Genomic DNA, 48,379 nt, shown 5'->3' with positions numbered 1-48,379 from the left:
ACATCAACATCTTTACACATGGCAAACCTGTACCGCCGCATTTTAGTAGCAGCTTCCCCGCAAAACGGGTAACGACCGAACTGACATGGGAAGACCTGGTCATCAACAATGAGCTGAAATCGCAGATCGATGAGCTCATGAACTGGGTTAACTTCAATGCGAAGCTGATGAACAGGTGGGATATGGAAAAGCGCCTGCGCAAAGGATACAGGGCCTTGTTCTATGGACCACCGGGTACCGGTAAGACCTTTACAGCAGGGCTGTTGGGGAAGTATACCGGCAAGGAAGTGTATAAGATAGACCTCTCTATGATTGTGTCTAAATACATTGGCGAAACGGAGAAGAACCTGGAATTGTTATTCAGCCGTGCGGAAGACAAAGGCTGGATTTTATTTTTTGATGAAGCAGATGCACTCTTTGGGAAACGCACGAATGTGCGGGATGCACACGACAAATATGCCAACCAGGAAGTATCTTACCTGCTACAGCGTATTGAAGACTATAATGGCCTGATTATTCTCGCCACGAATATGAAGAACAATATAGACGATGCATTCATACGCCGTTTCAATGCGATCTTAAAATTCTCTTTTCCCGATGCCAATGAGCGGGCCATGATCTGGCGCAGAACGTTTCCCGCTAAATCTACATTTGTAGGTGGAGATATTCCGGAGATGATTAAACGATACGAACTGGCTGGGGGGAGTATCTTAAATGTTGTACACTATGCCTGCCTGAAGGCAATCGAGAAGCATACAGATGATAAGGAGGAACTGGAAATTTATATCAATGATGTACTGGATGGCATCAAGCGGGAGTTCGTAAAAGAAGGCAAACCCTTCTAATAATGAAAAATTATATATATATTTGCCCCGCTGTTTGTGAAAGAGGACAATTTACCACATTAACTACCAGTACTTTATTGAAATTTGTTTAACCAAAAATACCCTTACATGAGAACATTTATCTGTTCATCCCTTGTCATTGCTATGTTCGCTGTTAGCACATCCTGTAATAGTACCAGCGGCAAAAAACCCGGCGCTACCGAATACAGTGACAACTCTGCTGAAGCAGCCAGCCACATTATTGCATATACGAACCTGATTGTTGATATGTCGAACAAACATAACACCTACCTGGAAGCCGTTGTAAACAATACTAACAAGCTGGAAGATGCCCTGAAACACCCGGATAATAAGTTTGGCTTCATCACGATCAACAAGCCATTCACCACACCAGATTTTCCAAGGTATGATCAGAAAGTCAAAATTGACGAACCTGTAAACGAACTCAGCTCTCAGGACAAAAAGTTCTTCAAAGACAGCATTGCAAAGTACCAGGGACTTTTTGCCACCATGAAGGCGACTAACAACCGCATGCACGAGTACATCACTGCCGAGGATTATAAAGACGACAAAGGAGCAAAAGGATATGCTATCATCGATACCCTGCGCAACCAGATCGCTGAATTATATAGCCTGAAAAGCGCTATTGTCAAGAAAGTTGAAGTAGTTGCTGACGAAAGCGAACAAATCATCCTGAAAGATAGTCCGCTGAAAGACTACATCATCGCGATGAAAAAAGATATGGCAAGTATCCGTTCCTTTATCGATCTGCTGGGTAGTGAAGAAAAATATGCTGGTATAGAAGCGAAAGCCAGGGCCATGTACGATTCACTTGAAAAGGCGCAGACAGAACATGCCCAGATCAATATCGATAATGCTAAGAAAGCAAATGAAGACCATAGCTTCAACACGTTCTACGATGATTTTCATAAGTTGTTGCTGAACGCCAGAAAACTGATGCGGGATGCTGCTGAAAAAGGTAGCTTCGAAACCAGCGCCCTGGAATCACTGGATAGTGATTATGATTCGCTGGTCAGAGATTATAATAACTTCAACAGTTAATAATTGAAAGGGCTTGCTTTACACAGCAAGCCCTTTTTATTTAGTCTTCTCTACTTCCATCATCTGCCATTCTCACAATTCTGGGCGAGAATTTCGCCACCACATCTACCAGTGCTTCCTGTGCCGCCATCACTGTATGGATATCCTTATAGGCCATTGGCGCTTCGTCCAGGCCGGCACCGATCAATGTCACATTATTCGCTGCCAGCACCGCCGCCATATCCACTTTGGAGATCTCCTTCTCTGCTCTTGTACGACTCAGTTGTCGACCCGCACCGTGAGATGCTGAGTTAATCGCCATTTCTTCACCCTTACCACGCACCAGGAATCCAGGCGCTGCCATAGAACCCGGTATGATACCCATCACACCTTTCCCTGCCGGGGTAGCACCCTTTCTATGCACGATCACTTCTTCCCCGTTCAATTGTTCCTTCCACGCAAAGTTATGGTGGTTCTCCACAGTGGCCAGCAGCTGGCCGCCTACTACCGCCGCTACTTTTCGGTGTATTACGTCGTGACATGCTGCCGCATAATCGCCGGCAAGGTTCATTGCCATCCAGTATTCCTGGCCTTCTGCGGTATTCATATCCAACCATGCCAGGTTAGCCGCCTCTTTAGGTAATTTACACAGGTCCTTGGCCAACCGGGTATAATGGCCTGCTACAGTCGCACCAAAGCCACGGGAACCTGAGTGTGATAACAGCGCCAGGTATTTACCTGCATTTATATTCAACGTTTCGTCTCTCTGCGTAAATTCAATCACACCAAACTCCACAAAGTGGTTACCACCACCTGAAGTACCCAGCTGTGACCAGGCTTTATCTTTCAGTTGCTTCACTAATGGCGTCATATTAAACGCATCGTTATCCAGCACTGCGTGATCTGCCCGGTGCTGACCGTGGAAACCCTGCCCTGCACCAAATCTTGTTTCGTCCAGCAGGATCTTTTTCAACTTCGTTTCATCTATGGCTGTATCCGGCATATCATAGATGGACAGTGCCATTCTACATCCGATATCCACACCTACACCATAAGGAATTACAGCACCTTTGGCAGCTAATACACCACCGATTGGCAGGCCATACCCCTGGTGTGCATCAGGCATCAAGGCACCACCTACTGTAACCGGCAGCCGCATCGCGAAATCCATTTGTTTGATGGCTCCCGGATCGATGGCAGCTTCACCATAGATCTTATAGTCAGCAGCTTTATCCTTCAGCGGGATAGTGGTATCCACAGGCGCAGCGGCTTCCTCAATCATTTTAGTAGCCAGGTCTTCCAGCACCGGATGATCCAGGTACATCTCCGGTTCTGACCGCAGGTCACTCATCAATGCAATAAGGCTTGCATGGTCCATGTCGCTCAAATGCGCTTCGATCACGGCCAGCGCCTCACCTAATATCTTACCTTGTTTAAAACCTGCTGCGATCAGATCAGCTCCATTAATCTTGTTCATACATTGATCAATTTAGTATAATTGAATTGATGATACAAATATTCAAATCCATGTGCGCAAGGTTAGTGCGCAGTTGAAAAAAAACTTTTTGGCACTATACATGTTATACTTTTCATAGAAAACCTTTATATATATACAGCTGAGATAGCTGTGATTTTTAACCTGTAATCTCAAAAAGTTCAACAATGAAAAAGCTACTTATTTTGTGCGCCTCACTCCTGTTAATGACAGCCACTGCAGCCTTTGCACAATACCCCACTACTGATACTGCCATGCATCATCACAGTGGGATGCATAAGATGAAAGACTGCGTAGTCATGAAAGGAGGAAAAATGTGGATGATGAAAGACGGGCAGAAGTCAGAAATGACGCAGACCATGACCATGAGTAACGGTACGATGGTAATGGCAGACGGTACTGTTAAAAACAAAGATGGTAAAACATGGATGATGAAAGACGGAGAGATGATGGATATGAATGGTAAAGTGATGATGAAAGACAAAATGATGAAGGATAAAATGAAAAAGCCCCAATCAGATAGCATGAAATAGTGGGCTGATAGTTAAAGGAAAAGGGCAGCCACTACGCTGCCCTTTTTTTTCTTTTATTGTTTAGTCGATGAACAACTGTGTAACTGCGCCTGCATCTTTCCCAATTCGTACCTGGTATTGCACACAGGAGGAATCGCAGGCAACACCCGGGCCTGCACCTTTTTACCAAAGATAATAAATAATTTTATTTATTATATATAATATTTTGAACAGCGCGCCCAAACTTCTCTATCTCCTAATCAATTTTTTTACTTATATTGCTTATAACCGCATCAAGACACGATAGCCTGGACACTCCTCACCTTATCCTGTTTACCCATTACCTCTTTGTACCTCATTTAAACCCATCAACTATGAGTAATCTATATGTACAATATGGCTGTGGGATGTCATCTCCCCAGGGTTGGAAAAATTTTGACGCCTCCCCCACTCTCCGCCTGCAGCAACTCCCCCTCATTGGCAATTTGCTAAAGCAACGCATGCATATTACCTTCCCCGACAATGTGTTACAAGGCGACATCATCAAAGGACTACCCGGCATTGCCGAAAACGCTGCCGATGGTGTATACTGCTCCCACGTGCTGGAACACCTTACCTACGAAGATTTCCTCATCGCCGTGCGCAACACTTACCGGATACTGAAACCCGGCGGCATCTTCCGCTGTGTAGTACCCGACCTGGAAAAAGCGGCCCGCGAATATGTAGAAGACCTGACAAATCATGACCAGGAAGCCAACGCTAAATTCCTGCAAAAAACACGGTTGGGAAAAACTCATCGTCGCAGAGGTATTAAAGGCCTGTTGCAAAACACCTATGGCAACAGCGATCACTTGTTCATGTGGGATACCCTGTCATTGTCCAATGAACTGTACAGGGCAGGCTTTAGTTATGTACGTCCTGCTACATTCAATGATAGCGAAGATGAAATGTTTAAACTCGTGGAAAGTGAAGGACGGTTTAAAAACGCTGTCGCACTCGAAGCACGCAAATAAAAATAGTAAGCGCACAGGAGGCCACCTGTGTGCTTACCATTATTTCAGGATAGCTACGATATTCTGAAATGCAAATATTTCAAATGCTGCTACATTATAATGTCCCAATGGCATCAATCCATCCGGCAGCATGCGATAGAATGAATAATCAGGCAGCAGATCAATAAAATCTTTAAAGAATGTACGTGATATAACATTCATTTCGTTGAACTCTATCTGAATCACTTTTACTTTTCTTCTCTGTATAGTATCCATCGCACCTCTCAGTACACTCAGTTCATGCCCCTCCGTATCTATCTTTAACAGCGCAACTTCGCTGATATTATTCCCTGCCACAAATTCATCAATCGTGGTAATATCAATCGGCAATTCTTCTGCCTCGCTGTCTCTGAAACCAGTGATCACTTCCTTGTACATGCTGGCATGCTCTGATCCACCATTACCGGCATAGTCATAGATGACCGCCTGCGATACCTTGTCTCCTGCCCCGCGTTTTACAGGTATAAACCGATGCATGGCTGCTGCATCCTGCAATTTATTAAAAGCCTTTGGATGTGGTTCAAAAGCATATATCGGTAAGCTCACATTTTGCCGGCGCAACATCACAGAGTAATGCCCCACATTCGCGCCTACATCCAGTATGGCCCCGTTATCAAAATAATGATGCTTCTTCATATACTTCACAAATGCCTCTTCACCACTTACACGATCATTTTCATGATTCATAATGCCGATCCCCCGCATACTTAATTTGTACATCAGCATATTGAAACGATACAATGCTTTTCGTGCAAATACAAAAACATACAGATCTTTAAATATTGTTGATACCGGATTCATTAAGGTTTTATTTTACTTTCTTTTAAATCAAAGTACTTCTGTTTCTCCTGTTGCTACATTTACCACCGGCATTCCTTTTATACACTCATATCGCGCTGCACCCCGCAGATAGTTCAGTTGCCCCTGCTTATTTCTGCTTTCCCTGAACCGGGATTCCACATAGCCTTCTTCTACGCTCAGTGCCTTCAACTTACCCAGGCGATCCTTTCTTACAAAATAAGCGTTGTTGCCAGTTGCATTACATCCTACCAGGCTATATCCTTTCTCTTCCGCCAGCATACAAAGTGCTTTTAGCGAAGCACCAAAATATAAATAACTATAGTGCGCTACAGATCGTACAAAATCTGGTTTATAGGGTACCGTCAGCGGGCGGTCCTTTCCAAATACACTATTATATTCTGCTACAACAATCACTGGCTGTACTACATTAATTGCTTTCCATACCCAATAGTCATTTCCATCTATATCCACACTCAGCAATCCAATCTCTCCATCTATGCCGCCGGAGGAAATGAGATCATTGATATTGTCTTTGGTAATAAATGCTTCCATTGCCTGCAGGTCATGCTGGTAATAAATATCATCTGACATGATATAGTCGATCGCCTTCCGGGAGCCATCTATGACCAGGCCAGACCAGTTGTCGTGTCTTAATAAAAAACGGGTGTTCGATTCCACATAATTTTCAACGCCAAACTCAATAAATATTTTTTGGGAAATTTGAACTTTATGAATCAGATATTGTATGATCCCATCGTCTCCAGCCTGACTAAACACTTTAAACTCAGCATCCGCCAGGTTATCCAAAATTGGTAACGTTTTATTTTGTCTTGCTAACAATGCGCCTAACAACAGAATATCGGTTTGTTGGGATTTTCTAATGTTATACAAATAATGATGCATAACATTAAACAACTTTTTAATGCTTTTCATCTATTTACGGGTCAAATGTTTTTTTGAGGTACAGCCAGAATTTTTTCTTCCATAAATACATAAATAATACAAATATTGTTCATTTTTTAATTATTTATAACGTGTATAACTGCCGTAATTAGTATTGCATTCGTCCCGTTTTTCTAACAGCTATGCACCTGAAAGTGCTTTCCTATGGCATATTATAGCGTGCATCCACCGCTCAGGTCACTACTCCGGGATTTTTTTTATCAATTTTGTGCAAATGATATTTTTGATTTAACTTGCCCTCGTCTGAGAATGCTATAATCAATAAAAAACTGGAAATAACTCCGCGCTATAATGACAAAAAAGTCATTAAAGGTTTTTTATTGCTTTATATCATCACCCTTCATGACCTCAAATAAGCCCTCAACATTATACTTTTTTAGTCTGGATGCAATCAGGGGATTTGCGGCACTCATTGTCGTATTATGCCACTGGCAGTTCTTCTTCTACAAGGACTACACTGTTCAGACAGCCCCCCTTGAAGATTTCCATTTACCATTATACAACGTATTCTCCATCTTATATCATCATGCCTTTTATGCAGTAGACCTGTTCTTCCTGTTATCTGGCTTTATATTCTTTTGGTTCTATGCCGAAAAGATAGCCAATGGTACGACCAACTTCAATTATTTCATTACCTACAGGTTCACGCGCCTATACCCGGTTCACATTTTTTCACTCCTGGCAATTATTCCGCTGCAAATGATGATGGTCAAACTGTCAGGACGTACCTTTATTATACAGAATAACGACTACTGGCACTTCCTGCTCAACCTGCTTGTGATTCACAGCTGGGGTTTTGAGAAAACTCCAGCCCTCAATGGATTCAACGGACCATCGTGGTCTGTGTCTGTAGAACTATTGCTCTACCTGTTGTTCTTCCTGATCGCATGGCGGAAACTACATAACAGGAAAGGACTATTGATCCTGCTGGTCATTGCCGGTGCTATTATCCAGGCCATTTACCCCATGATTGGGCAGGGTATCTATTCTTTCTTCCTGGGGGCACTGGTGTATCATATATACTCCTGGCTGTGTACTAAAAACGATTTCGGAAAACTAACCCGCTATATTGCTATTGCAGCTGCACTGCTATGGATCTATATTCTGGCGGAATATTATTGCTCGTTTACCCGTCGCCTGTTCTTCTCTGTCGCACACAAGGTGCTGCCATCCCGGACGGATGATAGCAATGAAAAGATCTTTTACCTTGCTACCAATACACTTTTCCGGACCATTGTATCTCCTGTTACCGTGCTGGTTCTGGCCATGGCTGAAACTGTCAAAAGCGGCATCAGAGCCAAATGGACGCAGGTACTCGGAAATGCCAGCTATTGCCTGTACCTGATTCATTTCCCGCTCATGGTTGCAACCGCCGTACTGGTCAATGTACTGGGTTTGCCCCAAACCATTTTCCAGTCGCCCCTCACCTTATTATTATTCTATGTAGTACTGATCACGCTAAGTATACTGGGTCACTATTATTTTGAGCTCCCTGTACAACAGACTTTACGACAGAAATTAATTAAAAAAAGGAAGCGCCCTGCGCCTGTTGCCATTATTCCTGAAGGATAAACTATTCAACCTACAAATACGCACGATTCATAACAAAATAACACATGAAATTCAGAATCCATTTACTGTTAATTAGCAGTTTGTTCTTATTGGCCAGCTGCATCGAGACCAAAAAAATCACTTATTTAAACGACATCCAGCAACAAACGGGTGAAGAAACCGGGCATCCGCTACAGCCTCTTAAAGTTCAGCCGGGAGATGTATTGCAGATTACCGTTACCACTATTGACAAAGACATTTCCCAAATTCTGAATCCCGCTGCTGTTTCATCTGTTTCCACTACTGCCAATGGTATTGATCCCGGTTATATCGTTGACAGTGAGGGTTACATCAACCTTCCGATGGCAGGCCGGATTTATGTAAAAGACAAAACAACGTCTGAGATCAACACGGTCATTACTACAGAGCTGGACAAAAGTATCCGCAACGCCTTTGTATCTACCCGTATTACCAACTTCAAAATATCGGTGCTAGGTGATGTAGCCCGCCCGGGATCCTTCAAGATCGGTGCCGAACGGGTATCCATACTGGATGCACTCAGCATGGCCGGCGATATGAATGTAACCGCCCTGCATGATAATGTTACCGTGATTCGGGAAGTAGACGGCGTAAAAAAGTACGTGGCACTCAACCTGAACGACAGCAAAATTCTTTCGTCTCCTTACTATTACCTGAATAATAATGATGTGGTTTATGTAAGACCGGGTAAAAACAAAGTGTTCAATAGTTCAAAATTTGTCACACTGATTCCGACTATGATAAGCGCACTATCCCTTATCACAACACTTATTATCGTTACCGTTAAATGATTCTTTACGTTATGAGCCCAAAAAACGAAACAAATAATAAATCTACAGCTATTGATCTGAATGACCTGTTAAAGAAACTGGCATTCCACTGGCCGCTTTATATCATTCTTATCCTGCTTTCTGTACTGGGAGCATCCATCTACCTGAAATATGCCAGACCCCGATATATGTCCAGTGCTAAATTGTACCTGAAAGATGAAAAGAAAGGTAATGGTGAAGAAATGGACATGCTCAAATCACTTTCCCTCTTTAACAGCGGGAAAAATATTGAGAATGAAATGGAAGTGATCAAGTCACCGATACTGATTGCCAAAGTAATCAGGGACAATCACTTCAACATTCGCTACTACCGGAAAGCGGCAGTGCAGAATGAAGAACTATATGACAACTCCCCCTTCAGCATCAGGGTTCTCAGTGATACTGCCAATATTGGCAACTATGTTTTTGATATCACCCCCTATAAAAATGGGATGAAGGTAAAAGCCGGGTACGGAGATGACGAGACGAAAGAATTTACTGTGCAGTCGGGCGTACCTTTTACCGTAGGACGCGATCAGTTCAGCATTACCTACACTGAACCGGAGGCTGGTATTCCCGGTATGAACGACTATCGTATCAGGGTGGATTCTATTGCTGAACTGGCCTATGATAAGATGGACGAAATAGGCACTGCACTGGTAAATAAAGACGCGACCGTGATATTAGTGACTTATGAAGACGCAGTGGCTGCACGTGCGGCCCACTTTATCAATGCGCTGCTGGAAACCTACAACGATTACACCCTGGATGATAAAAACAGGGTGGCCCTGAAAACCATCAATTTCCTTTCTGTACGTATTGACTCCCTGCGCGATGAACTGGGGTACCTGGAAAAACAGGAAGAACAGTTCAAAGTACAGCGCGGTATCACAGATATTGAAGGTACTTCCAAACTGGCACTGGAACAGGTGAAGGATGCAGATATCAAACTGAATGATGCAAACATGCAGCTCTCCGTATTCGACCAGGTGGAAGACTACCTGAATGCCCCGGGTACAAGCTATCCTTTCGCGCCTATGCTGGGCACCGTAGATCAGACACTGACCGCTATGATCAACAGGTATGAAGAGCTGCTGAAAGAAAAAAACAAACTGTCTCTGTCCCTGCAACCCAGCAGTATGATCGTACAAAACCTGGATGGACAAATAGAAGAGGCGCGTAAGACCATTAAAAATTACATTTCCGGTTACAGGCGCAATGCAGGTGTAGCACAAAGCCAGATGCAGCAAAAGGTAAACCAGATCCAGGCTAAAATCGCTAACATTCCGGCTTACGAAAGAGAATATATCAATATCAAAAGACAACAGAGCGTAAAGGAAAACCTCTACCTCTACCTGTTGAAAAAGAAAGAAGAAGCATCGGTTTCCTATGCAAGTAATGTGACTGACAACAAGATCATTGCTCCTGCATTCATTCCTGTTAAACCGGAATCGCCCAAAAAGACAATGGCCTTTGTAGGATTCCTTGCTGCCGGCCTGGCACTGAGTACCCTTTACATTTACCTGAAATATTTCCTGAACAATAAGATCCTCAACAAAACTGAAATCGAACAAATATTTGAACTTCCGCTTATGGCAGAAATATACCAGGATGAAGAAGAAACCGCCAAAAACCTGTCCCTGCAAAACAGGTCTGTACTACTGGAACAAATCTTCAATCTACGTACCAACCTTCGTTACCTGCTTAGCGAACATACCAATAGTACCACGATCCTGATTACTTCCAGCATTTCCGGGGAGGGTAAAACTTTCTTAAGCGCACACCTGGGCAACTCCCTCACGGTGAATAAAAAGAAAGTCATACTACTGGAACTTGACCTGCGTAAACCAAAACTTTCCAGGTACCTGGGGCTGGACAACTATACAGGTATCACTAACTATATCGTAGAAAATAAAACGATAGACGAAATCATCCGTAAAGTGCCAGGCTCCGATCTGCACCTTATTTCTTCAGGGCCTGTTCCGCCCAACCCGGTGGAACTGATAGAGGGAAACAGGATGCGTACGCTGCTTACTACCCTGAAAGAGCGTTATGACTACATCATCATTGATACGGCGCCTATCGGTATCGTGTCTGATGCAAAGAGCCTGTCTCCTTATGTTGATGCCAGCCTCTTTGTAGTAAGGTATAATTTCACCTTAAAATCAAAACTGAAAGCAGTAGCAGAAGACCTCAGGGAAGGACATTTCAGAAAAACAGGTATCATCTTCAACGGTATTGAGCAGAATAGTTTCTATCCTAACTATTACTACGATCACTACTCCTATTCCCAGGAAAAACTGAAATCAAAAAGATGGTTTGCATTTTTCAAAAAGATAAAACATCGTCTTGCATAAGGTCATTCAAAATAGTGGTTGGCTGCTAATTGACAAACTGGCGCGGCTGTTCCTTGGTCTCCTGACCATGTCTATGATCGCGCGTCATATTGGGCCTGGGGAATTTGGTATCTGGAACTACTCCCTTGCCCTTACTGCCATTGTAGGTGGTATAGCCATACTGGGCCTGGATAAAATAGTGGTGAAAGAACTGGTATCGGATCCTGAACGCAGGGATGAGATTGTATCTACGGCGCTGTGTATGCGTATTGTAGCAGGCATTCTATCCTGTACAATCTGTGTGCTGATCACGTGGTTCACCAAACAGAACAATCCTTTATATATACGGTGTACTACTATTACGGCTTTGAATATCCTGTTGCAATCATTCGATGTCTTTGACTACTTCTACCAGTCACACAACCAGGTACAACGTGTTATCATTCCGAAAGTGACTGTATTTGTTTTATTCTGCCTGATCAAGATCATGTGCGTCAGGATGAACCTTTCTTTTATGGTAATTCTATGGGTGTCTCTTGCGGAACTGGTTATTACGTACCTGCTTATATCTGGTTACTACATCTGGCACGAAGGGATCGCCTCATTATTTAAAGTACGCATGCAGGAAGCCCGCTACCTGTTTTCACAAAGCTGGTCCCTCCTGTTCGCCGGCGTGCTCGTACTGCTATATATGAAATCCGATCAGCTGTTGCTGGATGTACTTTCTACCCCCCAGCAACTGGGAGAGTATGCTGCCGCCGCCCGTATATCGGAACTATGGTATGCTATTCCAACGGTGATAGCTGTCGCCATTTTACCAAACCTGATACAGCAAAGGCGAACAAATCATGACCAGTATTTAGCAAATGTGGAAAAATGGATCCGGCTCTCTATGTGGGGCAGTACTGTGATTGCCATCGTCGTGACCATTGCCTCCGGCTGGCTCACAGGCATCTTATACGGCAGCCAGTATCCGCATGTGGGTGTTATTCTCTCCATACATATATGGGCGAATATTCCCGTATTTATAAGCGTAGCCATCATGCAATACCAGATTGTAGAAGGCAACTACAATGCAAACCTGTATGCCACCATTGCCGGTATAGTAGCGAACCTGCTGATCAACCTGCTGCTGATCCCATCGCTGGGAGGTATAGCAGCGGCCATTGCCACTGTTATTTCTTATACAACCGTCGCTACCTGCCTGATCGTAGTTGATAAAACCGGGCAGACAAAAATGTTCATCATAAAAATGCTATACCCCGGAAAGGCCGCAGCAGATATCTGGCAGCTGCAGCTAATATTGAGAAGCAGTATTGAAAACAAATTATCTCTATTACGTCAAAAGTCGTTAAGCAAATGAGTCGCGTAAAAAAAATATTTGCCCGGTTGGGATCAAAGTTAGCCCCTCAGATCAGGTATCTGGCTCCGGCATATAGCTCGGAAGGAGAAGACCTGATATTAAAAAGAATTTTTGAAAACAAGCAAAATGGTATTTATATAGATGTGGGTGCACACCATCCTTTTCGTGTATCCAACACTTATATATTTTATAAAAAACGCTGGAAAGGCATCAACATCGATCCCAATCCCGGATCAAAAGCCATGTTTGATAAATACCGGCCGCTGGACACCAACCTGGAAATGGGTGTATCGGCCTCCAGGCAGCACCTCACGTATCACATCTTTAACGACCCGGCACTGAATACGTTTTCGACTGACAAGGTGCAGGAATACACACAAGACTCCAAATACAAAGTGATCGGGAAAAAACAGATTGAAACCTGGCCATTGGTTGATATACTGGATAAATACCTGCCGGCTGGTACTGTGATCGACTTTCTCACCATCGATGCAGAAGGGCTGGATATGGATGTGCTACGTTCCAACAACTGGCAAAAATATCGCCCGGCCTACATCCTGGTAGAAAGTAGTCCTTTCCTGCTGGGAGATATGTACAATACGGAGCTGGGCAAATTCATGCAAACTGCAGGTTACGACATCTTTGCCAAAACATATTACACCTACATTTTCAGGAACATCAAAAGTCAACAGAGTTATGAATAAGTTATATGTACAGTATGGATGTGGTCCTTATTCGGCACCCGAGGGCTGGACCAATTTTGATGCGAGTCCTACCCTTCGGATCCAGCAGTTGCCCATCCTTGGCAAATTGCTGAAAGGCAGGCTGCATGTCACTTTTCCAAAGGATGTACAGCAGGGAGATATCCTGAAATCATTGCCAGGCATCGGTGAAAATTCCTGCGACGGCGTATACTGTTCCCATGTACTGGAACATCTCTCTTACGATGATTGTCTGCTGGCAGTACGTAATACTTATCGCATGCTAAAACCGGGCGGTTATTTCCGCTGTGTATTGCCCGACCTGGAATCGGCCGCCAGGGAGTATGTAGAAGACCTGGCCAACCAGGATATCAATGCAAATACCAAGTTCCTGGAAAAAACAATGCTGGGTAAAAAGCAACGGCAAAGAGGATTCAAAAGCCTGCTGACAAATACACTGGGCAACAGCGAGCATCTGTACATGTGGGATCATCTGTCCCTGTCTAATATCCTGCGGCAGGCTGGTTTTAGTACCGTCAGGCATTGTGCATTCAATGATTGTCCGGACCCGATGTTTAAACTGGTAGAAGAGCGAACAAGGTTTGAAAATGCAGTATCACTTGAAGCGATAAAATAATGAAGCTGGAAACACCTGTGCTATTACTGATATTCAACCGTCCACTCCAGACAATGCGGGTATTTGAGCAGCTTAAAGCCCAACGACCTACCCGGTTGTTCATCGCAGCAGACGGCCCCCGCCCTGATAAACCAGGCGAAGATTCCCTGTGTGAAACCACCCGGAATGAAGTAGTGAATGCAATAGACTGGCCCTGTGCAATAAAAACCCTGTTCAGGAACGAAAACCTGGGTTGCGGCAAAGCTGTGAGCAGCGCTATCAACTGGTTTTTTGAACAGGTGGAAGAGGGTATCATCCTGGAAGATGATTGCATTCCTGATCCAACCTTTTTCACCTTCTGTACCTCGCTGCTGGAACGATACCGGCATGACAACCGCGTAATGCACATCGGTGGCAGCAATTACCAGATGGGACAGGTAAGGGGCGATGCTTCCTATTATTTTTCCAGGTTCGCACATATCTGGGGATGGGCCAGCTGGCGCAGGGCCTGGCAGTATTATGACTTTACCCTGCAGCGGTACAAGCACGTTTCACGGAAAGGCATGAACCGCCAATTTCTCTCAGACATTGATAATATCTATAACAGACGAATTGATACCTGGGATATTCAGTGGTTTATGAGCGTGTGGTTCAATCATGGTTATGCTATCACTCCCAATACTAACCTGATTACAAACATTGGTTATGGAAAGGGGGCCACACATACCCGCTCCACACCAGCATGGTTAAAAAAAATGGTGTATGGTAGCATACCTGACATCGTTCATCCAACAAAAATAAGCATTGACGATACAGCAGATAATTATTCAGTAACGCACCTGTTCAGTCCTCCTTACCTGTCTTATATGGCCAGGAAGATTGTCAGGAGCACGCCATTCCTCTATAACCTGTATAAGCGCATTTCATAAATATGGACAGTATTTATAACGCCCTCATCAGCAGTAATCCGTTCGTGGAGATCTTCAAGGAAGTTATGCCCCTTGTCATAGCCAGTATTTTACTATACCTGCACTACAGCAGGAGGATTACTGCAATGGAAACTATATTATTCGCATTTGCCACCGAGGCCTACACCATGCTGATAGTAGGTCCTACTTTCACCGCGACCTTCTTTGTCAGTGTAGCTTTCATGCTGGATCAGGCACACCGGCTCTTTACAGGGCGGATGCCCATCAGGCGGGAATACCTGTTATTACTGATACTACCGGCATTGTCCAGCCTGATCATTTTTGTTCTTGTACAGGTATATAAAGATCCGTTCTACTATCCGCCTGGCAAGAAATCGGCCTTTTACTTCAGGCCCATCTACTTTTACATCAAGTCTTTTCTGCCGCTGTTCGCAGTAGGCGCCAGGATTGTGCAGGAAAAGGAACAGTTGTCTTTTGCACTGTTTTCCGCTACTATGAAAAAGATTGCGAAGTTTTCAATTGCAATTGCCTTCCTGCAGATCCTGGTGCAGTTCGTATTCAAAAGTGAAACGCTGGATGAAATTGTCGGTTTACAACGCCGCTACCTGGTGGAGCAATCTGCTTCCTTTTTCAGTCTGCGTGTACAGGCTTTATTTGCAGAGCCCAAAGTGTACAGCGCTTTTCTATCGCTCGCCATACCCCTGTTTGTCAATGACAGGGAATACAGGTGGGCTGTGTTATCACTGATCATGGGTGTGCTCACGATATCGCAAACCTTCTATATCAACCTGCTCTGTGCAGGTATCTGCTGTATATTCCTCTCTGGTATGTCATCCGTACGGCTACGTATTCTCGTATCCATGAGCATTATTATCGGCCTTTTTCTGGGGATAGCTGCATCTAGTAAATATTTTATAAAGCTATACGCCAAGAACCAGACAAATACCTTTTACCAGTTAGTGTTCAAGCGCTCTGTATACAGGTATGATAATGAAATATGGCAGAAAGACAATGTTGTAATGGGTATGCCATTGCAGAGAGATATGGAGCTGCCGGTGGTAGACTTCTTCAAGGATGAACCTTACCTGTTGCTATCCGGTTATGGTGCGGGCAACAGCACGTTTATTCCTGCACAATACTTTTTTGGGCAGGTGAACTACGAAAACAGGTTGAACGGCATCGGCGGGCATAACCTGAATATGCGCTGGTTCTATATACTGGCAGAGTTTGGCGCATTTGCCCTCATCTGCTTTTTTGTAGTGCTGACGATCACAAGGCCGCAGTTGCCACTCTTTCAAAAAGGGTATTTCGCTTTTGTATGGGTATGTTTCTTTTTTAGCCAGATAGATCTGTTCCTGATAATAGTAGCCATATTATGCGCTTACGATGACAGAGAGCTTAAAACCACAACGTGATGCAGATTTATTTAGACAATATCGTGTTTACTATTCAAAGGGCCGGTGGCGTGTCCATGTACTGGTATGAGTTGCTGAAAGGACTCTGCAATACAGATCTGCCGCTGAACTTTCTGAACGCAGATCTGCATTCGGAAAATCTCTTTGAACAACTGCTTGACTACAGCCCTTATCCCTGCATTCGTGAAAGCTGGATTCCTTCAAAGTATCTGCGCTACCTGCCATTGCGCTACACGTTGCCTTCCAGCGCGGTATTCCATGGCGGCTATTTACGTGTATCGCCTCAAAAAGATATAGTGAACATACTCACTATACATGACTTTGCACATGAGCGAAGGATGGCTACGCGATTTCCCCGCGGGCTGGCCAACATCCGGCAAAAAGCTTATGGCATACGCCATGCCGACGGTATTATCTGTATCTCAGAAAGTACCCGGCAAGAACTATTGTATTTCTACCCCAAAACAAATCCTGAAAAAGTCAGGGTTATTCACCACGGTATCGCGGATTGTTTTTATCCGCTGGACAAACAGCAACATCCGGGCTATGCATTGCCGCCATCGCCTTACATACTGTACATCGGCGCACGCAGTCACTATAAAAACTTCGATCAGGCGGTGGCGACACTACAGTTATTACCGGCCCGTTACCAGCTGGTGATAGCAGGCGGTGAATCCTGGCAGCCCAAAGATATGGAAGTACTGGAACAGGCCATACCGGGCAGGTATCATATACTGCGGAATGTAAGTTCCGGGCAGCTGAATATTCTCTATAATTATGCCTGGTGCCTGCTGTACCCTTCCTCCTACGAAGGCTTTGGATTTCCGCCAGGCGAAGCCATGAAGGCAGGGTGCCCGGTAGTAGCTACCTGCACCACTTCTATTCCGGAGGTGACAGGTACCGCAGCACTACTTGTGAACAACCCCTCTCCTGCAGCATTTGCAGAAAAAATTCAATTACTCGAAGATCAACATTTCAGAGATACCACCATTCAGGCCGGATATACCCGATCACAATTATTTACATGGGATAAAAGCATTCAGGAAACAATCTCTTTTTACAAACATTGCTGGAACACTAAATTTTCATTATGAATTTCATTTTCAAGATTGCCGACGCAGCCAAGGTTTTTTTACAATCCGGAAGAGGCCTTAGCGCTTTATGGAAAACAGGAGGGTCCATTGCCTCCACCACCATTCTGCATAACTGTAAGCACTATATTCCGGAAATAAAAACGATCATCGATGTAGGTGCCAACCGGGGGCAGTTTGCACTCTCTGCACGTTTCTTTTATCCGCGTGCCGGTATTCACTCCTTCGAGCCGTTGCCGGATGTATTTAACACTTTGCAGCAGAACATCCGCAAAGCCAATGGTATTAGCACATACAACTTTGCACTGGGTAGTACTAACGGATTCCTGGAGTTTTTTCAGAACGATTATTCACACGCCAGTTCTGCACTGCATGTATCGGGCATACAGCAACAATTTTTTCCGCAAACGGCTTCTGAACACCAGATCAAAGTACCTGTAAAAAGAATAGATGATCTGTTCAGCAACCTTCCTTTTGAAGCACCCGTACTCCTGAAACTGGATGTACAGGGATTTGAAAAAGAAGTGCTGAAAGGAGCTGCTGCATGCCTGGACAAAATAGATTACCTCCTGTTCGAAACATCCTTTGTACCCATGTATGAAGGTGAGCCCCTCTTTGATGAAATGCACAATTATGTAAAAGAACTGGGATTTGAATTTATCGCTCCTGTAGGTTTCTGCCAGACAGACGCCTTACAGATATTGCAAATGGACTTATTGTATAAACGAAAAACAGCAGCCTGATCTGATTACTTTTTTTAAGGAGTAAGAACAAAAAGAACCGCTGTTTTGTAATACATACAGCCCACCCCCCGGATTCATTACTCTGATCCTCATAGCCTACCCCAACCCCGAAAGAGTTAAAAACTAACAGTAACGCCAATAGGAAATTGATACACGGCAACCAATGCCTTCAGTAAAGTTATCGCTATGAAGAATCGAAATTATGCTATCCAGTATTTACGGCAATTTATTGATTTCACCATACTGGGAGGAGCATTTGTCCTTACCAGATACTATATAAGTACCAAAGGGGTAATGTTATTCACCAACCTGGATTGGATACTGCTAAGTATCAGTATCAGCACCTGGATTGTGCTGGGCGCCTCCCTCCGGTTGTACGATGAATATGATAAGGTCAATTCATTTTCATTTGAATTTGTAGCAGTATTGAAAAATGTATTGTTACAGTCATGTGTACTCACCTTCCTTTTCTTTTATCTCTTCAAAAACTATAGCTATCCCCGCACCTTTACGCTGTTGTATTCCACATATGTATTTGCCGGCGCATTGTTCACAAGATATGCGGTAAAGAAAACCTTACTGAAACTCCGGAACCATCGGCATGGCAAAAAAAATGTGTTGATTGTAGGTACCGGCGAAACAGGTATCGACTTCTATCACACCATTACCAAGAACGGGCATTTCGGTTATAACTGTATCGGTTTTGTAGGGGAGCAGGCGCAAACACAGTTACATGGTCACTACCTGGGCAACATCTCTGAACTGACCACCATACTGGAAGCGAACGAAATAGACGATGTGATTGTAGCCCTGCCGGAACATGCCCGGGATCAGACCGAAAGCATCATTGTAGCCAGCGAACGCGCTGCAAAGAATGTAAGGATCATTCCTAACGTTCACCAGTATTGCTCCCCTACTGTGAGCATGAACCTGCTGGGTTCTTTTCCGCTGGTAAATATCCGTTCCTGTCCACTGGATGATCCGGGATTACAAAGAATGAAGCGGGCATTTGATATTGCCCTTACACTTGTTCTCTTCACAGCATTCAGCTGGTTATTCCTGCTGATCGCGGTGCTCATTAAGCTCACTTCCAAAGGCCCTGTATTTTTCAAACAGGAAAGATGGGGCCTGAAAAATAAAAAGATCACCTGCTATAAGTTTCGTTCCATGATTGTACAAAACAGTGAAGTGGATACGAATGGCAGGTTCCTGCAGGCTACCCGCAACGATAACCGCGTCACTTCTATAGGCCGTTTTCTGCGTAAAACCAACCTGGATGAGCTGCCACAGTTTTTCAATGTGCTCATGGGCAACATGTCATTTGTAGGTCCACGCCCGCATGCCACTCCCCTGCATATTGAATCGCGGGAAACGGTGCAACACTATATGCGCAGGCAAATGGTAAAACCGGGCATCACAGGATGGGCACAGGTAAATGGCTACAGAGGTGAAACCAGCCAGTCAGGCCAGATGCAAAAAAGAGTAGACTACGACATCTGGTATATCGAAAATTACAGTTTCTGGCTGGATTGCCAGATCATATTCCAGACAATGGTGAACATGATAAAAGGGGATAAGAACGCTTATTAAGTATATGTCCGAAAGATTATTACTGATTACAGGCAACTATAGTCCTGAGCCAACGGGAATTGGAAAATACAACGGGGAAATGATGCAATGGCTGGCTGATAAAGGCTACGACTGTACTGTCATCACTACCTATCCCTACTACCCACACTGGAAAATACAGCCTCCTTATGAGCGGCAGGCACGCTGGTATACGCAGGAGGTACACCCGGGTCTCACTGTATATCGCTGCCCCCAGTATATACCGGCAGCACCCTCAGGGATGAAACGGATACTGATGGACATGACTTTTTTCATAGCCGCCTTTTTCCGGCTCCTCCCCCTGTTGCTCACTACGAAATTCGATGTGGTCATGGTGGTCGTTCCCCCGTTCCATTTAGGCTTCCTGGGCCTGTTGTACAAGTGGATCCGGGGGACACGGCTGCTCTATCACATACAGGATTTGCAGATAGAAGCTGCCCGCGACCTGCGGCTGATCCGCTCACGATGGCTGATCAGCACCCTGTTTCGCATGGAGCGTTTCATCCTGCGCAGGGCAGACCTGGTAAGCAGTATATCGGATGGTATGATGAGAAAGATAGCAGCAAAATCCGGCAGGGATATTTTCTTCTTTCCTAACTGGGTAGCTGTCAGTCATTTTTTCCCCATCAGGGAGAGGCAGGACCTCAAAGCAGATTTTGGTTTCCATGCGGGGGACAAAGTGATACTATATTCAGGTGCAATTGGCGAGAAACAGGGGCTGGAATCGATCCTGGAAGTAGCCCGGGCCATGCAGACAGATACCCGGCTAAAATTCCTGATCTGCGGGGCAGGCCCTTATAAAACAACGTTGGAAGACAAAGCGCAGGCCATGTCGCTGCACAATGTGATCTTCTACCCTACCCAACCGTTTTCGCACTTCAACCGCTTTCTGAACATGGCAGATATTCACCTGGTGATACAAAAAGCCAATGCCGCCGACCTGGTGATGCCCAGTAAGCTGACGACTATACTTGCAGTAGAAGGATTAGCATTGATTACAGCGAACGAAGGCACCAGTCTATACGAACTGGCAAAGGAGCACAATATAGGAATAGTGGTGGAGGCAGAAAACCCGCAGGCGCTGTACGACGGATTGATACAGGCCATAAATGAAGATTCCGGACACATCACCAGTCGTGCTGGAGACTATGCCCGGAACTTTCTCGCTATAGATTCGATTATGACAAGCTTTGAACAGACAGCTCTTAAGGCTGCCAGATAATGCGTGCACCACCGCTTACATCGCCGCTATATTCAGTGGAATTGAACTTCACACCGCAAAAGCTGATGGTGGTAACGTTATTATCAATAGATACATAAACAGATCCTGAAGAAGTATCCGTGGTCCAGGGAGCAGTAGTGATTGCCTTGGCAGTCAGTCTGCAATAGCCTGAAGGCAGTGCAGAAGTAGACTTCTGGATAGAATAGATCCCTTCGGCAGGCGGCTGATTATTCGGGAACTCTACTGTAATAGTGGCATTACCGTTAGTAGCGGTAATTACATAGTCGCTGCTACCGGTGGTACCTATTACCTTATTAAAGGAAAGGTCAACCACACCCTGCAGGGTAGCCTGGTTACTATCCAGGCCACAGGCATTTGTAGGGCCGGTGACAACGATAGTATCAGAATTACCGGTGTAGGTACAACCACCTGTGGTAGTCACAGTTACAGAATACACATATTTCCCCCTGGTAGGACTGGTGATTTTAGGTGCTGCCTCTGTAGAGGTATAACCATTTGGACCAGTCCAGGCATAGGATTGAACCGCACTCACACCAGTACTGGACAGCGTAAGCGTTTCGTTGTTTCCAATGGGACCATTGCTTTTGATTTTAGGCTTAAGGCCTGTATCGCAGGCGGCTCCGCCCTTGGAACATCCTATTAGCGCGCTGATCCATCCTAAGATTAATACGATAAATATAGATTTATACTGCATTGCCAAATATTCATCAATACGAAATAATATTATATGCTTTACTGCCGTTAATATGTAACCAATCGCTCCATGTCATACTAAAATTTTCCATTTCTTACTACCGCACATAGCTTCCCCAGCTAGAACAACCGCTGTTGCTTTGGCATCATATTGGATAAAAGGATGTAAATCGGAAATAAATATAGTAAATACTTTAGTTATTAGTATTTTTTAATATTAATAATATATGAACGGATAGGGGTTTAAGGGCTGTAAAAAGATTAAAATTATATCAATATCAATGGTTTGGAGGGTATATATTATATATGTAAATTTTTTTAAAAAAGTCAAAATTTAGTAGAGAATTTAACGTTTTAGATGAAAAATGGCTGTTTTCCGGGAGAGTTGGGGGAAACGGTTGGAGGGCACCATTGAAGTCCTTAATGTGGATAACTTTCAAAAAAAATCGCTTTTACCTAACGGTAAAAGCGATTTTTTTGTTGTGGGTTTTTAGTTATTTGATTTCTATAATTTGTTCTGCCAGGTTCCAGCCGCTCACCGTTACCTGTGCCTTACCGCTCTTGCCAATCGCATCTCCACTGATAGTCACCACTTTCTCATCGCCGGGAACTACCGAAACGTAGTTATCGTTGTAGAACACAGGCAGAATTCTCTTCTTCGTTTGTGCATCTACCAGTGATACCCTGTTAAAGAATGCCAGCGGGCCATTCTTTGGATTGCTGATTTTTACCTGGATGTCATTACCAGCTTTTACAGCTGTGATCTGAGGCTTAGCGGGTTGCATGTTCTGCAAACCGGAATAGTTGCCTTTTGCATCAGGGAACCAATACAGGTTATCGTCCATCAGGGTTTTATCAGCTTTGATCAGGCGTACTGCCAGGAACACTCCTTCTTTCTCGCCCAGTTTATCCAGGAATGCTTTGATGCTCATGATCTTCTGTACATTGGAAGGCGCAATTTCACAGAATACCTGTGTGATCAGTGTATCATGACCTTTCATATCATATGCCTTCAGTTGCAGCATAATGTCGTGATAGTAACTGAAAGTATTGTTGACTATGAATACAGTGCCATCAGTCGGGTTGATCATACCATGTACCGGTGCAGCACCTGTTCTGTTTCCATACAGGCAGGCGTTTGGATCCAGGTAGTAATCGTAGTGCTGTCCACGTAATGCGGTCCATGGGTTCTGTGTTTTCCAGATGATCACACCTGTGTACCAATCCCACATATGAGAGCTGAAGCCTTCCATCAGGCCACGGTACTGATCATAGTTTACCAGCTGGGCCTTGTTTGTCCAGTCCCTGATATCTTTAGGTTTACCATATGGATCCAGTGAATTGAAGTAAGGAATGTATTTGTGATAATCCCATACTGAATCCACACCACCAGGTTTGTTTTCAGGACCTACCAGGTTTTCTTTTGGTATAAAGCGTTCCAGTGATTCCAGGTCGCCTACGCCTACAGAACCTACTTCAGAGTTGAACGGCCAGGTTCTGTCATTCCAGAATACATTCAGCGGCTGCCAGTTGTAAGGCCCATCGCCATTGCCACCCAGCATGTTGTAAGACATACTGTCGGTGTTGGAATAATGGAAGAAATAACGGGTACCATCCAGTTTAGGCATAATACTGTCTGCCAGTACATCGAAGATATCTTTAGGAGGTGTGATTTCATTACCACCGCACCAGAATGCCAGGGAAGCGTGGTTACGCAGCAGTTTTACCTGGTCCGCAGCAGAGTTGATCCACAGGCGGTGATCATCAGGATATTGTCTGCGTGTCCACTGGTCTTCTTTTTTCATTGGGTCTACCCAACGGCCGTTACAGTCGCCGCTCATCCAGAAGTCCTGGAACACCAGCATACCGTATTTATCGCAAGCCTGGAAGAATTCAGGTCTTTCGGTGAGACTACCGCCCCAGATACGGATCAGGTTCAGGTTCATGTCGCGGTGAAAACGAACTTCTGCATCGTAACGCTCCTTAGTAAAACGGAACATCGCATCGGAAGTGATCCAGTTTCCACCCTTAACGAAGATATTCTGACCGTTTACAGAGAGCTCACGGCTCCTGGTGTGGGTATTCCAGAAAGTACGGATTTCGCGCACGCCAACAGTGATTTCTTCTGTATCGTCTACTTTGTTATTCTCTACGAATTCTACCTTACTCTGGTACAGATTCTGCGGACCATACCCTGAAGGCCACCAGAGTTTAGGGTCTTTCAGTTCCAGGTCAGGCAGTTGTACTTCGGTATGTGCTTTTGCCGCCAGCGTTACTTTGCTGCTCACGGTTACACCACCGATGGTATAGCGCAGGGTACCTGCCACAGGTTTTGCGGTAGCGTTATCCAGTTCAGCGCTTACCTTGATGATAGCTGGCGCCTGCTTCGCATCCGGCCATCTTGGACCTGGTACGTTGGTTACCACGTGTGGATTGCTGATGTTGACAGCACCGGTTTTTTCGATGGTGACCTTGTCCCAGATACCTGTATTACGGTCGCGCATGGGCTGAATCCAGTCCCAACCCGCAGTGTACTGCGGGCCTACGTTCTTTGCAATCACGCCATCCCCACCCTGGCCACCGTTAGGGTTACCAACGATGACAGGCGGATATACGATCACCGCCAGGCGGTTTTTGCCGTCCTTTGCAAGGAACGGCGTAATGTTGTAAGAATGACGGATGTAAGTACCGTAGTGGGTAGTCGCGTTCAGGCGATGACCATTCAGGTAAATGTCGCAACCGTCGTTTACCCCTCTGAAGTGCAGCCATACCTGGCCGTCAGCAGCAGGAGCAGCTTCTGAAAAATCTTTTACAAACCAATAGGTATAATGATCGCGACCTGTGGTATAGATATCAGGAATACGCTCATTATTCATTCCATAGAAAGGATCTGGAACGAGTTTGTTGTTCAATAACGTTGTTAAAACGGTACCCGGCACCGTAGCTGGCAGCCAGCCTTTGAGCCCATAGGTAGGATTGGACAGCGCTTCGCCCTTTACAGTGACGTTGGAGACATTCGCACATTCCCAGCCACTATTAAGTTCATATTGGCTTTGCGCCATCAATTGTAAAAAGGGTGCCAGTAAGAGACCTGTCACATTCAGTAGTTTCCGGACCATAGTTATGCATGAAAAGTTAGAAGGCAATATTGCCTGTTCACTGTGCTGACAAAAATATACGTTGGAATTTCAAAATCAAAATGATGCTGATTAGTTAGGTCAAATATGAATTAAAAAAGGAGAAATACCTATCAGAAAGGAGAAAATAAAAAAGCCCCCTCGGCTGAGGGGGCCTTTAAAATGCATTTGGATGATCATCCGGCAGAAGCGACTAATACTATTTTGAGATACAGGTCGCCCGGAGGATTTACGGTTGAACCATCAGCACCCTGGATCTCGAGGTAGAGCACTCCTGGTTTGTAAGTATATACAATAGTTGAACCGTTATAAACATCCGGCAAAGCCTCCCAGGTAGTACCATCACCAGAGATGTAACATAATACACCATCAGTCTGGTTAGTATTATCATTGAGTTCAGGCATATTGACCTGAACAACGTAAGTTTTCGTGTTAGAGTCATACGTCCAGGAAGAGCTGGGAACGGAAGTCTGAATTGTTGTGTTGGGAATTTCCTGCGTGATGTATTCTTTTTTACAACCGGATACGAGGACACCCAGCCCTAATACCAGTACAGCAAGCAATAATTTAGTTTTCATAAATAAGCATGTATTGATTAATTACAGAATAAGGAACATATATCCCAATCTTCAAATACGATGCCATATTTGTGGAATTAGCTCCCCTCTATTGCTTTCAGGGTCTTTTCAGCCTGCTCTTTAACAGCTGGGTTTGCACTTTGGGTCATCGCTGCTACCCTTGCTTTCATATCTTCCGCCCTGCGTTCGGCCAGTATCTGCAGAAGTGCAATCTGCATGAGCGGTGGTTTATTTTGCAGGGAAATGCCTGCAGTGGAAGCGACCATTTTACTCCGCATTGTGAGCAAAACATCCCTGATTAAAAAAATCGTACTACTGTCTGCACGCCCCATTTCATACACCAGCGAAGCTATCATGGTAGTATTTCCTAACATGCCTGCCGCCCTGATAGCTGCCGTTTTCACGACTACATTACTATCTTCCAGCGCAGCCTGAATCACTCTCGAAGTAGCACGCTGCCGGCTCCCGCCCAGTAGCAACAGCATGCCTGCTTTCACGTCGCCTTTTTCCCGCACCACCCTGTCTATCCAATAACTGGTATTGGCGGTATTCATATTTTTTGCTGCTATCTTCAATGCTGCTGACCTGAATGCGGGATCAACGTCCGCTGCTGCATCGCCTAAGATCCTGTTAGCATCATTGAAGCGCACAGTCACCATAATTTGCAGGGCAGCAATTCTGGCAGGCAGCTGTGCATGCGATTTACATTCTTTCAGCAACCGGGAGGCAATCACTCTCGCAGGTTCCTGGGGCCAGTTTTCCGCCATGCGCTGTGCAAATAATATATACGCTGCCGTTGCATCGGAACTATCGTATACATATCCTGCCTTTGCCGCTGCTGCATGCAATAATGAATCGCTGCTTTCATTGCCCATATTGGCAATCGCCATCAGTGCAGCCCTGCGTTGACGCAGATCTCTCGTATTTGCCAATGCGGTTACAGCATCCAGACCGCTCAGGTAGCGTAGTTCCCCGATGGCATTGATCAAAGCTATTTTGCAGTTACCTTTTGCTTTTGATAGTGCATAGACCAGGGTCGGTTTTGCTACCGGTCCGCCTATTTGTATCAGCGCCCTCGCTGCCGCATCGCACAGTGGCTCCTGCACCAGGGAAGGGGCAATCGTAGCGGCAGCAACATCATTGCCACACAGCTGCAACTGGTTAATCAGAAAAGTTTTGGCAGGGATCGCGGTCACCTTTTTCAATGCCCTGCAATACGCCTTTACAGCCGTTTTACGGGCAGAATCCTGCAGGGCGGCAGTGATATACCCCGTATAGGCAGTCAGGGCATATTGCACCCTTATATTCCCTGTCTGTGACATCATGGCGAGTGCAGTCAATCCTCCTTCTCCCAGTTTTTCCAGCTGTTTCATGGAGATGGTTTTCAGGCTGTCATTGGGTGATGGCATTTCCTGCAGGATTGCGTTGATCCTGGCAGCATAGGGAGATGGTTGCCCCTGCCCTGCTACGTATAGCCAGGAGAAGAGAATAAATAATGTAATCAGATTCGAACGCCTCATGGTACTTGGTTATTTCCAGGTGGTGCGCAGGGGCTGGTTCAGCAGCTTGTTTGCACCTTCATCGAACAGGAAAGTTTGTTTTTCAGGATCATATTGGAGGGAACGGCCTAACTGAAGGGCGATCTTACCCATATTGACCAGGGTACAGGAACGGTGTCCGTTTTCTTCGTTTGTCACAAAGGTTTGCCTTTCCTTTACGGCTTTCACAAAATCAGTCACGGCCAGTGGCGGATCGGGAAAGTTAGCCAGTTGTTTTTCCAGGTCAGGAATATCCGATCTGAAATCAGCATAGAGTTTACCATTGGGTCCGGAAATGAAGGGTGCATCTGCATTCCTGCCTTCCGGATCCAGTATGATTTTGCAGCCATCCTGGTAGGTAAAGGTGATTTTCTGCCAGGTGCCTGCAGCATCGGGATGTTGTAACGGTGTTTCCACTTCTACTTCGGTCGGGCTGGTTTCATCTTTATCCAGCAGGTATTGCACCGGATCCAGGTATTGCTGCCCTATTTCTCCGAGAATGCCACCCCCATAATCCCAATATCCGCCAAAGTTTCGGATCCGGTCGATATGATAAGGCTTATAAGGTGCAGGACCCAGCCAGCGATCGTAATTCAGGGTCGCGGGCACAGGTTGGGCCGGAAGACTGGTCAGACCAATATATTGAGCAGGCCAGCTAAAACCCGTTTGTGGTGCCAGGGTGATGGTGAGTGGCCAACCCAGCAAGCCGCTAAAGGTCAGCTTCTTCAATTTTTTGACAGGCAGGTTGGTACCGTAAAAGTTACCTTCCAGCCGGTGGTTCATATTGAGCCGGAAGATGCGGCCATAGGTCTGCACGGCGTTGACAACCTGCTTTCCTTCGGCTATGGAATGGGTCATGGGAGTTTCGCACCAGATGTCTTTGCCTGCAGCAGCAGCTTCCATGGCGATGAGGCCATGCCAGTGTGGTGGCGTGGCTATATGTACAATGTCGACATCCTTTTGTAAGAGGAGGTGACGATAGTCGTCGAAAGTTTTGACTTTTTTGTCTGTAAGGAGTTTGCTTTTATCTACATCACAAATGGCGGTGACACGGGTACCGGCGTAGTCTATATGCTGGCGGCCGGCAACACCCATGCCTATCACACCTTTGGTCAGCTGGTCGCTGGGAGCTGGATAGCCACGGCCCAATACATGCCGGGGAATAATAGTAAAGGCTACCACCGTTCCGGCTATATTTTTCAGGAATTCACGTCTATGGTTTGGCATAGGATCTTCAATAATGATCACGAGGGGACAAGATATGCTTTTTTTATAAATATATTTTTTGGGGTCCCTGTCTAACTAAATTTTACTTAAATTACAATTCCCTCCTAAACCATTGAAATACAAATCCCATGTCTAACAATCATCATGAACAGGTTATAGCCAGCATCAGCGAATACCTGCTACTCAATCTGAATAAGCCGGTCAGCATATCACAACTGGCTCATTCTCACTATATCAGTGAGTCAAAACTCAAACAGGATTTCAAAAAATATAAGCAGCTTTCCCTGGTAAACTGGTTATTGGAGCAAAGAATGCAAAAGGCTTTTCAGCTTTTACAACAATCTGATGGTAAAATTTCCGATATTGCGGAGGAAGTTGGATATAGTACCGTGTCCAGTTTCAACCGGGAATTCCGGAAGCATTATGCCTGCTCGCCACAGGAAATTCGGAATGGAAATAGTGAGTAAGTAAAACCATCCGGGGATTTTTAACGTATATATACTCAGTGCCAAAAAATTTCTGCATTTTTTCTTAGAAATCAGCAGCCTTGCCGAAAGAATTGTCAGACAAGCACTTATATGAGTAGTATGTTTTAATTAAGACTATTCCCTGTAATTTTTACAAATCATTAACAGCTGTGTTCGAAGTTTATTTTCTAAAAACAGCAATGTGTTTAGTAGTTTTGCCCCGTTTTTATAAAGAAAACGGATACGACGGACTAGTATAAAGTGGGTGCATAGCGTGTCATGCGAATCATAAAGATCTGGGGGCTAACAACCTACAGGATACGTTGGGTTCTTATTGTTCCAATCTAATTAGTATACATGTCGCCACTTTATATACAAAACAAAAGACACGAGACTACAACAATGCACAATGCTTTTCCAAATTACCATCGCGTAATCAAACATATTTATATAGTGCCTTGAGAAAGGGACTATTACCTTCGTTTACGAACAATGCAAAATGAAATACCGGTACTTTAGTCCTTTAGTGCCGGTTTTTTTTGTCCGTATCTTAATAGGAAGGCCTTTTTGTTCTGCTCTTTTCAGGGGTATTTTCGAGGCGCTCATCCAGTTGTTCATCACTCATTTCTCTTTCTGATTCATCCAGCGGGCGTTCTGCTTCTTCAAATGCTCCACCCGAGCCGGTATGCAAAATTTCGTTTTCTTTAGGTAAGCCGGCCGACGCTCCGGCATCTTTCACATCAATCATTGGAATACACTTTTTTCCATTCAAAGGATCAATAACAATGCTAATCTAATCAAAATCGGGCGGATTCCATAATGGCAGGGCTTTAACAATGTATTAAGAGCTGTATGGGGGTGTAGTTTACCGCCGCCACTGGAAGTAGAAACAACTGCCTTCACCCAGCCGGGATTCCACCCATACCTTGCCCCCCTGCGTTTCCACCAGTAATTTGAGGATATTTAATCCTATCCCTGTGCCTTTGTCATCTTCCTGGTCTACCTTTTCAAATAACCTGAAGATTCTTTCATTGTCCTTTTCCTCTATGCCAGGACCATTGTCTTTTACATAAAAATTATAAAACTCACCATCTGGTGTGCCTCCCACACTAATCTCTGCTATAGCTTTATCATTATATTTAATCGCGTTACTCAGCAGGTTCTGGAATACCTGCTGCAGTTTCTGCCTGCTCGTATGCAATACAGGCAGGTGCTCTCCTACCTGGATACGTACATGCGCCGGCGGGAACAACAGTTTGATCAACTGCTGCAACAACTCGTTTACATCTACATCTTCTGTTCTGTTAGAAAACTGGTGTTCCTTGCTGTAGTCCAGAATGGCTGTGATCATATCGGCCATCTGGGTAGCGGCACTCACAGACATGTTCATGTAGTCCGTGAATACAGACGAAGCCCTGATTACTTCTTCCTCCTGCATCAGCATCAGCAAACCGGTGATACCTGAGAGCGGTGTTTTCAGATCATGTGCTACCACCTGCATAAAGCGCTCGAGCTGCCCATTGATCTGTTCTTTCTCTTTCAATGTTTGCTTCAGTTCATCCTGGTAAAAATATAACTGTTCGAATACGTTCACCTTGGCACGGGTCATATTAATGTCCAGTGGTTTGGACAGGTAATCTACAGCTCCCTTCTTAAACCCTTCCAGCACGTGATATTCGTCTTTATTAATGGCTGTCACAAAAATAATGGAGATGTTCCTTGTTCTGGGATTAGCTTTGAGCAAGCGGGCTACTTCAAATCCATCCATATCCGGCATCTGTACATCCAGCATGATTAGCCCAATATTATCGTGTTTTAATACCTGCTTCAATGCTTCATTGCCCGATGAAGCCAGTATAAACGTTCTGTTGTCCGCCAGCAGCATTTGTTCCAGCGATAATAAATTCTCCATTCTATCGTCTACCAGCAGGATGGTAAATTTTTTAGTCATACTCATGGGCACTATTTTAACGGCTAATCCTATTCTTATATACGAAGAAAGCCTTACTCATGGTTCATTAATAATAAATTCTATTATATCTTCTACTGACAGGATGTAAACCCCTTTGCACATTTCAAGGGCTGCTTGTGGCATAGTCTCGAAGGCGGCACTGGCAGGATCCTGTACAATACCGGTACCACCGGCAGCAAGTATATCGCACATGCCTGCAGCGCCATCTCTGTTAGCCCCACTCAGCAAAATGGCGAGCGCTCTGCTGCCATATACCTCTGCTACACTGCTAAATGTCATGTCAATTGAAGGCCGGCTGTAATTGACGAGTTCTGAATAATCCAGCATAAAGGTCTTATCGGCTTCCAGCATCAGGTGATAATTTTGCGGAGCCAGGTAAATGTGGCGGGGCTTCACAGCTTCTTTATCTTCAGGTTCAATAATTCTTCTTTTGCTGGAAAGTAACCTGCCCATTTCACTCTGCACATTACGAAGCCGGTGCAGTATAATGACAACAGGGGTTTGTACCTGATCGGGCAATGCATTGAGAATGGCACTTATTACGGCAATGCTACCCGCCGAACCACCTATTGTGATAATATCGTATTGTTTGTTCTTCATAAATTTACAACATCCCGCTTACCCCTTTCTACGGTATATTTTATGGGCTGTATGTATTGTTTCAAATTTATCGTGGATACTGGCAAACCGCATCGTTTCTTTGATTCCCATGGCCAGGTATCCACGTGGGGACAAGCTGTCATAGAATAATTGCAGTACGTGATTCTGCAATTCCCTGTTGAAATAAATAAATACGTTCCGGCAGCAAATGAGCTGGAACTCATTGAAAACGGTGTCTGTGACCAGGTTGTGCTGAAAAAAGGTAATATGCTGCCGGAGTTCTTTTTTGATCAGTACATTGTCGTACCTGGCTGTATAGTAATTTGAAAAATCGCCTAACCCACCCGACTGAATGTAATTATACACGTAGTCTTTCATATTATCCATTGGCAGGATACCCGTATTTGCCTTTTCGAGGTTCATAGGGTTGAGGTCAGTCGCATATATTTTGGTTCTGCCCAGCAGTCCTGCCTCATACAGCAGGATTGCCATGGAAAATACCTCCTCTCCGGTAGAACATCCGGCATGCCATATTTTAATATTAGGATACGCCGCCAGCTTGGGTAGCACCTTTGTCCGCAAGGTCTGATAAAACAGGGGATCGCGGAACATTTCGGTCACATTTACAGTTATAAACTGTACCAACCGGTTAAAAAAGTTTGCATCATTGACCAGCTGATACTTCAGCTCAAATACGGTAACCAATCCGGCATAGCTCATAAATCGAACTATACGGCGCTTGAGAGACGCCTGTGCATAACCGGTGAAATCATATCCGTATTGCAGCTTTATAATATTAACAATATCAACGAAATCTGCATTAGATATGTCTTCCTTCATAGAAACAAAAAGCGATTATACTATCCAAACATGCATTAAGGACAAAAGTTTACTGCTGTCGATAGGCTTTGCTATATAATCTGATGCCCCCGCAGCAATACATTTTTCCCTGTCTCCCGCCATGGCTTTTGCGGTCAGCGCAATAACAGGCAGGTTTTGATATCGGGCATTGGCCCTGATGCGGCGCATGGCTTCATAGCCATCCATTTCCGGCATCATGATGTCCATCAGTACTAGTCGAATATCAGGATTTTCTTCCAATTTTTCCAGTGCTTCTTTCCCATCAGCAGCTGTTACTACATCCATGCCATGTGCGGCCAATAGTGCGCTTAGTGAAAATACATTCCGCATATCATCATCTGCCAGCAGCACCTTTTGCCCATCCAGGTTCCTTTCTGTCTTAGGCGTCCTGTCTGTAGGCTGCTGTATGGCAGACTCATTCAATTTGTAAAGAAAAAGTTCCAGTTCGTCCATCAACCGGTCTCCGGAGAAGGTGGAGTTACGAACGATAGCGGCGGCGTTCTTTTTCAGCGCCAGTTCATCGGCTTCCGAAATGTCGTGATCCAGATACACAATCACCGGCAGATCTCTGGCAGCGTTGATCTGTTTGAGTTGGTTCAGCCTGGCTAAACTTTCTGAAATATCTGTGCCGGCATCAAGCACGATACCGTCGTATGGATGAGTTTGTAGTTCGGTGACCGCTTCCGTCAACGTCTTCACCAGGTGATAACGGGTTTGCAACTGCCTTTCATCACTCAGAGATTGCAGGAAAGGATGATGCAGTAATACCCCGTCTGAGATCACGAGTACCCTTTTCAGCCTGGCTTCCAGCTGTGAACTGATACCACTGAAGACAGTTTCAAGGTCAGTGACCTGCAATGGTTTCTGCGTATATCCTTCTACCTTACCACGCACCTGCAGGGAGATTTCTCCGGCCGATACTACGTGCACGAGTATATGCTTCAGCTCTTCATTGTTCTTCAGTATTTTGAGAATACTGTTGCCATCGATCAGGGGCAGGTTCATATCCAGTATAATAGCCGCTGGCAGGAATTTTCGGGCAAAGAACAGACCGTCATTGCCATTCAGGGCAACGATGGTTTTAAAGCCTTTCTGTCTTGCAAAGTCGCGGAGGATGGCCGCAAAGCTGGCATCGTCTTCTATGATGAGGATGAGTTTATCCTTTTTGCCCAGTGAATTGCGATCGTCGTCTACATGTTGTTCTTCAGGGAGAGCTACAGCTTTTACTTCTTTAACCGGGGAGGCTTCTACCCGTGCAGGCAGTGCTTTGGGCACCGTACTGGTGCCAGTCTGCATCACAATCGTAAAGGTGCTGCCCTGGCCTTCTGCACTGACCAACCTGATTTCGCCGCCCAGGCGTTTCATCAGTTCCTTGCTGATGCTCAGTCCCAAACCGGTACCGCCGTATTTACGGCTGGTAGAACCATCTGCCTGGCGGAAGGCCTCGAAAATAAATTGTTGTTTATCTGCAGGAATACCTGCGCCTGTATCAGAAACGGAAATATGCAGGCCATCCGCATGCATGGTCCAGGCCAGTTCGATGGTGCCTTCTTTGGGTGTAAATTTAAAGGCATTGGAGAGCAGGTTTTTGATCACCTGTTCCAGTCGTTGTCCATCCGTGTGTATATGCGTAGGTACAGCAGGATCTATATTGGTGATGAAGTTGATTTGTTTTTCTTCAGCGACTACGTGGAAGAGTTGTTCCAGGTCGCTGGTAATACTCCTGACAGCTACAGGCTCTATGTTTATCTCTACCTTACCGGCTTCAATCTTGGAGAGATCCAGGATATCGTTGATGAGTTTGAGCAGGTCGGAACCTGATTTGTGAATGATACCGGCGTATTCTATTTGCCTTGAGCTCAGGTTCTGTTCCTTATTTTCTTCCAGCAGGCGGGCCAGGATCAGCACACTATTGAGCGGGGTTCGCAGTTCGTGTGACATGTTTGCGAGGAACTCCGATTTATACTTGCTGCTTTGTTCCAGTTCTTCGGCTTTTGCAGAAAGCTCCTGTCTTGTCATTTCAAGGGCCTTGTTCTGCACACTTATTTCATCGTTCACCTGGCGCAGTTCTTCTTCCTGTACCCTCAGCTCCTCTTCAGAGGCCTGCAGAATTTCGGACTGGCGGGTCAGCTCTTCGTTGGATTGACGAAGTTCTTCCTGCTGCATTTCGAGGGTTTCTTTCTGATCCTGCACCCTGCTGAGCAGTTCCATTACCTTTTTGCGGGAAGTAGCAGCGTTGACAGCTACTGCGATAGCGTGTGCAGTATTGCGCAGCAATTCCATGGCCCTTTCGGACAGTGGTGCAAAGGATACCAGTTCTATCAACCCTGCCAGGCCATTGTCATGCCACAGCGGCAGGCAAACAATAGTACCGGGGGTATTGTTTCCCGTAGCAGATTCCAGTCGCCAGTAGCTGGCAGGAACATCTTTAATAACCGTCAGTTCTTTTTGAGTGGCAGCTTCACCGGTGATGCCTTCGTTCAAAGCATAGGACTTTTTGAAGGTAGCAGGCAATCCCTTGCCGGCACAAAACTGCAGGAGGTGGGTATCCTCTTCATAACAATAAAAAGCGCCTCCCGGAAGGTCAAGATAGTTGACCAGGGCCTGCAGATTTTGGGACGAGAGCGCATCAATGGTGGCATCGCCCTGCAGACTGTCGTTGATCAGGCTCATGCCGGTGAGCAGCCAGTTATCGGAATTGGCCTTGTCATTGAGGGATTCGGTTTCCCGGAGTTTTACCTGCAGTTCCTTTTGGGCCTGAAGACGGGTATTGAACTCGCGGAAAGAGACGACCATAAGGGTGATAGCCACGAGCAAAATAAAGGCAGTATTGAAGATGAGGGCTGTGGAGGCCCTGGATACGGATGCGGTATTTTCCCCGTTTCTTTCAGCAAGCAACAGGCGCTCCTCTACGATCATATCCTGTATATCTGCATGGACCTTTTCCAGCATCGCCCGTTCTTCTTTTGTGATTTCCATGACATGCGAAAACACATAATTGGTATCATGCCTGACTCCCAGTCCTTCCCAGTAATTAAGGAGTCCGATCAATTCTTTTTCTATGGGGATTGTTCTTTTCAGCTGATCTGCATTATCAAGCACAAGTTTCCGCAGGTCGTAAAAGGCTGGTAATATTTTTGGATGTATTTCGAAGTAAGGATCAAGGTATTTAAATAAATGAGTGCTCCGGTAGGCGGTGCCTGCAGATTCTATTTCATAAACATATCTGCTGATACGTTGTGCAGTGGTAATAACTTCATAGGAATGTTCCACCCATTCCGCCTGTGAGCGTTGTTTCTTAAAAGTAATATAGGTAAAGATACCCCCTCCTATTACCATTAGGATAGCGATGGAGAATCCGATATACAGTCGTGTTTTTAGGGAGTTCTTCATAGTGGACAAATATAGTGCATTCGGTATAACTAGTGCATGGCCTTAGTACTATAAGTACACCAAAAGATCACCAAAAGGGCACTACATTATCAAAAGGATATTGAAGTGCCCTTTTGGTGATCTTTTGGTGACCTTTTAGCACTAGGGTTACACCCTGATTAAGATAATGATAACGTATATTAATCTCAGTAATATGGCTAATATTCCCCCGTTGGTAGTAATTTGCAGTGAGATTCGAGAGCAAAAAATCGTAAACAAAACATTTACCGTCCCAAATAATTTTAAATTAATTATAATGTTAAAAAATTAACGAACTATTTGCAAAAAGGTAAAAACCTTTCAGGTTGATTTTGAGTATATATGGGTAAGCCATTAAGTAGACTATGAAAAATCACCTGCACTGCAACAAAAATGTGAACAATTTTTCACCTTACACTAAAGACTTAGGGTTGTACTTCCTGTACCGCCATTCTTCAAAAATAAAAGCCAATATATGAGTAGTAAAATTCTGCTTATAGAAGATGATGAAGTGATGCCGAAGATTGTAGAAAGGATCCTGCATAAAGAAGAATACAAGATCGAGCATGTGACCAACGGCAAGGAGGCTTTCCAAAAACTGGAAGACACCAATTATGCTTTTGATCTTATCATTACCGATATTATGATGCCATATGCCAATGGTTTCGAGATACTCAGTAAAGTAAAAAACCGTAAAGAGGGTAAACCAATTCCTGTGATTATTGTTTCTAATGCAGGGAACGAAGATATGATCCTCGAGGGCTTCAAACTGGGAGCCGACGATTTTCTGAAAAAACCGGTGATACCGGGGGAGTTATTGATCAGGGTAAAAAGGCTCCTGATGCAATACAACCGGTAATTGTCGACTGATATTCTATGTGACCGATGACCGATTTGACCAATCCTTATGGAATTTAGTTTTTACGATTTCAGGTATGCTCCCCTGAGTATACAGATTGCTTTCATTTTTATTATTGTTGCCATCGCTTGTACGTTTCTTGCGTACTTTTCTATTCTGGTCGGCAGGTATAAAGCTTATCGCCAGTCAGAAAGGCTGAAGAAACTACACCCGATCATCGACGACCAGCTTATGGAACATATTCTTCTGAATGAAGAGCTGGCCAGCGATGTACCTGCCGACCAGGTACAACTTCCCCTTGAGAGCTTTCAACAACCCATATTTGAAAAGAAATGGGCCCGGCAGGCGCTCATTGACCGCCTCATCCATTATAGAAACAATGTAAGGGGGTCAATGGGGGAACAATTGCGTAACCTGTACATTCAGCTGGACCTCGACAAGGATTCCCTGAAGAAAATGAAATCCCGTAAATGGGAAAGAAAGGTGCAGGCCCTGGCAGAGCTAAGCAATATGAACATGTCTATTGCTGACGTAACCATACTGCCCCTCACGAACAGTTATAACCGTGAACTCCGCGCCGCGGCCCGCCATGCTTATATCAAGCTGAGTAAAAATGAACCTTTCAAATTCTTTGATGTGGTCACCGAGCCCCTGCTGCTATGGGACCAGGTAGAGCTGTTTAAAATCATTTCTACTACTGAGCACATTGCTATTCCCAATTTTGCACAATGGATCACTTACTCTTCCAATAAATCAATTGTATCTTTCTGTCTGAAACTGGTAGTGCATTATAATCAGTTAAGTGCTGTGCCCGCTGTAACCAGACTGCTGGATACCAAAGACCACTTTGTTCGTGCTGACGCTATTAACTGCCTGGGTAAAATGAAGGTGGAAGATGTGGAAGAAAAACTGGTACATATGTTCAATAGCCAGCCCCTTAACTGCAGGCTGGAAATACTGAAAGCCCTGGGCAGGATCAGCAGCGGGAAGTATGTAGATTTTCTGCGCCAGGAATTCCTGCACTCCACCGATTTTGAAGTTCGTAAACATGCAGCCAAATCGCTGATTAATAATCAATGGGCGGCCAAAGGCCTCATACAGGAGCTGATTGATACTGCTACGTCAGAAAATAAGCTCATCCTGAAACATAGCATGAACCCTTTAATAAAATTCTAGTTGTGAATGGATAATATCTGGGAAACCATAGGGCGAATTTATGAGAATGGTATTTTCATTTATGGTACAGTGCTGCTGGTAACATATGCCCTGCTGGCTATCTTCTCTATGATATCCGTACGTGCCTATGCCAAGAGAGACAATTACGAACAACTGAACACGCTGCTCAGCTCACCGTTAGCCCCCGGCATTACCGTGCTGGCCCCCGCCTTCAATGAAGGTCTTACCATTATATTCAATGTGCGCTCCCTGCTCACGCTGAACTACCCACGATATGAGATTATCATTATCAACGACGGTAGTACGGACAACAGCCTGGAACAAATGATCGAAGAGTTTCAGCTGGTGGCCGTTGACTTTGCCTACAATGCAAAGATCCAGACCAAGCCGGTGCGCAAGATCTATAAATCTGCCAATCCTGCCTATGCCAAACTGATGGTGATAGACAAAGTGAATGGTAAAAGCAAGGCCGATGCTGTAAATGCGGGTATCAATGCCGCTGCTTATGCCCACTTTGTATGTACTGATGTAGATTGCATTCTTCATGAAAATACGCTGCTGGAACTGATTAAACCAGTGATGCAGGAAGAGAAAAAACGTGTAATCGCTACCGGTGCTACCCTGCGTATTGCGAACTCCTGCGAGTTCGACCAGGGTGTAATGACGCGTATGCGTCCACCCCGTGAGCTCCTCCCCCGCTTCCAGGAGGTGGAATATATCCGCGCTTTTGTGTTGGGCAAAATGGGCTGGTCCTTGCTGAACTGTGTCCCAAATGTATCTGGTGGGCTGGGGCTCTTTGATAAGGAAGTAGCTATTCGCAGTGGTGGATACGACCATAGTTCCTTTGGTGAAGACATGGAGCTGATGACGCGTATGTGCCGCTATGCACACGACAATAAGATTGACTATGCCATTCGCTATATACCTAAAACCCTCTGCTGGACAGAAGCACCTGTGACCGTAAAGATCTTTAACCGCCAGCGTACCCGCTGGGCCAGGGGTCTTGCACAGCTGATGTATGCCCACTTTGGCATGTTCCTAAACCCAAGGTATGGCAGGATGGGCATGATCATTTTTCCATACAATTTCTTCTTCGAGCTGCTGGCACCAATCATTGAGTTCACCGGTATTGTCTACTACATTGTTATGAGCCTCTTTGGACTCATCAACTGGCCTACAGCACTCATATTACTGCTATTCGTATATACCTATTCGGTAATGATCACCACCACCGCTATCCTCTGGGATCAGCTCTCATTTAAATATTACCGGACGTGGAAGGAAGTTGCATTTCTGTGTATGACACCATTCATGGAATTCTTCCTTTACCATCCGCTAATCGTGATCTTTGCCCTGCGCGGCTACTGGTACTTCCTGACAGGGAAGAAAAGTACCTGGGGGAATATGCAGCGACGTGGATTTCAGCAAACGCCTAAACCAGCTGCTACAGCAGCTGCGGCTAAATAAATACGCCTGTGGAACTGACAAGAAATTTTTACGAAGCCTTTGTGTTCATTTATGGTTGCACCATGCTGTTCATGTACGCGTTGCTGGCAATCCTCTCCCTGAGAGGTATCCAGAAATTCCAGCGTAAAAACAGTTATGTAGATTATACCAAGATGCTGCAGTCACCACTGGCACCGGGCATTTCTATTATTGCACCGGCCTTCAATGAGGCCGTGACCATCATCCAGAATGTACGCTCCCTGCTCACGCTGAACTATCCCACCTTCGAGGTAATCATCGTGAACGATGGCAGTACGGATAATACGCTCGATAAACTGATCCAGGAATTTGAACTGGTAGAAATAGACTTTGCCTACAATGCACGCATCAATTGTAAGCCGGTAAAGCGACTGTTTAAGTCGACGAACACGGCTTATGACAAACTGGTAGTCATCGACAAGATCAACGGTAAGAGTAAGGCAGATGCTTCGAATGCAGGTATCAATGCCGCTGCTTACAACTACTTTCTGTGTACAGACGTGGATTGTATCATTGAGAAAGATACCCTGCTGCGCATGATCAAACCATTCATGGACGAGGAGCACCACAAGATCAAAGAGATCGGAGAGCCTTGTCCTGAGTGTGGTTATGTACACGTAAAAGAAGACAGTATCCGCGTCATTGCCACAGGTGCGACCCTGCGCATTGCCAACAGCTGCGAGATTGACGAAGGGGTGATCACCCGTGTACGTCCGCCGGAAAAATGGCTGCCACGCTTCCAGGAGATGGAGTACCTGCGTGCATATGTACTGGGTAAGATGGGGTGGAGTGTGATCAACTGTGTACCCAATGTATCTGGTGGTCTGGGTCTGTTTGACAAGGAGATAGCTATCAAAGCCGGTGGCTACGACAGCAAATCATTTGCAGAAGATATGGATATCGTAACGCGTATGTGTACGTACATGATGGACAATAAGCTGAAGTATGCCATCCGTTACATTCCTACTACACAGTGCTGGACAGAAGGTCCTCCTAATATGAAAGTGTTCAGCCGTCAGCGTACCCGCTGGGGGCGCGGTCTGGCAGAGATCATCACTATACACAGAAAGGTCATCTTCAATCCCCGTTACAAACAACTGGGACTGGTGGTATTGCCTTACAACCTGTTCTTCGAATTCCTTGCCCCCATCATCGAATTTACAGGGATCATTTACTATATCTACCTCATTGTTACCAACCAGATCAACTGGCAATACGCATTGATACTGCTGGCATTTGTGTATTTCTATTCAGTGATGATCACAACACTGGCCATATGGTGGGACCAGAAGACCTATCACTACTACCGTACCTGGGGCGAGGTATTAGGGCTGGCACTGATGGCTTTTATAGAACCTTTTGTATACCATCCGCTTATCGTATTCTTTGCCCTGCGGGGTTATTTCAACTTCCTCACAGGCAAGAAACATACATGGGGAAATATGCAGCGCCAGGGATTTGGTAAGAAAAAACCTGCAAACACGTAAGATGATGTCTCTTTTTAAACATATACTATCCGGTACACTGATATGCCTGTCTTTACAGGCAGAAGCGCAGTTATTTAAGAAAGGGCCCGATGCGGATGACCTCTACAATGAGGCGGTGCAGGAAACGAAAGCACAACATTATGCAAAAGCAATAGTACTCTCCAAAGCCGCGCTGGCCAAAAGGCCTGATTTTACTGACCAGGAACTGCTGCTGGGCAGGCTGTATATGCTCACAGGTCAGACAGATGAGGCGCGTAAACATGTGAAAGCAGTACTGACCAAAGATCCACTGTACAAGGATGCGTACCTGTATGCAATCAACATTGAACTAAGCGCAAAGAAATATGACGAAGCAGCGTGCTATGTAGATGAGGGATTGTACCACTTTCCTGCAGATAAGGACCTGATGCTGAAAAAACTGGGGATCCTGGATGCCAGTGAAAACTTTTTCCAGGGAAGCATCTACGCAACTTCATTATTGGAAAAATACTCAGGTGATACCGTGGTGACCCGGGCTTATACCGGCCACTACCTGCTGGCGGGCCACTACTACCAGGTAAGGGGCAATCAGCCGCTGGCACAGCAGAATTATGAAAAAGCACTGCTGGTAGATCCAAATAACAGGGAGGCAAAAGAGGCGATTACCAATATGTACATTCGCAATGGAAGCTATACCAGCGCCATGGAGCGAATTAATGCAGAACTGGTAGCGAATCCCGGTTCTTATGACCTGATGATGCGTAAACTGGAATTGTTGCAGGATACACATGATTATGCAGGCGCACTGGCATACCTGCAAACCATTCTGAAAAGGTTCCCGAACGATAGCAAGGCACGTGGCATGGAGACATCCTTACGTATGGAAGCAGCTGCGTGGTATGCCAATACAGATCCTTACCTATTGTATGAAAGCGTACTGGAAAAGAACCCCGGCAACCGGGAAGCACTGGATAAAGTAATTGGTTTAAGTATGTCACGTGGCGCTTATCGCGAAGCCCTGACATGGATAAACCGTGGTTTGAAAAATAGTCCGAATGATCAGCGCCTGCTGGCCCTGAAAATGGATGTACTGGAAAGCGAGCGGAAATTTACAGAGGCGGCTGCACTGGCAGAGAAACTGCGTCAGGGTAATCCTGGCAATGCTGACCTGAAAAGCAGGTATACGGCCCTGAAAATAGCCAGTGGACGGGATTACCTGGCACAGCAACAATACGACCTGGCATTGTCTGAGTTTTCCAAAGCATTGCAGGCGGATCCAAAAGATACAGCAGCTTTGGAAATGACTGCAAATACGTACATCATCCAGAAAGATAACGTACGTGCGTTGCAGGTAATAGATAAGGCACTGGAAATCTATCCGGATAATACCCGCTTCCTGATAAAGAAAAGCGGTGTACTGGCAGATATGGGTCAATATGATGAAGCAGCAGCGATTGCATCTCAACTGCTGGAACGTAATCCGGGAAATGAACGCTACCAGGCGAATCTTGTAGACTTACGCCTCACCGCGGGCCGGATACTGATGCAATCAGAAGAATATGATATGGCAGCAGGGCAGTTCAGGGCAGTGCTGGCAGAACAGCCTGATAACCTGGATGCGATCAACTACCTGATCAATATGGAAACTGCGGTTGGACAACCAGATAGCGCATTGCTCTACGCAAACCAGGGATTAAAATATTATCCTGACAATAAAGATCTTTTACTGAAGAAATCTGGTGTACTGACCAGTATGCATAGGTATGCGGAGGCGAATGACATTGCTTACCGGCTCATGCAGCGTTATCCATTTACCGTGAAATACCGGAATGCCTATACCGAAGGATTGCTGGCAGAAGGTACTACGTACCAGCGGAACAATCAGCCGGATAGTGCACTGGCAGTATTTAAGCGGGTGCTGGCTGTGAACCGGCGCGATTCAATGGGTTTATTGTATACTATTAACCTGCTGAATGGTAAACAACAATATGACAGTGCATTGGTATATGCTAATGAGGGTATCCGTTATTATCCCAATAATGACGCATTCATTCAGAAACGCGCGGTAACACTGGAAAGCAAGAAGGATTATGTAGCGGCATCTGCGGCGGCAGATTCTGTGGTGCAGCTCAAAAATATTCCTGCAAATGTGGATTACGCAGACTACCTGAAGAGCAAAACGCTGAAGGATCAGTTTGGCATGTATTACCTGCATACCAATTATGATTATGCATCTACGAGCTATAACATTGCAACATTGGAATATCGCCACTTTATACCCCGCGGTTCCTGGGCAGCACGCCTGAACTATGCAGGCCGTACACAGGGCACCGGGCTGATGGGAGAAGCGGAGATCTATTACAACCATACACCTAAGATGTATTCTTATGGCCTGGTCAACTACTCCAATGGAATTGTGTTTCCCCAGCTCAGGCTGGCATATTCACTGTTTAAAACTTTTAAGCATAATATAGAAGGAGAACTGGGTGTACGTTATTTAAAGGCAGACAGTGTAAACAGCATTTCGGGAGTCGTTTCTGTGGCAAAAACATGGAAGGAGTTCTGGGTGAATTTCAGGGCGTATTTTATCAGCGATTCGCCTGACTTCTATACCTCTTTTAATCTCACCGGCAGGTATTATATGAACCGCAACCAGGATTACATTATGCTTGTAGCGGGGTTGGGTACATCGCCGGATGATAGAAGCCGGCTGGTGCAATTTCCGAAACTGGCGGGGTTATTGACAAGGAGTGTAGGTACCGGTTATATGAAAACATTCAGATACCGGACTTCAGTGGGGGTGTATGGCACCTGGATCAATCAGAAGATAAGTGATACAGACTTCCAGAACCAATATGATCTCTATATAACCTTACAACGTAAGTTTTAAATATACTGACTCCCTCCCTGATACGGAGGGTATTTTTTTCAGTCTAATTTTAAATTTTCATGTTCAGAATGATGCACTCATTGCTATTAGTATTGACCCTTTTTTCATGTCAGTCTACGGTTTCCCGGATAGACCTGAAAAAGCACGTGATTGTATTGCCGGTAGAAGCGACGAAGAATGAGACGCATGCAGGGGCGGTATTGCAGGATTATGTGAAGCGGATTGTGGGGGTGACATTGCCTGTGATTAACGAGAATGCTTATCAGAAAAACCAGGCGGCGATCTTTGTGGGGAATACAGAGCATGCGCTTTCATTTGGTAAATTGAAAGGAGAAGGATTTATAATTGCGACAGATGCGAAGAATGTGTACATCAAAGGTGGCAGTGGAAAGGGCGTGGTGTATGGGGTGTATACATTGATAGAAAAATACTTTGGCGTGCGGAAATATTCAGAAGGCCCGGCTATAATGCCGGCTTCCAAAGCTGTAAGTGTGCCGCAGCAGTTGATGGATAAGCAGGAACCGGTGCTGGTGTATAGGGAGACGTATTATCCGGCAGCATTTGACAATGAATACCTGGAATGGCATAAGTTGCATCGGTTTGAGGATTTATGGGGCGTATGGGGGCATTCATTCTTTAAGATTGTGCCACCCAAAACATATTTCTCTGCCCATCCGGAATATTATGCATTGGTAGATGGCAAGAGACAGGCCACGCAGTTGTGCCTGAGCAATGAGGGCGTATTCAACGTAACAGTAGATTACCTTCGTAAAGCAATTGCAAATAACCCCGATGCTTTGTATTGGTCCATTGCGGCGGAAGATGGCGGTGGATTTTGTACCTGTGATCAGTGTATCCGGGTGAATAAAGAAGAAGGTAGTGTTTCGGGAACACTGATCCGGTTTATCAACAAAGTAGCTGCCCAGTTTCCGGACCAGCATTTTACAACGCTGGCATATTTAAATACCGCAAAGGCACCATTGAAAACAAAGCCGGCTGGCAATGTATATATTATGCTCAGCAGCATTGATGCCTACAGGCAGGAGCCATTGAGCACTATTCCTTCCGCAGCAGATTTCAGGAAGAACCTGGAAAGCTGGGGCGCATTGACGGATAATATCTTTGTGTGGGATTATACCACGCAGTTCACTAATTACCTTGCACCATTTCCTGATTACAACAACCTACAACCAAATCTGCAATATATGACTGCGCATAAGGTGCATGGGGTATTTTCACAGGGAAGTGGCGACACATATGGGGATATGGCGGCTTACAATGCTTATTTGCAGGCAAAATTATTGTGGGATCCATCTTTGGATGCAACGGCGGTTACGCAGGATTTTTTTAATGGCTATTATGGTAAAGCAGGAGTGCATGTGTTGGATTATGTGAATGCATTAAGTGGGTCAAAGGCGCAGCTGGATATTTATGGTAACCCTGTGGCCAGTGCAAAGAATTATTTATCGCCGGCAGCTATTGATCAATATTCCAGCCTCTTAGATAAAGCGGAAGCCGCAGTGGAAGGTGATTTTTTAAAAAGGGTTTACAATGCAAGGTTAGGGCTGGAATATTGCGTATTGCAGCAGTCACGTTTCTTTGGAACAGAAAAGTATGGTTACCTGCAGGCTTCAGGAGATGGATATGTTGTAAATCCACGCTGGCCTGAGAGGGTGAAGCAGTTTGTAGCGCAGTGTAAGGAAGCTGGGGTGAAGGAACTATCAGAAGGAGGAGCATCGCCGGAGGCTTATCAGCAGGAATGGGATACTATTTTTTCGAAGAAATGGGTGCATAGTCTGGCGTTTAATGCGAAAGTAACATTGGTGAATCCACCATCAGATGAATATCCAGCTAAGAGAGAAAGGACGTTGACAGATGGATTGTCAGGTACAAAGGATTTTAGTATCAACTGGCTGTTTATTTATGGAAGGGACCTGGTGGCTACGATCGATTTAGGGGCAGAAAAAACTGTGAATACTGTGCAGATGAACTTCTTACATGATCCAAGGCATTATATATTTAACCCTGCTTTGGTTACGGTAGAAACCTCTGTAGATGGAGTGCACTTTACACCTGCGGGTACGCAAAAGACGGCATTGCCTGCAGAAGAGGATTACACGACCAGTATCAATACATTTAAGTTTGGCTTGTCGGCAGTGCATGCAAGGTATGTGCGGGTGACGGGGCAGTGTCAGGCTGCGGTACCGGGATGGCGGGGAGCGCCACCTACGAAGAAGCCTTCAGTATGTGCGGATGAAGTTTATATATTTTAGATAAAAAGGGGCTTGCGCCCCTTTTTTTATATTCTGAAATGTACATAGTAATTACTTTCTAACTGCTCTATCACTGCTTCGGCGGTTGCCACCGCCGCTGCTGCATTGTGGCCTGTGATAATATTTTCATCGCTCACCACCTTTTCTCCTTTATAAAATACCGCACCAATTTCTTTCAACCTTGTTTCCAGGGGAAAAGGTACTTCACCTTTTTCTTCTTCGTTGGCAATGGCCGTAACATTTCTCCCTGCGAGTAAGCTCATACCACTCTTATCTTTTGAACAGCACAGTCCTGCTACCCCGTGCGCAACGGCCGCAATGGGTTTGTGTGCCCTGTTAAAATCCTGCAATAAAGCATTCAGTTCTTTATTGTCTACCAGGTCCCACATGGCTCCTCTTCCACCTGCAATAAAGATGGAATCATAACTTTCGGCACTCACTTCAGACAACTTAAGTGAATGCTCCAGCCAGTAGATGGCATCCTGATCAGCTAATAACTGGTGGTGCTGCTCCGCTGTTGGATCTAAGGTAACCCGGCCGCCTTTGGGTGAAGCGACCTGAACGTCTGCGCCGGCTTCGATAAATGCATAGTAAGGGGCTGCCAGTGTATCGAGCCATAGACCTGTATTACCTGGCTGATGGTGAGTTGTGGTTACTAACAATATCTTCATAAGCATTTGTTTTTGAAGCAAATACTATCGCAATAATAATGCCCCGGAGTAGTACTCCGGGGCATTGGATTGTTAAAGAACTGCAATTATTTTATTTTAAAGTTACTACCACTACAGAAGTAGCTGGCAGTTCTACGACCAGGTCATTCCCTTGTTTTTTAGCACCATTGAAGGTAGCAATCTTCACCTTGTCGGGCTTTTCGAAAGTATTGATGTCAGTGAATTTACCGGAAGTCAGTACCTGACCGGTTACGGTCTTCCATTGTACATCCTGTAGATTTGTCTTCACAGTGATCTTTTTGGATGGGTCCAGGTTCACGAAAGAGATATGCACTGCACCGGTAGAATCTTTGGATGCAGAGGCATTCACCGCAGGGATGCTTTCGCTGCCGGAGGTATATAATGGACTATTCAGTTCGATAGGCAGGTAAGCTGCATCCATATGCACCTGGAACAGGTCGAATACATAGTAGGTAGGTGTGAGCAGCATTTTTTCCTTGTCGGTCAGGATCAGGGCCTGTAATACGTTTACAGTCTGCGCCAGGTTAGCCAGTCTTACACGGTCACTATGGTTGTTAAAGATATTGAGTGTAGAAGCGGCGATCAGGGCGTCTCTGAGACTGTTTTGCTGATAGAGGAAGCCGGGATTGGTACCTGGTTCCACATCTGTCCAGATACCCCATTCGTCAACAGCGAGGGCTACGGTCTTTTTAGGATCGTATTTATCCATTACAGCGGAGTGTTTGGTCACGAGTGTGTCCATGAGCAGGCATTTCCGCATAGTGGTGAAGTATACTTTTTCGTCGAAGTCGGTGGCAGAACCTTTATGCCCCCAGTCGCCAGGCAGGGTGTAATAGTGTAAGGAGAGGCCCCACATCATGTGGAGGGGGATGTTCTTCATACAGGTTTCAGTCCAGTGGTAGTCAAAGTCACTGGCGCCGCTGGCCATTTTTTTCAGTTTTGCACCCGGATAGTCGCGGGCATAGGTAGCATAGCGACGGAACTGGCCTGCGTAGAACTCGGGGGTCATGTTACCACCACAACCCCAGCTTTCGTTGCCCACGCCCCAGAAGCCTACTTTCCAGGGAGCAGCGTGGCCGTTTTCAGCACGGAGCTTGCTCATAGGGCTTACGCCGTCGAAGTTGAAGTATTCTACCCATTTGGACATTTCTTCGACGGTGCCGCTACCTACATTCGCAGAAATGTAAGGTTCGGTGTGCAGCAGTTCGCAGAGCTCCATAAATTCGTGGGTACCGAAGGAATTGTCTTCAGTAACGCCGCCCCAGTTGGTATTTACCATTTTAGGGCGATCGGATCTTTTACCGATACCGTCACGCCAGTGGTATTCGTCTGCAAAGCAGCCACCGGGCCAGCGGAGGTTCGGGATGTGGATCTTTTTGAGCGCATCGACAACATCGAGGCGGATGCGGTCTTTTTTCGGAACGTTCAGGGAGGAGTCAACCCAGAAACCATCATAAATACAATGGCCGAGGTGCTCGGAAAAGTGGCCATAGATGTGGCGGCTGATCTGGTGATCTGATTTACCAGATACCGTAAGGCTGGCAGTAGTTTGTGCCTTTGCAACATGCATGATCGTCAAAAGCAACAGGAAAGTGAGATTCTTTTTCATATACAATTTTCATTAGCTTAATTGCGAAGACGTGGAACGATGGCTAAGGTAGAAAAATTAATTGTCAATTGTACAACTATTTTCTTCTTTTTATATTCTGTTTAATATGAGGGCTGATAATCGTTTAGGCATGGGAAGTGCGGAAATAATTTTTAAAAATATTTGGTGAATTAAAAACAAGTTGTACATTTGCAATCCCAATCGCAACCACGGTGCTGGGAAAGATCTTAAAAATACAAGCGGAAGTAGCTCATTTGGTAGAGCACGACCTTGCCAAGGTCGGGGTGGCCGG

38 protein-coding genes are annotated in these 48,379 nt (G+C 45.2%); 23 read left to right on the top strand and 15 right to left on the bottom strand.

Annotated elements, in window-relative coordinates:
- Positions 1-845 (top strand): ATP-binding protein (locus tag ABDW16_RS23280; protein ID WP_343673104.1); only part of this gene is annotated, 845 nt, incomplete at its 5' end.
- A gap of 108 nt (positions 846-953) precedes the next feature.
- A complete protein-coding gene (locus ABDW16_RS23275) occupies positions 954-1,907 on the top strand; it encodes a DUF3829 domain-containing protein (RefSeq protein WP_343673102.1) in 954 nt (317 codons plus the stop codon).
- A gap of 40 nt (positions 1,908-1,947) precedes the next feature.
- On the opposite strand, the gene ABDW16_RS23270 is transcribed toward ABDW16_RS23275, so the two are convergent.
- Positions 1,948-3,363, bottom strand: coding sequence for an RtcB family protein (locus ABDW16_RS23270; RefSeq protein ID WP_343673101.1), 1,416 nt, complete (start codon positions 3,361-3,363; stop codon positions 1,948-1,950).
- Between the two features lie 185 nt (positions 3,364-3,548).
- On the opposite strand from ABDW16_RS23270, the gene ABDW16_RS23265 reads away from it, so the two are divergent.
- Both ABDW16_RS23265 and ABDW16_RS23260 read left to right on the top strand, forming a co-directional pair.
- Positions 3,549-3,914, top strand: a complete 366-nt coding sequence (locus ABDW16_RS23265; RefSeq protein WP_343673100.1) for a DUF6799 domain-containing protein — start codon at positions 3,549-3,551, stop codon at positions 3,912-3,914.
- A gap of 353 nt (positions 3,915-4,267) precedes the next feature.
- Positions 4,268-4,906 (top strand): methyltransferase domain-containing protein, encoded by a 639-nt coding sequence (locus ABDW16_RS23260; RefSeq protein ID WP_343673099.1) that lies wholly within the window; start codon positions 4,268-4,270, stop codon positions 4,904-4,906.
- 39 nt (positions 4,907-4,945) lie between these two features.
- On the opposite strand, the gene ABDW16_RS23255 is transcribed toward ABDW16_RS23260, so the two are convergent.
- Together ABDW16_RS23255 and ABDW16_RS23250 are read right to left on the bottom strand one after the other, a co-directional pair.
- Positions 4,946-5,746: an FkbM family methyltransferase gene (locus ABDW16_RS23255; protein WP_343673098.1), complete on the bottom strand. Its 801-nt coding sequence runs from the start codon at positions 5,744-5,746 to the stop codon at positions 4,946-4,948.
- A 27-nt stretch (positions 5,747-5,773) separates the two neighbouring features.
- Entirely contained in the window at positions 5,774-6,553 is a 780-nt protein-coding gene (locus ABDW16_RS23250) for a hypothetical protein (RefSeq protein WP_343673096.1), read from the bottom strand.
- Positions 6,554-7,051: 498 nt separating this feature from the next.
- On the opposite strand from ABDW16_RS23250, the gene ABDW16_RS23245 reads away from it, so the two are divergent.
- The 12 genes from ABDW16_RS23245 to ABDW16_RS23190 all read left to right on the top strand — a co-directional run bounded on the left by ABDW16_RS23245 (position 7,052) and on the right by ABDW16_RS23190 (position 21,132).
- Complete coding sequence (locus tag ABDW16_RS23245) at positions 7,052-8,281, top strand: acyltransferase (protein WP_343673094.1); 1,230 nt, start codon at positions 7,052-7,054, stop codon at positions 8,279-8,281.
- A 44-nt stretch (positions 8,282-8,325) separates the two neighbouring features.
- Positions 8,326-9,090, top strand: coding sequence for a polysaccharide biosynthesis/export family protein (locus tag ABDW16_RS23240; RefSeq protein ID WP_343673093.1), 765 nt, complete (start codon positions 8,326-8,328; stop codon positions 9,088-9,090).
- 11 nt (positions 9,091-9,101) lie between these two features.
- Positions 9,102-11,465, top strand: a complete 2,364-nt coding sequence (locus ABDW16_RS23235) for a polysaccharide biosynthesis tyrosine autokinase (protein ID WP_343673091.1) — start codon at positions 9,102-9,104, stop codon at positions 11,463-11,465.
- Complete coding sequence (locus ABDW16_RS23230) at positions 11,458-12,807, top strand: flippase (RefSeq protein WP_343673090.1); 1,350 nt, start codon at positions 11,458-11,460, stop codon at positions 12,805-12,807. The genes ABDW16_RS23235 and ABDW16_RS23230 overlap by 8 nt, the downstream gene beginning before the upstream one ends.
- Positions 12,804-13,511, top strand: coding sequence for an FkbM family methyltransferase (locus tag ABDW16_RS23225; protein WP_343673089.1), 708 nt, complete (start codon positions 12,804-12,806; stop codon positions 13,509-13,511). Before ABDW16_RS23230 ends, ABDW16_RS23225 begins: the two co-directional genes overlap by 4 nt.
- Positions 13,504-14,145 carry a methyltransferase domain-containing protein gene (locus ABDW16_RS23220; protein ID WP_343673088.1) on the top strand — a complete coding sequence of 214 codons (642 nt, stop codon included), beginning with the start codon at positions 13,504-13,506 and terminating at the stop codon, positions 14,143-14,145. The genes ABDW16_RS23225 and ABDW16_RS23220 overlap by 8 nt, the downstream gene beginning before the upstream one ends.
- Positions 14,145-15,053: a glycosyltransferase family 2 protein gene (locus ABDW16_RS23215; protein ID WP_343673087.1), complete on the top strand. Its 909-nt coding sequence runs from the start codon at positions 14,145-14,147 to the stop codon at positions 15,051-15,053. The genes ABDW16_RS23220 and ABDW16_RS23215 overlap by 1 nt, the downstream gene beginning before the upstream one ends.
- Positions 15,054-15,055: 2 nt before the next feature.
- Positions 15,056-16,468 (top strand): hypothetical protein, encoded by a 1,413-nt coding sequence (locus tag ABDW16_RS23210; protein ID WP_343673085.1) that lies wholly within the window; start codon positions 15,056-15,058, stop codon positions 16,466-16,468.
- Complete coding sequence (locus tag ABDW16_RS23205) at positions 16,468-17,562, top strand: glycosyltransferase family 1 protein (RefSeq protein WP_343673084.1); 1,095 nt, start codon at positions 16,468-16,470, stop codon at positions 17,560-17,562. Before ABDW16_RS23210 ends, ABDW16_RS23205 begins: the two co-directional genes overlap by 1 nt.
- On the top strand, positions 17,559-18,302 hold the full coding sequence (locus ABDW16_RS23200) for an FkbM family methyltransferase (RefSeq protein WP_343673083.1): 744 nt from the start codon (positions 17,559-17,561) through the stop codon (positions 18,300-18,302). Before ABDW16_RS23205 ends, ABDW16_RS23200 begins: the two co-directional genes overlap by 4 nt.
- Before the next feature lie 186 nt (positions 18,303-18,488).
- A complete protein-coding gene (locus ABDW16_RS23195) occupies positions 18,489-19,892 on the top strand; it encodes an undecaprenyl-phosphate glucose phosphotransferase (RefSeq protein ID WP_343673082.1) in 1,404 nt (467 codons plus the stop codon).
- A gap of 4 nt (positions 19,893-19,896) precedes the next feature.
- Positions 19,897-21,132, top strand: a complete 1,236-nt coding sequence (locus ABDW16_RS23190; RefSeq protein ID WP_343673081.1) for a WcaI family glycosyltransferase — start codon at positions 19,897-19,899, stop codon at positions 21,130-21,132.
- On the opposite strand, the gene ABDW16_RS23185 is transcribed toward ABDW16_RS23190, so the two are convergent.
- The 5 genes from ABDW16_RS23185 to ABDW16_RS23165 all read right to left on the bottom strand — a co-directional run bounded on the left by ABDW16_RS23185 (position 21,116) and on the right by ABDW16_RS23165 (position 28,326).
- Positions 21,116-21,847, bottom strand: coding sequence for a hypothetical protein (locus tag ABDW16_RS23185; protein ID WP_343673079.1), 732 nt, complete (start codon positions 21,845-21,847; stop codon positions 21,116-21,118). The genes ABDW16_RS23190 and ABDW16_RS23185 overlap by 17 nt on opposite strands.
- Before the next feature lie 493 nt (positions 21,848-22,340).
- Positions 22,341-24,965 carry a glycoside hydrolase family 2 TIM barrel-domain containing protein gene (locus tag ABDW16_RS23180; RefSeq protein WP_343673078.1) on the bottom strand — a complete coding sequence of 875 codons (2,625 nt, stop codon included), beginning with the start codon at positions 24,963-24,965 and terminating at the stop codon, positions 22,341-22,343.
- Between the two features lie 194 nt (positions 24,966-25,159).
- Positions 25,160-25,561 carry a hypothetical protein gene (locus ABDW16_RS23175; protein ID WP_343673077.1) on the bottom strand — a complete coding sequence of 134 codons (402 nt, stop codon included), beginning with the start codon at positions 25,559-25,561 and terminating at the stop codon, positions 25,160-25,162.
- Positions 25,562-25,638: 77 nt separating this feature from the next.
- The gene (locus ABDW16_RS23170) at positions 25,639-27,081 is read right to left on the bottom strand and encodes a hypothetical protein (protein WP_343673076.1); all 1,443 of its coding nucleotides are present in this window, start codon (positions 27,079-27,081) and stop codon (positions 25,639-25,641) included.
- Between the two features lie 9 nt (positions 27,082-27,090).
- Positions 27,091-28,326, bottom strand: a complete 1,236-nt coding sequence (locus ABDW16_RS23165; RefSeq protein WP_343673075.1) for a Gfo/Idh/MocA family oxidoreductase — start codon at positions 28,324-28,326, stop codon at positions 27,091-27,093.
- Positions 28,327-28,454: 128 nt separating this feature from the next.
- Between ABDW16_RS23165 and ABDW16_RS23160 the strand changes: the two genes are divergently transcribed.
- On the top strand, positions 28,455-28,793 hold the full coding sequence (locus ABDW16_RS23160) for an AraC family transcriptional regulator (RefSeq protein WP_343673073.1): 339 nt from the start codon (positions 28,455-28,457) through the stop codon (positions 28,791-28,793).
- Between the two features lie 550 nt (positions 28,794-29,343).
- Here the strand turns inward: ABDW16_RS23160 and ABDW16_RS23155 are convergent.
- The 5 genes from ABDW16_RS23155 to ABDW16_RS23135 form a co-directional block, all read right to left on the bottom strand.
- Positions 29,344-29,541, bottom strand: coding sequence for a hypothetical protein (locus tag ABDW16_RS23155; protein ID WP_343673071.1), 198 nt, complete (start codon positions 29,539-29,541; stop codon positions 29,344-29,346).
- Between the two features lie 117 nt (positions 29,542-29,658).
- Positions 29,659-30,750 carry a hybrid sensor histidine kinase/response regulator gene (locus ABDW16_RS23150; RefSeq protein ID WP_343673069.1) on the bottom strand — a complete coding sequence of 364 codons (1,092 nt, stop codon included), beginning with the start codon at positions 30,748-30,750 and terminating at the stop codon, positions 29,659-29,661.
- A 51-nt stretch (positions 30,751-30,801) separates the two neighbouring features.
- A complete protein-coding gene (locus ABDW16_RS23145) occupies positions 30,802-31,365 on the bottom strand; it encodes a chemotaxis protein CheB (RefSeq protein ID WP_343673067.1) in 564 nt (187 codons plus the stop codon).
- 18 nt (positions 31,366-31,383) lie between these two features.
- Positions 31,384-32,205, bottom strand: a complete 822-nt coding sequence (locus ABDW16_RS23140) for a protein-glutamate O-methyltransferase CheR (protein ID WP_343673065.1) — start codon at positions 32,203-32,205, stop codon at positions 31,384-31,386.
- 15 nt (positions 32,206-32,220) lie between these two features.
- Positions 32,221-35,619, bottom strand: coding sequence for a response regulator (locus ABDW16_RS23135; protein ID WP_343673063.1), 3,399 nt, complete (start codon positions 35,617-35,619; stop codon positions 32,221-32,223).
- 493 nt (positions 35,620-36,112) lie between these two features.
- On the opposite strand from ABDW16_RS23135, the gene ABDW16_RS23130 reads away from it, so the two are divergent.
- From ABDW16_RS23130 to ABDW16_RS23105, 6 genes are all read left to right on the top strand, one after another.
- The gene (locus ABDW16_RS23130; RefSeq protein ID WP_343673061.1) at positions 36,113-36,496 is read left to right on the top strand and encodes a response regulator transcription factor; all 384 of its coding nucleotides are present in this window, start codon (positions 36,113-36,115) and stop codon (positions 36,494-36,496) included.
- A 48-nt stretch (positions 36,497-36,544) separates the two neighbouring features.
- Positions 36,545-37,672 carry a HEAT repeat domain-containing protein gene (locus ABDW16_RS23125; protein ID WP_343673060.1) on the top strand — a complete coding sequence of 376 codons (1,128 nt, stop codon included), beginning with the start codon at positions 36,545-36,547 and terminating at the stop codon, positions 37,670-37,672.
- A 6-nt stretch (positions 37,673-37,678) separates the two neighbouring features.
- Positions 37,679-39,139, top strand: coding sequence for a glycosyltransferase (locus ABDW16_RS23120; protein ID WP_343673059.1), 1,461 nt, complete (start codon positions 37,679-37,681; stop codon positions 39,137-39,139).
- 8 nt (positions 39,140-39,147) lie between these two features.
- Positions 39,148-40,644: a glycosyltransferase gene (locus ABDW16_RS23115; RefSeq protein WP_343673057.1), complete on the top strand. Its 1,497-nt coding sequence runs from the start codon at positions 39,148-39,150 to the stop codon at positions 40,642-40,644.
- A 1-nt stretch (position 40,645) separates the two neighbouring features.
- The gene (locus tag ABDW16_RS23110; RefSeq protein WP_343673056.1) at positions 40,646-43,513 is read left to right on the top strand and encodes a tetratricopeptide repeat protein; all 2,868 of its coding nucleotides are present in this window, start codon (positions 40,646-40,648) and stop codon (positions 43,511-43,513) included.
- 68 nt (positions 43,514-43,581) lie between these two features.
- Positions 43,582-45,786, top strand: a complete 2,205-nt coding sequence (locus ABDW16_RS23105; RefSeq protein WP_343673055.1) for a DUF4838 domain-containing protein — start codon at positions 43,582-43,584, stop codon at positions 45,784-45,786.
- A 26-nt stretch (positions 45,787-45,812) separates the two neighbouring features.
- On the opposite strand, the gene ABDW16_RS23100 is transcribed toward ABDW16_RS23105, so the two are convergent.
- Positions 45,813-46,457 carry a type 1 glutamine amidotransferase domain-containing protein gene (locus ABDW16_RS23100; RefSeq protein ID WP_343673054.1) on the bottom strand — a complete coding sequence of 215 codons (645 nt, stop codon included), beginning with the start codon at positions 46,455-46,457 and terminating at the stop codon, positions 45,813-45,815.
- A gap of 91 nt (positions 46,458-46,548) precedes the next feature.
- The gene (locus ABDW16_RS23095) at positions 46,549-48,087 is read right to left on the bottom strand and encodes an alpha-L-arabinofuranosidase C-terminal domain-containing protein (RefSeq protein ID WP_343673053.1); all 1,539 of its coding nucleotides are present in this window, start codon (positions 48,085-48,087) and stop codon (positions 46,549-46,551) included.
- Between the last annotated feature and the right edge of the window lie 292 nt (positions 48,088-48,379).

Origin of the sequence: Chitinophaga sp. (assembly GCF_039596135.1) — a bacterium.
Taxonomy (GTDB): domain Bacteria; phylum Bacteroidota; class Bacteroidia; order Chitinophagales; family Chitinophagaceae; genus Chitinophaga.
Note: the sequence above shows the minus strand (reverse complement) of the source record. Positions and strands in the feature narration are given on the sequence as shown.

Excerpts from the sequence above, each read along its gene's own strand:
- ABDW16_RS23275 (WP_343673102.1), top strand. The coding sequence starts at position 954 with ATGAGAACATTTATCTGTTCATCCCTTGTCATTGCTATGTTCGCTGTT.
- ABDW16_RS23270 (WP_343673101.1), bottom strand. The coding sequence starts at position 3,363 with ATGAACAAGATTAATGGAGCTGATCTGATCGCAGCAGGTTTTAAACAA.
- ABDW16_RS23265 (WP_343673100.1), top strand. The coding sequence starts at position 3,549 with ATGAAAAAGCTACTTATTTTGTGCGCCTCACTCCTGTTAATGACAGCC.
- ABDW16_RS23260 (WP_343673099.1), top strand. The coding sequence starts at position 4,268 with ATGAGTAATCTATATGTACAATATGGCTGTGGGATGTCATCTCCCCAG.
- ABDW16_RS23255 (WP_343673098.1), bottom strand. The coding sequence starts at position 5,746 with ATGAATCCGGTATCAACAATATTTAAAGATCTGTATGTTTTTGTATTT.
- ABDW16_RS23245 (WP_343673094.1), top strand. The coding sequence starts at position 7,052 with ATGACCTCAAATAAGCCCTCAACATTATACTTTTTTAGTCTGGATGCA.
- ABDW16_RS23240 (WP_343673093.1), top strand. The coding sequence starts at position 8,326 with ATGAAATTCAGAATCCATTTACTGTTAATTAGCAGTTTGTTCTTATTG.
- ABDW16_RS23235 (WP_343673091.1), top strand. The coding sequence starts at position 9,102 with ATGAGCCCAAAAAACGAAACAAATAATAAATCTACAGCTATTGATCTG.
- ABDW16_RS23225 (WP_343673089.1), top strand. The coding sequence starts at position 12,804 with ATGAGTCGCGTAAAAAAAATATTTGCCCGGTTGGGATCAAAGTTAGCC.
- ABDW16_RS23220 (WP_343673088.1), top strand. The coding sequence starts at position 13,504 with ATGAATAAGTTATATGTACAGTATGGATGTGGTCCTTATTCGGCACCC.
- ABDW16_RS23215 (WP_343673087.1), top strand. The coding sequence starts at position 14,145 with ATGAAGCTGGAAACACCTGTGCTATTACTGATATTCAACCGTCCACTC.
- ABDW16_RS23210 (WP_343673085.1), top strand. The coding sequence starts at position 15,056 with ATGGACAGTATTTATAACGCCCTCATCAGCAGTAATCCGTTCGTGGAG.
- ABDW16_RS23205 (WP_343673084.1), top strand. The coding sequence starts at position 16,468 with ATGCAGATTTATTTAGACAATATCGTGTTTACTATTCAAAGGGCCGGT.
- ABDW16_RS23200 (WP_343673083.1), top strand. The coding sequence starts at position 17,559 with ATGAATTTCATTTTCAAGATTGCCGACGCAGCCAAGGTTTTTTTACAA.
- ABDW16_RS23195 (WP_343673082.1), top strand. The coding sequence starts at position 18,489 with ATGAAGAATCGAAATTATGCTATCCAGTATTTACGGCAATTTATTGAT.
- ABDW16_RS23190 (WP_343673081.1), top strand. The coding sequence starts at position 19,897 with ATGTCCGAAAGATTATTACTGATTACAGGCAACTATAGTCCTGAGCCA.
- ABDW16_RS23185 (WP_343673079.1), bottom strand. The coding sequence starts at position 21,847 with ATGCAGTATAAATCTATATTTATCGTATTAATCTTAGGATGGATCAGC.
- ABDW16_RS23180 (WP_343673078.1), bottom strand. The coding sequence starts at position 24,965 with ATGGTCCGGAAACTACTGAATGTGACAGGTCTCTTACTGGCACCCTTT.
- ABDW16_RS23175 (WP_343673077.1), bottom strand. The coding sequence starts at position 25,561 with ATGAAAACTAAATTATTGCTTGCTGTACTGGTATTAGGGCTGGGTGTC.
- ABDW16_RS23170 (WP_343673076.1), bottom strand. The coding sequence starts at position 27,081 with ATGAGGCGTTCGAATCTGATTACATTATTTATTCTCTTCTCCTGGCTA.
- ABDW16_RS23165 (WP_343673075.1), bottom strand. The coding sequence starts at position 28,326 with ATGCCAAACCATAGACGTGAATTCCTGAAAAATATAGCCGGAACGGTG.
- ABDW16_RS23160 (WP_343673073.1), top strand. The coding sequence starts at position 28,455 with ATGTCTAACAATCATCATGAACAGGTTATAGCCAGCATCAGCGAATAC.
- ABDW16_RS23155 (WP_343673071.1), bottom strand. The coding sequence starts at position 29,541 with ATGATTGATGTGAAAGATGCCGGAGCGTCGGCCGGCTTACCTAAAGAA.
- ABDW16_RS23150 (WP_343673069.1), bottom strand. The coding sequence starts at position 30,750 with ATGAGTATGACTAAAAAATTTACCATCCTGCTGGTAGACGATAGAATG.
- ABDW16_RS23145 (WP_343673067.1), bottom strand. The coding sequence starts at position 31,365 with ATGAAGAACAAACAATACGATATTATCACAATAGGTGGTTCGGCGGGT.
- ABDW16_RS23140 (WP_343673065.1), bottom strand. The coding sequence starts at position 32,205 with ATGAAGGAAGACATATCTAATGCAGATTTCGTTGATATTGTTAATATT.
- ABDW16_RS23135 (WP_343673063.1), bottom strand. The coding sequence starts at position 35,619 with ATGAAGAACTCCCTAAAAACACGACTGTATATCGGATTCTCCATCGCT.
- ABDW16_RS23130 (WP_343673061.1), top strand. The coding sequence starts at position 36,113 with ATGAGTAGTAAAATTCTGCTTATAGAAGATGATGAAGTGATGCCGAAG.
- ABDW16_RS23125 (WP_343673060.1), top strand. The coding sequence starts at position 36,545 with ATGGAATTTAGTTTTTACGATTTCAGGTATGCTCCCCTGAGTATACAG.
- ABDW16_RS23120 (WP_343673059.1), top strand. The coding sequence starts at position 37,679 with ATGGATAATATCTGGGAAACCATAGGGCGAATTTATGAGAATGGTATT.
- ABDW16_RS23110 (WP_343673056.1), top strand. The coding sequence starts at position 40,646 with ATGATGTCTCTTTTTAAACATATACTATCCGGTACACTGATATGCCTG.
- ABDW16_RS23105 (WP_343673055.1), top strand. The coding sequence starts at position 43,582 with ATGATGCACTCATTGCTATTAGTATTGACCCTTTTTTCATGTCAGTCT.
- ABDW16_RS23100 (WP_343673054.1), bottom strand. The coding sequence starts at position 46,457 with ATGAAGATATTGTTAGTAACCACAACTCACCATCAGCCAGGTAATACA.
- ABDW16_RS23095 (WP_343673053.1), bottom strand. The coding sequence starts at position 48,087 with ATGAAAAAGAATCTCACTTTCCTGTTGCTTTTGACGATCATGCATGTT.